The sequence below is a fragment of the Luteibacter sp. HA06 genome, from assembly GCF_054061215.1.
Window position 1 is genome coordinate 2,321,839 of sequence record NZ_JBSSDZ010000001.1, and the last position, 53,665, is coordinate 2,375,503.

The following is a 53,665-nucleotide window of genomic DNA, read 5'->3' on the forward strand; positions in this document are numbered from 1 at the left end:
CAACCCAATGTGGCCCACCGCGCGTTGGCCGCCCTGGAGCACGCCGGGCGGATCGAGCTGCTGCTCACCCAGAACGTCGACGGGCTGCACGAAGCGGCCGGCAGCCTCAACGTCGTCGATCTGCACGGCCGGCTCGACCGCGTGCGCTGCATGCAGTGTGGCGACATCACGCGGCGCGACACCATGCAGAACCGGCTCGAGGCCGCCAATCCCGACTGGCTCGACCTGCACGCCTCGATCGCCCCCGACGGTGACGCCGACCTCGACGGCGTGGACTTTTCCCGCTTCGACATTCCCGCCTGCACGGTGTGCGGCGGCATCCTCAAGCCCGACGTCGTCTACTTCGGCGAGAACGTGCCGCGTGCCCGCGTGGACACGGCCTGGGCACACCTGGGGCGGGCCGACGCGATGCTCGTGGTGGGTTCATCGCTGATGGTCTATTCGGGCTACCGCTTCGTTCTCGAAGCATCGCGAAGGGGACTGCCGATCGCCTCGGTCAACCTCGGCGTGACGCGAGCCGACGCCCTGCTGACACTGAAGATCGAGCAGTCCTGCGGGGACGCCCTGGCACCGTACGCCTAGCGCCGCGCGCGGAAGAACTCGCGGAGCATCGTGCTTGCGGTCTCCGCTTCGAGGCCACCCTGTACGTCGACGCGGTGGTTGTGCCGATCGGATACCAGGGTATCGAAGACACTGCCTGCGGCTCCGGTTTTGGGGTCCGTCGCGCCATACACCACCCGGCCCACACGCGCATGGACCATCGCCATCGCACACATGGCGCACGGCTCGAGCGTCACGTACAGCGTCGACCCCGGAAAACGATAATTGGACACCGCCTGCCCCGCCGCCCGCAGCGCCTGGATCTCGGCGTGTGCCGTGGGGTCGTTGAGCGTGATGTTGCGGTTCCAGCCTTCGCCGACCGCCACGCCATCCATGACCAGCACCGCGCCCACCGGCACCTCGCCTTCGGCATCGCGCGCATGCGCGGCCAGCGCGAGCGCGCGGGCCATCCATGCACGGTCGGCGTCGCTGAAGGGATCGGTGGGAATCGCGAGGATGTCGGGCGTGATGGACAAGCGGAGTTTTCCGTCTAAAGCGCGATTATCTCACGCGCCATGGCGCTGCACGATGCGCCAGAGCCGTTCGGCGAACGCTGCGGCGTGTTCGACCGGGACATTGGTGACCCCAAGGAGCAGCCCGCTGCGTGGGCTTACCTGCCCGCGGTACCAGGGCGATAACGGCACGGGCGAAAGTCCTTCGGTGAAGGCCGCCCGCGCCACCGCCACGTCGTCCACTGCGGCAGGCAGGGCCAGCAGGACAGTCAGCGCGCCCGCCTCATGGGGCACTCCGAGCGCGGACAGCGCGGCTTCCAGGGCGTCGCGCCGCTCGGCATAAGCGCGTTTCATCCGGCGCAGATGACGCAGGTAGTGGCCATCGCGCATGAATGCCTCGATGGCCACCTGCACGGATGGCGGCGGCGCCGGATCCAGCGTGCCGACCACTTCGCTCACCGGGCCGATGAGATCGTGCGGCACGACCATGTAGCCGACCCGCAAGCCCGGCGACATCGTCTTGCTGAACGTGCCGATGTGGATCACGCGGCGGCCATTCATCGACGCCAGTGCCGGTGCCGCGCGTCGCGCCAGCTGGAGCTCGCCCAGGTAGTCGTCCTCGACAATCCAGCGATCGCCTGCGCCGGCCCAGTCGAGCAAGGCATGGCGCCGGTCGAGCGAGAGCGTGACGCCCAGGGGCGCTTGCTGTCCGGCCGTGACGACGGCGAGACGCGCGTCCGCGCCGCAGGCCACGCCCGCTGCTACGTCCATTCCCTCCGCATCCACAGGCACGGGCACGGCGATCAGCCCCGCCCAGGCGAGCGCCGTACGTGCGAACGGGTAGCCGGGGTCTTCCATCCATGCCTGTGCGCCGTGCAGTTTGAGCGCGCGCATGGCGACGTTGAAGGCGCCGGCGTAACCGTTGGTGATGAATACCTGCGACGGGTGGCACGCGAAGCCGCGCGCAACCGCGAGGTAACCAGCGATCTCCGCGCGCAGTTTCGCTTCGCCACGAGGGTCGGGATAACCGACCGGCGCGTTCGCGGTCTCGCGCGCCGCCTGGGCCAGCATCCGCGACCAGAGCGCCGTCGGGAAGAGGTCGGCCGCTGGCACGCCGACCTGGAACGGCGCCGGGTGTATCGGTCCCGAGGGAAACGCGCCCAGGGCCTCACGGCCTCGCACGGATTCCGGTTCCGGTCGTGTGGCGGGTGGACGACGCGCTACCCGTGTACCGGCAGCGCCCGCGGCCACGATGAACTGCCCGTCGGCCAGCCGCTCGTACGCACTGCGTACCGTGCCCCGGGCGACGCCGAGCTGGATGGCGAGGTCGTTCCAGGAAGGCAGGCGGGCATCGGGGGCAAGCCGCCCCTCGCGGATCGCGGCGCGAATGCCGTCCGCAATCTGCTCGGACAGGGACAGCCGTCCCGCCCGGTCCAGGGAAATGCCGAAGGAACCGTCCATGGGCCGATGGTACATCCAGAGCGTGCGTTCTTGGCTCTTTCGGCTGGCCTGTTCCGGTCGCAAGCTAGTGCCATTCCCAAGACCCAGACCATCCTCTGCCGGAGTACACGCCATGAGCAACCGCATCGACTACATGAAGACCGCTCCCGACGCCATGAAGGGCTTTATCGCCGTGTATGGATACCTCGCGCAGAGCGGCCTGGACAAGCACCTCGTCGACCTCGTCTTCCTGCGCGTGTCGCAGATCAACGGGTGTGCCTACTGCATCGACATGCATACCCAGGACATGCACAAGCACGGCGTGCCCTTCGAGAAGCTCGTGCTGACCTCCGCCTGGCGCGAGTCGGGCGAGGTTTTCAACAAGCGTGAACAGGCCGCGCTGGCCTGGGCCGAGTCCGTCGCGCTGGTCGCCGACACGGGCGTGCCGGACGCCGACTACGACGCCGCCGTCGCCGAGTTCAACGACAAGGAGCTCGCGGACCTTTCCGTGGCGATCGCGCTGATGAGCGCCTTCAACCGAATGGGAGTGGCCTTTCGTAATAAGCCGGTCACGGCCACCAGGCTCGCCCGGGCGGCGTAAGCCTTTCCGGAAGCCACGAAGGGCCCGGAAGGGCCCTTTTCCGTTTCCGTGCCGATGGAATTTCGCTCAGTAGTCTTACGCAATACCTTGCGGTTAGACCGTGAGACAGGTGGTGCTTAACGCAAGTTAGTACGACGCTTTCCATGCCTGGCAGGCGGCTCTGTCCTCAGGGGAGCGATCATCATGAAGAACGATTCGGCCACGCCACCGTACCGCGTGCAGCCTGTCGATCCACAGGGATTCTCGACACACCGGATCAACCGGCTGCACCACGATTTCCACCGCCATTCCCTCTTCCAGCTTCCGGAACTGGCGCGTCTGGCAAAGGAGCTGATGCCGCTGGAGAAGTGTCGCTTCGTCAAGCCCGGCATGACCCAGGCCTCGGCGTTCCGCCACGATCCGCGACACCCCGACGGCCGCGACATCGACGACGTGTTCGATCGCATCGAGGAGACCGGGTCCTGGATAGCGCTCTATAACGTCGAGGCAATACCGCGTTACCGAGCCCTGCTCGAATCCATCATCGACGGCGTGCGCGCGACCATCGAGCGCGAACAGCCGGGCATTTTCAACGTCACCGGTTTCATCTTCATCTCGGCGCCGCCTTCGGTCACGCCCTTCCACATCGACCGTGAAAACAACTTCTGGCTCCAGTTGCACGGCAGGAAGGTGCTCAGCGTGTGGGATCCGTCAGACCGGGATGCCGTGACGGCAGGTCACGTCGAAGACTTCATCGTCAGCCATACGCTGCGCGATGTGCGGTTGAAGGAGACCTCGCGTGCCTCGAGCCACGAGTTCGACAGCGGGCCTGGCGACGGGGTGTATTTCCCGACGACGGCGCCGCACATGACGCGTACGAGTACGGACTGGGCAACGCCCGGGGACGGCGTCTCTGTGTCCATCGGCGTCACCTTCTACACGAAGCGCACCGTGCACCTGGCGCGCGTGCATCAGTTCAATCGCGTATGCAGGAAGTACCTGCATATGACGCCGACGTATCCGGGGGTCTCACCCTTGCGCGATGCCTTGAAGGCACCCCTCGGACTGGCGCTGGCGGTGACCCGGCAATGGGCACTGCGGATGATCACCTTCGCCCAGGGACTGAAAGCGCACAAACGCCCCGACGAAGGCTGGCTGGGCGAGAAAGCCCCGCCAGGCTCCTACTGACTCAGCGCCGGAAGCAGCCGATGGCGTGATCGTCGACGATGCCCACCGCCTGCATCCAGGCGTAGGTAATCGTCGGGCCGACGAACTTGAAGCCACGTTTTTTCAGGTCCTTCGAGATCGTGGCCGACAACGGCGTCTGCGCATGGAGCGTACGGCCGTCACCACGTAGCACCTTACCGTCGGTGAACGACCAGCAATAGGCGTCGAAAGTCTCGCCGCGCGCTTTCATGTCCTCGTAGACACGCGCGCCGTTGATCGTCGCCTCGATCTTCGCTCGCGAGCGGATGATGCCCGGGTCATCGAGAAGGCGAAGGATGTCCTTCTCGACGAAACGTGCCACCTTCGCCGGCTCGAAGCCCTTGAACGCCTTGCGGAAGGTTTCGCGCTTGCGCAGCACGGTGATCCACGAGAGCCCGGCCTGGAAACCCTCGAGCATCAGTTGCTCCCACAACATGCGTGAGTCGTGCAGGGGCACGCCCCATTCCGTGTCGTGGTACTCGGTGTACAGCGGGTCACTGCCCGCCCAGGTACAACGCTTGGGTTCCTTGCTCATTGCATCGACGCCTGTTCTCGCTACAGGGCCGCATCATGCGTTGTTCCGGCGCGGCGCGCCATCCGCGACAGGGCAGCCCGAAACATGGCGGGGTCGTCCGTTGCGCGTGACAGCATGAGCGCGCCCTGGATACCGAGCACGATGTCTTCCGCCTGCTCGCGCGCGCCGACGGCGCTTCGACCCAGTCGCACGAGAGCCGATGTCAGGGCTTCGATCCACCGCACGAAATAGCCGGCGATCGCCGTGGCAAAACGGTCGCGCGTCTCGTCGAGTGCGAACGCACCGACCAGGCACACGCGGCCACCCGACTGGAAATACGCATCGACGTCGCGCCACATGGACGAGATGGCCGCGGCCGGCTCACCGTCGCGCAACGGCGCGAAGATATTCCGTTCGAACCAGTCGTCGACGTCGGCCAGCACGACCGCCGCCATCTCCTCCTTACCGCCGGGAAAGAAATGGTAGAGGCTGCCCTTGCCCAGTCCCGTGCGCGCGGTGATCCGGCTCATGCTCGCGCCGTCGTATCCGAGTTCCCGGAAAGCCTCCGCGACCAGCGGAATGACATCGGCGCGTTCGAAGATGTCGCGGGCCATCAGAGCCCCAGGTCGGAGAGCCCCGGATGATCGTCCGGACGGCGACCGAGCGGCCAGTGGAACTTGCGCTCGCTCTCGGCGATGGGCAGGTCGTTGATGCAGGCGTAGCGGTGATGCATCTCGCCAGCGGCATCGAACTCCCAGTTCTCATTACCGTAAGAGCGGAACCAGTTGCCGCTGTCGTCGTGCCACTCATAGGCGAAGCGAACCGCAATGCGGTCGCCGGTGAAGGCCCACAGTTCCTTGATCAGGCGGTATTCCTGCTCTCTCTTCCACTTGCGGGTAAGAAAGGCGACGACTTCCTCGCGGCCGTTCGCGAACTCGGCGCGGTTCCGCCATTTGGTGTCGATGGTGTAAGCCAGCGACACTTTTTCCGGATTGCGGCTGTTCCAGCCGTCCTCGGCCAGACGGACTTTCTGCACGGCGGTGTCATGCGTGAACGGAGGAACGGGTGCGGCCATGGGAAGGCACTCCTGCGCTAGGGAGTCGCCAGTGTACCGATCGGTACACTGGCGCGCTTGGCGCATCTTGTCGCAGGCGGGAGGAATCCGCTCTTACGAAAGATGACCCTCGCTATCCCCGGTCCAGCCTGCCTCTGCGGCCATGCGTTCCGGCACGGTGAACAGGTGCCGGTGAAGCGAGGGCTGCGACCGCAGGTATTGCTTCGGCGGGTGGTGGATCTGGCCACCGAGCTGGGCGGCGGCGTGCCACGGCCAGCGGGGGTCGTACAGCACCGTGCGCGCAAGGGCGATCATGTCGGCATCGCCCGTGCCGACGATAGCCTCGGCCTGCTCGGCCTCGGTGATCAGGCCCACCGCGACCACGGGCATGGTCACCGCCTGCTTCACCGCGCGGGCGAACGGGACCTGATAGCTCGGACCGACCGGAATCTTCTGCGCGGCATCGAGGCCGCCCGTGGAGACGTGGATGGCATCGCAGCCATGGTCCTCGAGCGCCCTGGCGAACACGATGGTCTGCTCCAGGTCCCAGCCGCCTTCCACCCAGTCGGTCGCCGATACACGCATGGTGACCGCGCGATCCAGTGGGAACGCGGCGCGAACCGCATCGAACACCTCGAGCGGGAAGCGCATCCGGTTCTCCAGCGAGCCGCCGTACTCGTCGGTGCGCTGGTTGGAGATCGGCGACAGGAACTGGTGCAGCAGGTAACCATGCGCGCCATGGATCTGGACGACGTCGATGTCCAGCCGGGCCGCACGCACCGCGGCGGCCGCGAAGGCGTCACGTACGCGAGCGAGCCCATCGCGATCGAGCGCCGTCGGTGCGACATAGTCATCGAGGAAGGCAACCGCCGAAGGCGCCTCGGTCTGCCAGCCGTGTGCGTCGTCCGGTGCCAGCTGTGCGCCACCGACCCACGGCGTGTCCGTCGAGGCCTTACGGCCCGCATGGTTCAGCTGGATGGCGATCGGCACGTTCGACCATTTGCGCACGCCGTCCAGCGTCCGCTTCATGGCGGCTTCCGTTGCGTCGTCGTAGAGGCCAACGTCGGCCCAGGTAATGCGGGCCTCGGGCAGCACGGCCGTGGCTTCGATCGTCACCAGAGCCGCGCCGGAATTGGCCAGCGTGCCCAGGTGCATCAGGTGCCAGTCGTTCATCTGGCCGTCCACGGCCGAGTACTGGCACATGGGCGCGATCACGATCCTGTTGGTCAGGTCGAGGTTACGTACACGGATCGGTTTGAACAGCGCAGGCTGCGCCATGGGTGGTCTCCGGAAAGGTTTGGCGATTGATACGCGTCATGGGGTGTCGGTTGCTTGAAAGAAAGGATGCTCAGGCGCCGGCGGGCAGCGGTGCGGCCGGCGACACGAGACCCTGCTCGCGCATTTCGCGCCAGAAATCGACAGGAATGACGGCCTTGAGTGCGGCGTGGTCCTCGGCGATGCGCGAGGGCTTGCTCGCACCGGGGATCACCGCCCCTACGGCGGGATGGGCCAGCGCGAACTGCACGGCAGCCGCCTTCACCGGAACGTTGTGCCGGGCCGCGAGCGCCTTGATCCTGTCGACCCGCGCGATGATTTCCGGCGACGCCGCCTGGTATTCGAAGTTGGCACCGCCGGCAAGGATGCCCGAGCTGTACGGACCACCGACGACGATGTCGAAGCCCCTTTCGGCGGCTGCCGGCATCAGCCGCTGCAACGCATGCGCGTGGTCGAGCAAGGTGTAGCGGCCGGCGAGCAGCGTGGCATCCGGGCGGGCACCGGTGAGGCCCAGCAACACTTCCACCGGCTCGGTTTTGTTTACGCCCAGCCCCCACCCTTTGATGACACCTTCGTCGCGCATGCGGTCCAGCGCGCGGAAGGCACCCGTGCGTGCGGTCTCGAACTTGGCCAGCCACTCGTCACCGTAAAAGTCCTGCGCGATGTCGTGCACCCAGACAAAATCGATGTGCCCGACGTTCATGCGCTTGAGGCTGTCCTCGATGGACGTGTAGGTACCTTTCTCGGTGTAGTCGTCGACGACCTTGTTCGGGCGACCGAATTCGAACACGCCGCCCTTCTCGCCCAGATCCCGGGGACCGGATTCCAGCTCGTCGAGAACGATGCGACCGACCTTGGTGCTCACGGTGTATTCGTCGCGCGGGTGCTTCGCCAGCATCTGGCCCAGGCGGATCTCGGCCAGACCGGCGCCATAGAACGGTGCGGTGTCGAAGAAACGCGTGCCCTGCTCCCAGGCTGCCTCGAGCGTCGCGGCGGCTTCGTCTTCCGGGATGTCGCGGAACATATTGCCCAGCGGCGCGGTGCCGAAGCCCAGCGGGCCGGCGGTCAGGTGCTTGCGGATGCTCATGGGGTCTCTCCAGTTCGAAGGGGGCGCCTTGGATGACGATTCGTTCCGTGTCATCACGAATGCGGCGGATGACGAGTAATATGAAACCCTGCGGTGACGCCAGCAAGACGGCCAGCGCTATCGACACTAGTGCCCTCAGTTCACGAATAGGTGATGCATGGACAACCGGGCGGGCGAGATGGAAGCCTTCATGCGGGTCGTGCAGTCCGGCAGCTTCGCCGGCGCGGCCCGCAGTTTCGGGCTGTCGCCTTCGGCGATCAGCAAGCTGGTGGCCCGACTCGAAAGCCGGCTGGGCACGCGCCTGATCGTACGCACCACGCGCACCCTGCAGCTCACGCCGGAAGGCGAAACGTATTACGCGCGTGCCTTGCGCGTCCTGGCTGACATTGACGAGACCGAGCGTCTCGTTGCCCATGGGGGTGCTGCACCGCCATCCGGAAAGTTGCGGGTGAATGCGTCGGTCTCGTTCGGCGTGTGGAAGATCGTCCCGCTCATCCCGGAATTCCTCGCCGCCTACCCGCTGGTGGATCTGGACCTGTCCCTCAACGACAGCATCGTCGATCTGGTGGAAGACCGGGCCGACGTTGCGATCCGCGTCGGCGTCCTGCCCGACTCCGGCCTGAAGGCGCGCAAGATCAGTGAGGCGGGGCATGTCGTGTTTGCCTCACCGGCCTATCTGGAACGGCACGGTACGCCGGCCAGTCCTGATGAGCTAGCGGAGCACAACTGCCTGGTCTTCAACCTGAGCCGTTCGTTCAATGCGTGGCCTTTCCTGGACCCCGCCACCGGCAAGAGCCGATCCGTGCCCGTCAGCGGTAACTTCCAGGCCAACAATGGTGAGACGCTGCGGCGCATGGCCGTCGACGGCCTGGGGATCGCCCGGTTGTCGTCGTATCACGTGGACAGGGACATCGCTGCCGGGCGATTGGTACCCATCCTTGAAGAATTCAACGCCGGCGAGCGTCAGGTGACGCATGCCGTGTTCGTCGGCCACGATCATCTGGCAACGCGAATACGGGCGTTCGTGGATTTCCTCGCCGAACGCGTGCCGGCGTCGGAGGACTGGTACCGGCGAGACTGATGAGGCGTCGCGGCGCCCACAGTCGTATGGTCGGTGTATACATGCTGTCTTACGAGGAAACTCGCGTGTCCGAACAACCTGCTCCCTCCACGGCGAATAGCCATTCCGACTCGGTGATCATCGCCTGTCCCGTCGATGCCGCGCTCAACCGCGTGCCGAAGGACAGGCTGGGACAAGACCCCAAATGCGGCACGTGCCATAACAGGCTTTTTCCGGGCAAGGCCGTCGAGATGACCTCGGCAAACTTCGAACGACATACGCTGAAAAGCGAGCTGCCGGTGGTCATCGACTTCTGGGCAGCCTGGTGTGGTCCTTGCCGCACCATGAGCCCGAATTTCGAAGCCGCCGCGAAGATTCTCGAACCGCGCGTGCGCATGGCCAAGCTCGACACCGAAGCGGCGCCGGAGATTTCCGGGCGTTACGCCATCCGCAGCATCCCGACCATGATCATGATCCACAAAGGCCGCGAGATCGCCCGCACGTCGGGCGCCATGCCCACCCAGGCGATCGTGCAGTGGATCGGCAACACGTTGGCCCAGGCTCATCTATGAAACGCATTCTTCTGCAGACCACCATCGAACCGACCGCGGATGACTGGAGCATCGTGCGCTTTTCGCTGCTTCGCGAGTTGCTCGGGCGTTTGCGGGCCGCGGACGGCGAGCACCTTTACGAGGTCGTGGCCCGTGATCGGGGAGCGCCGGCCGGTTCGTCCGATCCCGTCCTTGCCGGGCTCGACACCAGCGATTTCGACCAGCTATGGCTATTCGCCGTCGACGTCGGTAACGGCCTCAACGATGAGGAGCGTGCGGCGATCGACCGGTTCCGCCAGCGTGGCGGCGGCCTGATGGTCGCGCGCGATCACATGGACCTCGGCTGCTCCGTCTGCAACCTTCAGGGCGTGGGCAAGGCGCACCACTTCCACACGCACAACCCGGATCCCGACACCGCGCGGCGCGTCATCGACGATCCGTATACGACCGCGATTCTCTGGCCGAACTTTCATTCCGGCGCCAATGGCAACTTCCAGGAAATCGTGGCGGTTGGCGACGTGCACCCGATCCTGGCCGACCCCGATGCACCCGGAAGCGCCTTACGGTTCCTGCCGTCGCATCCGCACGAAGGCGATGTCACGGCACCGCCTGAGGACGCCAGCGCTCGCGTGATCGCGACGGGTAAGAGTGAGGTCACCGGTGCGCCGTTCGCGATTGCCGTGGCGTTTGAGCCGCAGGCCAACGGCATGGGTCCCGCCCTGGCGCAATCGACGTTTCATCACTTCGCCGACTACAACTGGGATCCGGACCATGGGAAGCCGAGTTTCGTCAGCGAGGCACCGGGCGGGTCGCTGCGGGTGACGCCGGAGGCCAAGCGATCGACGGAGCTTTATGTGGCGAATCTGGCGCGGTGGTTGGGGACGCGACACGGCAGCGCTTGATACTTACCGTCCATTTATAAGCCCTGGTACATATCTTCCCTTTATAGGCTCTGGTACATATTTCCGGACTAGCGGCCGAGCGCTTTCTCAAGGTCGTCGTGTTCGAAGGCACTTTCCATCCTCCGGATCTCCGGTTCGCGGCTACCTACGTCTCGAGCAACGTCTCGCCACGTCTTCGTGACATCTGCCACTCCACGAATGATTTTGCGCGCGGCGGGGAGTTGAAGGCCAAAGAACGCAGCGGCACTTTCTAGGAGATCGATCGAGCAGGTCTCTTCGTCTCGCAAAAGTCGTTCGGTCACCTGCAACAACCGACCCAATTCGACCACTGGCGGCACAGTCCTGTCAGGCGCCTGGAAAACCTTTTCGCCCACCCGACGGAATCGCATGGCCCCGAGACGGGTCTCGTCGGAAACGCCCAGCAGGTAGTCCAGTTCGCCAAGTGTGCGGACACGACGACATTCGCGATCTGCATTGCGCCTCTCGGCCCTTTGCATGATGCGGCGCCCCCAAGTGTCGGGAGCCGAATCCCCAAGGGAGCCGAAAAGAGACATTCCTGGCGGCGGCGAGAACAGACCCTTCGTTGGCCTAAGAGCGGGCTCGATCGAAAAGCACGCCACGCTTCCAAGCCACTCATTGGTGTACTCGAACGTTGCTGTTTCGCCCCGGCCAGACGAGTGATGACGGAGAAGTCCGACCTGCCGGGTAGTTCCCTCAAGCTCAATATGAACTTCGACGTCAGACATCGCTACTTCCTCGGCGAGCGAGCCGAACTCGCTTCGGTAGCTGTTCGGCACCCAGGATTTGCCCCTGAGTGTCAGCACTGACATCGGCAATGCCCGCGAGCCCCTCCAGCAGACCGAGCGCATGCAGAACAGCGGCGTAGATACCCATTCCTACGGAAGGGTCGCCCTCCTCGATGCGCTGGAGCGTCGCTCGAGTCGTAAACGCGCGATCTGCGACCACCGCCATAGTCAGCTGGCGGCGACGACGCGCGTCATGAATGTCTGCGCCGAGCTTTCGAAGCGCTCGGCGCACAGCAGCTGAAGCCGCATGCGGGGTGGGCATATGTACGCTTCGTGATGCCTTAAGAGACCTTAAGGTACCACGAAGCGTACATTTAAACCAACATACCTAAAGAGGGCCTCACTCCCACTCAATCGTAGCCGGCGGCTTCCCCGAAATGTCATAAACCACACGAGAAATACCACGCAACTCATTGATAATGCGCGTTGAACACGTATCCAAAAAGTCATACGGCAGGTGCGCCCAGTGCGCCGTCATGAAGTCGATCGTCTCGACTGCACGCAGGGCAATCACCCACTCGTAGGCCCGGCCATCGCCTACCACGCCTACCGACTTCACCGGCAGGAACACGGCGAATGCCTGGCTTACGCGGTCGTACAGACCGTGCTTGCGCAGCTCTTCGATGAAGATCGCATCCGCACGCTGAAGCAGGTCGACGTACTCTTCCTTCACTTCGCCCAGCACGCGCACACCAAGGCCCGGGCCGGGGAACGGGTGGCGGTAGACCATATCGCGCGGCAGGCCGAGTTCGACGCCGATACGGCGGACCTCATCCTTGAACAGCTCACGCAGCGGCTCGACCAGCTTGAGCTTCATGTGCTCCGGCAGGCCGCCGACATTGTGGTGGCTCTTGATGACGTGGGCCTTGCCCGTCTTGCTGCCGGCGGACTCGATGACGTCCGGGTAGATCGTGCCCTGGGCCAGCCACTTCACGCCTTCAAGCTTGGCGGATTCTTCGTCGAAGATCTCGATGAACAGGCGGCCGATGACCTTGCGCTTGGCTTCCGGGTCTTCCACGCCGGCGAGTTCGTCGAAATAGCGCTGCCGCGCGTCGACGCGGATGACGTGCACGCCCATGTGCTCGGCCATGGTGGCCATGACCTGGTCGCCTTCCTGGAAACGCAGCAGGCCGGTGTCGACGAAGACGCAGGTGAGCTGGTCGCCAATGGCCTTCTCGAGCAGCGCGGCCACGACGGAAGAATCCACGCCGCCGCTGAGGCCCAGCAGCACGCGGTCGCTACCGACCTGCTCGCGCACGCGAGCCACGGCGTCCTCGATGATGTGCGCGGCGTCCCACAGCGTGGCCGAGCCGGCGATGTCGACGACGAAACGGCGGAGCAGCTCCAGGCCGCGCTTGGTGTGGGTCACTTCCGGGTGGAACTGCACGCCGTAGAAGCGGCGCTCGTCGTCGGCCATGGCGGCCAGCGGCAGGCTCGAGGTGGAAGCCGTAGCGGTGAAGCCTTCCGGCATCGCGGTGACGCGGTCGCCGTGGGACATCCACACGCCGAGCGACTCGCCGTCCTCGACGACGGTGTCGAAGAGCGCACAGCTGGCGAAGGTGATCGTGGCCGGACCGAACTCACGGTGATGGCCAGCCTCGACCTTGCCACCGAGCTGCTCGGCCATGGTCTGCATGCCGTAGCAGATGCCGAGCACAGGCACGCCGAGCTCGAAGACCAGCTGCGGTGCCCGCGGGGATTCGTCCTCGGTGACCGATTCCGGGCCACCGGAGAGGATCACGCCGCGCGGGTTGAAGCCGCGAATCTCGTCAGGCGCATGGTCCCATGCCCAGACTTCGCAATAGACGCCGATCTCGCGGATGCGGCGGGCGATCAGCTGCGTGTACTGCGAACCGAAGTCGAGGATGAGGATCTTGTCGCTGTGGATGTCGGTCATCGGACGGCCTGCAGTATGAAAAGTCATAAAAGCAGAACGCCCACTTGTGGCGGGCGTCCTGGTTCACCTGGAACGACGGCCCGGAGGCGTCAGTCCCGGCGGTAGTTCGGTGCTTCCTTCGTGATCTGGATATCGTGCGGGTGTGCTTCGAGCACGCCGGCGCCGGTTACCTTCACGAACTGGGCCTTGTCGTGGATCTCGCCGATGTTGGCCGCGCCCATGTAACCCATGGAGGCGCGCAGGCCGCCCATCATCTGGTGGATGATGTTGCGCAGCGGGCCACGGTACGGCACGCGACCTTCGATGCCTTCCGGCACGAGCTTGTCGGCGTCGGCTTCGTCCTGGAAGTAGCGATCCTTCGAGCCGAGCTGCATGGCACCGATGGAGCCCATGCCGCGGTAGCTCTTGTACGAACGGCCCTGGAACAGCTCGACCTCGCCCGGGGCTTCTTCGGTACCGGCGAACATGGAGCCGAGCATGACCGAGGACGCGCCGGCGGCGAGCGCCTTGGGGATGTCGCCCGAGTAACGGATGCCGCCATCGGCGATCAACGGGATCTCGCCCTTCAGCGCGGTGGCGACCATGTCGATCGAGGTGATCTGCGGTACGCCGATGCCGGTCACGATGCGCGTGGTGCAGATCGAGCCCGGGCCTACGCCTACCTTGACGGCATCGACACCGGCGTCGAGCAGCGCGCGTGCGGCTTCGCCCGTGACGATGTTGCCGGCGATGACCTGGACCTGCGGGTAGCGCTTCTTCACCCAGCCGGCGCGGTCGATGACCGCCTGCGAATGACCGTGGGCGGTATCGACCACGATCACGTCGACGCCGGCATCGACCAGCAGTTCGATGCGGCGCTCGGTGTCGCCACCGACGCCCACGGCCGCACCGACCACCAGGCGCTCGTGGGAGTCCTTGGCGGCGTTGGGGTTGTCGCGGGCTTTCTGGATGTCCTTGACCGTGATCAGGCCGCGGAGCTGGAAGCCGTCGTTGACGACGAGCACCTTCTCGATACGGTTGCGGTGCAGCAGTTCAAGCACTTCGTCGTGCGAAGCGCCTTCCTTCACCGTGATCAGGCGATCTTCCCGGGTCATGATGTTGCGGACCGGGTCGTCATGCTTGCGCTCGAAGCGCAGGTCGCGGCTGGTGACGATGCCGACGAGCTTCTCGCCGTCGACCACCGGCACGCCGGAGATGTTGTGTGCGCGGGTCAGCGCCATGACATCGCCGATCGAGGTATCCGGGCGCACCGTGATCGGGCTGCGGATGACCCCGGCTTCGAACTTCTTTACCAGGCGCACTTCGGCGGCCTGCAGTTCGGAGGTCATGTTCTTGTGGATGATGCCGATGCCGCCGTTCTGGGCCATGGTGATGGCGAGGCGGGCTTCGGTGACGGTGTCCATGGCAGCGGACACGATGGGGATGTTCAGGCGGAGACCGCGCGTGAAGCGCGTCGAGGTGTCCACGTCGCGAGGCATGACCGTGGAGTGGCCGGGTACCAGAAACACATCGTCGTAAGTGAGTGCCTCAGCAAGGATGCGCATAAGCATTAGTCCCGCGAGTAAATCGCGGCATTATACCGTGCGTTGCAACAAAACGACAGGGTGATGACACCCAACATCCAATCAGGCGTCGATCGCCTCGGCAGCTTCCAGCGTGTTCTCCATCAACGTCGCGACCGTCATCGGGCCGACGCCGCCCGGCACCGGGGTAATCCACGAGGCCCGCTCTGCCGCCGGGGCAAACTCCACGTCGCCCACCAGACGCCCGTCCTCCAGCCGGTTGATACCGACGTCGATCACCACCGCGCCCGGCTTGACCCACTCGCCCTTGACCAATCCGGGCTTACCGGCGGCGACGACCAGGATGTCCGCCTGCCCCACGAATCCTTCGAGATTCTGCGTGAACTTGTGGCAGCAAGTCACTGTGCAACCGGCAATTAGTAATTCAAGCGCAAGCGGTCGCCCGACGTGATTGGACACGCCGACGATCACCGCATGCCGACCCCGCACGGGGCTATCGGTATGCCCCAGAAGGGTCATGACTCCCTTGGGCGTGCACGGACGCAGTCCAAACCGACGCAGCGCGAGGCGACCCACGTTCACGGCCTGGAAGCCGTCGACGTCCTTGCCTGGATCGATGCGATCGACGAGAGCGTCTTCGTCGATGTGGTGCGGCAAGGGCGACTGGACCAGGATGCCGTGGACGGCGGGGTCGGCGTTGAGGTTGTCGATCAGGGCGATCAGCTCTTCCTGCGTCGTGGTTGCCGGCAGGTCGTAGCCGAACGACTCGAAACCCACCTGCTGGCACGCCTTGCGCTTGTTCTTCACGTAAACCGCGGACGCCGGATCCTCACCCACCAGCACCACCGCGAGGCCCGGCTTGCGCCGGCCTTCGGCGACGCGCTTGGCGACACGCCGCCCGATGTGCTCGAGCAGTTCGTGGGCGATGCGCTTGCCGTCGAGGATGCGTGCGGTCATGAAGAATTCGCCCTGCGAAAACGAGACATTATCGCTGCAAAGCGTGGCGCGTAGAAGTGCGACGGGCCGACGAGCGCGCGCATACTGCCCACATGACCCTCGATACCCTTCCCTATCCGCACGACCTCACCGACGGCGTGATCAGCCTTCGCGCCCACCGCATGACGGACGCGCCATGGCTCGCGGAAGCCGTACGCGAATCGGTGGCCACCGTCGGACGCTGGCAGGACTGGTGCACTGCCCATTATGACGAAGCAGCCGCCGAAACCTGGATCGGCCTGTGCCGGCAGACATGGCTGCTCGGCGATGGTTTCGAGATGGTCATCGTCGACGCCCGCACCGACGCCATCCTGGGCGGGATGGGAGTTAATCATCTGAACCGTGAACACCGGTTTGCCAACCTCGGGTATTGGGTGAGGGAGTCTGCACAAGGTACTGGTATTGCTGGCCATTCTGGACGCCTCGCGGCGCGATTTGCCTTCGAAACGGCGGGCGTGTCGCGATTGGAGATCGTCGCGGCGCACGGCAACGTCGCCAGCCGTAAAACGGCTGAACGCATCGGAGGTAAGTTCGAAGGTATATTGCGTAACAGGCTGTTATTGATGGGCAACCCTGTTGACGCTGCGATGTATTCGGTGATTCCTGGGGACGTTGGCGGGACCCCATCGCCGGCATAGCCGGCTCCCACAAAGAGCCCGGCATAGCCGGCTCCCACAACGTGCCCCGAATAGCCGGCTCCCACAATGAGCCCCGCACGAGCAAGCTGAGCTTTCTGTGGGAGCCGATTCATCGGCGAAAGCCCGCCGCCACGACGCACGAAGCTCAGACAGCGCCTACCCAGCCGCAGCGCACATCCTCTCAAGATCGACATACCCAGCGAATCGGGCATCCTGCCCGCATCCGGGACACTGCGGATCACGCCTCAGCGTCAACTCCCGGAACCGCATACCCAGCGCGTCATACGTCAACAGCCGCCCAACCAGCGGCTGCCCGATACCAAGAATCAGCTTCATCGCCTCGGTTGCCTGTACCAGCCCAAGCACTCCGGGCAACACACCAAGCACACCTGCCTCACTGCAGTTCGGCGCATCGGCGGCTGCCGGCGGCTCCGGGAACAGGCAGCGATAACACGGGGAATCCTCGCGCCGCGGATCGAACACGCTCGCCTGCCCGGTGAATCGTTCGATGGCCGCGTAAACCATGGGAATGCCGAGCTGCCGGGTGGCGGCAGCAAGCAGGTAGCGCGTGGCGAAGTTGTCTGCCCCGTCGATCACCACGTCATGCCCGGTCACCATGGCCTCCACATTGTCGGCGCGGAGCCGCTCGAGGATGCCGCGCACGTGGATCCGCGGATTCAACGCCGAGACGGTCATCCGGGCCGATTCGGCTTTACTCATACCGACACGGGCGTCGGCGTGCACGACCTGGCGGTGGAGATTGGAGCGCTCGACGCGATCGTCGTCGATGACCGTGATGTGGCCGACACCCGCCGCAGCAAGGTAGAGCAACGCGGGAGCGCCGAGGCCGCCAGCACCGATAACCAGCACGCGTGCATTGGTCAGTTTCGCCTGCCCCGCCTCACCCACCTGGGGCAACAACACCTGACGGGCGTAGCGATCGGCCGCGTCGGCATCCAGCGAACCGGCAGCAACAGGCAGGCCTGCGCCCTTCCAGGCGGCCATGCCGCCGACCACGGAGGCAACGTTCCGATAGCCCATGCGCTGCAATGCTTCGGCGGCCAGCAAGGATCGCTGGCCACTGCCACATAGCAGGAGGATGTCGCGATCGCGATCAGGCTCGGCCTGCTCGATGCGCAGCTCGAGAAAACCCCGGGACAGGCCCAGTGCGGCAGCAGGGGTGCCGCTAGCCCGTTCGTTGTCCTCACGAACGTCGACCAGCAAGGCGCCGGCGGCCTGCCGGACAAACGCATCGGTAGCAACGACCTCAGGAACGCGGCGACGCAAGTCCGCCAGCCAACGTTCCCGATCCAGACCTTCAGACATGCGAGGCTCCCCGACGAGGGCGACGCTTACTTTTCGCGTCGCTTCGCGTTACGAATCATGCGCTGACGTTTCTGCTGCTGGCTATCCGTCAGGACGTTCTTCTTGCCCGCGTACGGGTTTTCGCCGTCGCGGAAATCGATGCGGATCGGCGTGCCTTCCAGCTTGTAGCGCTTGCGGAAGAAGCCTTCCAGGTAGCGACGATACGCCGGTGCAATGTGCTTGGTGCGGCTGCCGTGGATGATGATCGTCGGCGGGTTGTTGCCGCCCGGGTGCGCGTAACGCAGCTTCGGCGCGTGACCGCGAACCAGCGGCGGCTGATAGGCCTCGTAGGCCTTCTCGAGCGTACGCGTCAGATCGCTGGAGGTGATCACCTTGGTCGCCGCAGCGTGCGCGCGGACGACAGCCTTCATCAGTTCGCTGAGGCCGGAGCCATGCAGCGCGGAAATGAAGACAGTCTTCGCCCACTCGACGAAGGCCAGGCGGCGCCCAAGCGCAGCCATGCACTGGTCACGAGCGTACTTGTCCATGCCGTCCCACTTGTTGACGGCAATGACCAGCGCACGCCCTTCTTCCATAGCGCCACCGATGAGGGTCAGATCCTGGTCGGCGAGATTCTCGCGCGCGTCGATCATGACCACCGTAACCTGGGACGCAGCAATGGACTGCAGGGTCTTGATAACGCTGAATTTCTCTACCGCTTCCTCAACGCGCGCGCGGCGACGGACGCCGGCGGTGTCAATCAGCGTGAAGCGCTTGCCGTCTCGATCGAGCGGCACACGGATGGGGTCGCGCGTGGTGCCGGCCACATCGGAAACGATGAGGCGCTCTTCGCCGAGCAGGCGGTTGATCAGCGTTGACTTGCCCGCATTCGGGCGACCCACGATGGCGACACGGATACCCTGGTCGGCAAGACCCGGGTCGTCGTCGCGCTCATCGGGCAGGTGCACGAGCGACCGCTCGACCAGCACGTCCACGCCACGGTTGTGCGCCGCGGACATCGGCAGGGTTTCAGCGATGCCGAACGAAGCGAACTCGCCAAGCGCTGTGGATTCGTCTACACCGTCGGTCTTGTTGACCACGACGATGACCGGCTTGCCGCTTCGGCGAAGCTCGTTGAGGATCGTGGCGTCCTGCGGCAGCACGCCGTCACGGGCGTCGACCACGAACACCAGGAGATGGGCTTCCTCGATGGCCAGGCGGACCTGGGTCGCCGTGAGGCCTTCGATACCTTCGTCGCTGCCCGACAGGCCACCCGTGTCCACGACCACGAAGGGTCGCGGACCAAGACGACAGACACCGTAGTGTCTGTCACGAGTGACGCCGGGCATATCGGCGACGAGGGCGTCCCTGCTACGCGTCAGCGCGTTGTAGAGGGTCGACTTACCGACATTTGGGCGGCCGACCAGAGCGACGACGGGCAACATGGGAGGGGCAGTATTCCTGTGGATCAGTTCGTCGGGATGCGGTAGGCGCCGATATGGCCCTCGACATCTTCGACATAAACGGTGTCACCCACCACGACGGGCTGGGCACGAATGGCTTTGCTGGACAGGCGCTCGCGGGCAACGATCTTGCCGTTGCTGCCGTCGATCCAGTGGATGTGACCGTCGAGGTCGCCGACCACGGCGTACTTGCCCTGTGCCGCCGGACCCGTAAGCCAACGATATTTGAGGTCACTCAGCTTCCAGATGCTGGCGCCAGTGGACTTGTCGAAGGCGAACACCTGGGAGTCGTCGTCCACGCCGTAGATGCTGTTTTCGTGCACATCCAGGGAGGTGAAGGTCGAGAAACCGTGGTTCCACAGCGGGCGGCCGCTCGGGCCGTCGATCGCGGTCAGCTGACCGTGATACGCCGCACCGTAGAGGGTCGCGCCGTCCAGGACGAGCGCGCCATCGGCATCGCTGAGGCGATCGATCTCGGTACGGCCTTCGCCGGTGGCAAGGGTTTGCTCCCAGAGCTTCTCGCCGTTATCCAGACGGATAGCCGTAAGCTTGCCGGCATCGGTGCCCATGAACACGACGCCATTGGCGACGAGCAGGCGGCCGTTACCACGCAGGCTCAGCAGCGGAACGATGGCCTGGTCGTAGGCCCAGCGACGCTCACCGGTGGTGGTGTCGAAACCGTAGACACGACCGTCGTTGCAGCGGACCACGACGAGGTCACCGACGATGACCGGCGCAGTGATGACTTCCGAGGAAACCTCGGCAGCCCAGCGACGCTCGCCGTCTTTCGCATTGATACCGTACAGATGGCCGTCGAGCGTACCGATGGCGACCAGGTCGCCCGAGGCACCGGGACCACCCGAGAAACGGGCATCTTCGCGCTTGGCATCGCCCCAACCGAACCAGCCGTGCTGGCGGGTGCTCTTGGACCAGAGTTTCTTGCCGGTCGAGGCTTCGAAAGCCGCGATCTTTCCGTCGGTGCTGGCAGCGTAGAGCACGCCGTCGGCAACCACCGGACGCATACGTACGCCGGAGTCAGCCGCACCGTCGCCGATGCTCTCCTTCCACAGGCGCTGGACCTTGACGGTCGGCTCGAACTTCTTGTCGAGCGGGGTCGGCGGTTCGACGTTTTCCTTCTTGAACGAATGGCAGCCGGCCAGTACGACCAGCGACGAAGTCAACGCGATTGCCCAAAAACGTTTCATGCACCCTGCTTCCCGGCCACTGCCAGATCATCGAGCTTCGTTTGAACCACACCGCGCTGCGGTGCGCTGTCGCCCATCGCGACGATCGCCGCCTGATAGGCTTTGCGTGCGTCGTCGTGGCGTCCAAGCTTGACCAGCGCATCGCCACGGAGTTCCTGTGCGATCGCAGCGAACGACTTGCCTTTCATGGCGTCGACCGTCGCGATGGCTTCTTCTGCCTTGCCCTGGGCGAGCTTTAGCTGCGCGATGCGCAGATCGACCAGGGATTGAAGCGTTTCATCCTTGGCATGGGCCTTGGCCCATTCCAGGTCACCACCGACCTTGTCCAGCTGGCCTGCAACCAGGTTGCGCTGGGCACGTTCACCGGCGGCGAAAACCGCCCATGCGGTATCCGGGTAATCCTTGAGCAGGTTGCCGGTACGCACGTCGATTTCGGTTGTCTTGTTCTGGGCGACAGCAAGCTGAAGCGCGGCGTATTCACCGGCGGCGGCCTGCTCGTGACCGGCGCGGTGCGATTTCCACTGCTGCCAGCCGAAGATCAGGACCAGGCCAAGCACGATGCCCACGAGGATGGACACGCCATTCTTGCGAAGCCATTGCTGGACTCGTTCGCCCTGCTCGTAATCGTCGTATACGTCGAAAGACATGCAATCACCCACTGCGCTCCGCGCAGCCAAACTTTGGAGGGAACGAGCCCACACCGGCCATCGGCGATGGTGCGGCATGGATCAATAGGTAAGGATAACCGAAAGCGCGGGCCGGCGGGCCCGCGCGAACACGTTACGGTCACGGAAACCGGTCAGTACGAGACCGGTGCCGCCTTGCCGTCGTGGATATCGACGCGGAAGCGAGCCACGTTGGCACGGCGGTAGGTGTCGATCTCCACCGGCTGGCCGTCGATGGTCGCCTGGGCGCCGGCGGCGTTGCCGATGCGGACGTCGAGGGTCTTGTCGCTGCGATAGGACTTCTGTGTGCCGGCCGGGAGAATGCCGTATTCCAGCCGCGAACCGTCCGAGGCGGTGACCTCCACCCAGCTCGCCGAAGGCAGGCTGAGCGTAAGCCCATGCGCACCCGTGCCGTTGGCCGCTTCCGGAGCCGGAGCCGTCACTTCAGCAGTCGACGTCACCAGCGGCGACTTCGACGCGCTGCGATCCAGCGGCGGGAACATGGCCATCGAGGCGAGCAGCGGCTGCTGGTCCTCGGGGCGCGTTTCAGGCGCCGGCGTGGCGGGTTTGCTCTCGGTCGCGGCAGCGACCAGCGCGCCGCTGGACGAAGCCGGCGCAGGCGCATCCTGCTGGGCCACCGGGGCGGCATCCAGAGGGGCGAGCCGAGCCATGTCACGATCGAGCGTGCCGCGCACGCCCAGCCAGACCATCGGCACGACGATAACGGCCGTGAGCACGACATAGGTCGCCGCCGTCACGTAACGTTCCAGCAGGTAGCGCGAATGCGATACGCCGCCGGTCACAACGAGATCCGGCTGACGCGGTGTCATGCGGGCGAGTTCGACCTGGATGGCCTCTTCGTCCACGCCCACGTAGCGGCCATACTTGGTCAGGTAGCCCGCCAGGTAGACCTGGTAGTCGATACCGCCATATTCGCCGGCCTCGAGCTGCCGGATCAGTCGCGTGGGCAGGCGCAGAGCCTGACCACAAGCCTCGACGGTGTAGCCGCGCGCCTCGCGGGCGGCGCGCAGGCGCGCCCCGAACCCCGGGTTTTCGACATGATCGATGAGAACGCGGCCAGCCGCGTCGGCGTTTGCCTCGGTCTGCGGGTCCATGGCTTCCTCCCTGGGTACAAAAGGCTCGATGCCTGCGAACAAGTCCTGCTCGCGACCGTCCTGACCGGATGAATTCGAAGATACAGGAGTCATTGACGTGCAGTGGCTTCGAGTGCGCGCGCGGGTTCCGAATCCGGGAACTTTTCACGCAAGCGCTTGGCGTAATCCTGGGCGGCCTCCCCGTCGCCCAGACGGAGCTCGATATCGTGACCGAGCTTCAAAGCAGTCGGACTCGGCTGACCCTGCGCCTCTAAGCGCTGCAGGAAGGCACGAGCCCTGAAAGCATCATTCTTAAGGTACAACACGTTCGCCATCTGATACAGCGCATCGGCATTGTTGGGATTACGGTCGAGCGCCTTACGGAAATAGACCTCGGCGCCATCGTAATCCTTCGAACCCAGCAGGCAGGTGCCGGCATTGGTCATGGCGAGGTCCGGCGTCTCGTAGAACGGGTCAGCGAGTGCCCGATCGAAGTACGCCTTCGACTCACCGGCCCGACCCTGCTTGCACAGGAAAACCGCCAGGTTGTTGTTGACCGAACCCTTCTTCGGGTCCAGCTCCGCCGCCCTCCGGTAGTTCAGCTCGGCATTGACCGGATCGTTGATCTTTTCGTAAAGGACGCCCAGCACGGTGCGCGCCGGGGCGTAGTTGGGGTCGAACTGGATAGCCTGTTGCAGTTTCTCCATAGCGCCCTTGAGGTCGCCCTGCTGCATGTAACGCTGCCCCAGTTCGGTGTGAACCTCGGCCCCCTTGGCCTTCTCGTCGGCAGCTGTCGTCGGCCTCAGCCCCGATTCCCCGCCCACGCAACCTGCGCACGCTAACGCGAGCGCAGCCACCATCCCCCAACGCTCAAGCCGCATTCACCACTCCCTCTTCGAGTTTCTTGCGGAATTCCGCCTGGCGGCGCGTGCGATCCACCACCTGCCCCTTCAGCTGGCCACACGCGGCATCGATGTCGTCACCGCGCGTACGACGCAGCATGGTGAGAACGCCGGCATTGAGCAACTGGGTCTGGAAGTTGCGGATCTCTTCCGGACCCGAACGCTCGAAACGCGTCCCCGGGAACGGATTGAACGGAATCAGGTTGACCTTGTTCGCGCCCGGAAGGCGACGCATGAACTTGATCAACTGGCGCGCGTGCTCCGGCTTGTCGTTCACACCCTTCATGAGCGTGTACTCGAAGGTGATGGACGTGCGCGGCGCACGGTTGATGTAGCGCTCGCACGCGGCGGCCAGTTCGGCCAGCGGGTAGCGCTTGTTGAGCGGCACCAGCTCGGTGCGCAGCTCGTCGTTGGCGGCATGCAGCGATACGGCAAGCGACACGTCGCTCTCGACCGAGAGCTTGTCGATCATCGGCACGAGGCCGGCCGTGGACAGCGTGACGCGCTTGCCGGCCAGGCCGAAGCCCAGGTCGTCGCGCATCAGGCTCATGGCCTTGACCACGTTGTCGAAGTTCAGCAGCGGCTCGCCCATGCCCATCATCACCACGTTGGTGATACGGCGCTGCTGGTGCGGCACGTTGCCGAGATGTTTGGCCGCGACCCATACCTGGCCGATGATCTCGGCGGTGGACAGGTTGCGGGAAAAACCCTGGGTTGCCGTCGAGCAGAACTGGCAATTCAGGGCGCAGCCGACCTGGGACGACACGCACAGCGTGCCGCGGGTCGGCTCCGGGATATAGACGGTTTCGATGGCGTTACCGCCATCCATGCCGAGCAGCCACTTCTGCGTACCGTCGATCGCGGTCTTTTCGAACGCGGTCTTCGGCGGGCCTACGTAGCAGCTGGCACTGAGTTTTTCGCGCAACGCCTTGCCGACATCGGTCATGTTCTCGAAATCGCTTTCGAGACGGTGGTAGATCCACTTCATGACCTGCTCGGCACGATAAGGCTTCTCGCCGAGCTCCGCGAAGAAATCGCGCAGCCCCTTGCGATCGAAATCGAGCAGGTTGACCTTGTCAGCAGGGGTGTTCACGGCATGTCTCAGTGCGAAACGACGTCCGAGTCGTTGAAGAAGTACTTGATCTCGTTGGCGGCGTTCTCGAGCGAATCCGAGCCGTGGACGGCGTTGGCATCGATCGAGTCGGCGAAGTCGGCGCGGATCGTGCCCGCAGCGGCTTCCTTCGGATTGGTGGCACCCATGAGGTCACGGTTCTTGAGGACCGCGCCTTCGCCTTCGAGCGCCTGGATCATCACCGGACCGGAGATCATGAAGGCGACGAGGTCGTTGAAGAAACCGCGTTCCTTATGAACGGCATAGAAGCCTTCGGCCTCTTCCTTGGTCAGCTGCTTCATCTTGGCGGCGACGATCTTGAGGCCGGCCTTCTCGAAGCGGGAGAGGATTTCGCCGATGACGTTCTTCTTGACCGCGTCGGGCTTGATGATCGAAAGGGTGCGCTCCAGCGCCATACGGATGCTCCGGGAAAGTGGAAAAAGAAAAAAAATATGCCAGCGCCTCTGGGGACGCCTGGTGAAAGTTTGAGGCCAAAGCCGTCACGAATGACGGACTTAGCTCACGAAATCTTGACAGATTCTAGCTCAATCGCAAGCCATTTGCAGGGATGTGCGGTCGCAGATTGACCGGCGGAAGGGCCCGGGCGTATTCTCAAACGATCGTTTGATTCAAACCACCCGCCTCCGGAGTCCGCCGACATGACGAGCGCACCCTACGCATCCCGCGAACGCAGCACCAAGGAGAGGATCCTGGGCGCTGCCGAGGCCCTTTTTGCCACCCACGGCTTCGCCGGGGCCTCGCTGAGGCAGGTTACGGCGGCGGCGCGGGTCAATCTGGCGGCGGTGAACTACCACTTCGGCTCGAAGGACAAGCTCATCGAGGAGGTGTTCCGCCGCCGCCTGGATGAGTTGAATACCCGGCGCCTGGCCGCCCTGGGCAAGGTCGCCGGCCAGGAGGAAACCTCCCTGGAGGACATCCTCGACGCGTATATCCGGCCCGCCCTGGACCTGTCGCGCAATGACGGCGGCGGCGCGGCCTTCGTCCGCGTCCTGGCCCGGGCCTACGCCGAGCACAACGAAACCCTTCGCAAGTTCCTGTCGGAGAACTACGGCCACGTGCTGCGCCAGTTCGCTGGCGAGTTCGCCCGGCTACTGCCCGGCTTGGCCAAGGAAGAGATTTACTGGCGCCTGGACATCGTGACTGGGGCTCTGACCTACGCCATGGCCGATTTCGGCGTTATCCAGCGCAAGAGCGACGTCGACGAGCGCGACCATCGTGAAACCGCCGCCGATCACCTGATTCGCTTCGCCGCAGCGGGCCTTCGCAACCCGTCCGCGTCGAACGACCTTTCGCACCATCGGAGAAAACCATGACCGCAACACCGTTACGCATTCGCAAGGCCGCGGTACTCGGCGCCGGCGTCATGGGCGCGCAGATTGCCGCGCACCTGACGAACGCAAACGTGGAAACCGTGCTGTTCGACCTTCCATCCAAGGAAGGCCCGAAGAGCGGCATCGCCCTGAAGGCGATCGCCAACCTGGCCAAGCTCTCGCCCGCGCCGCTGGCTGAGAAAGGCCTCGCCGCCGCCATCATCCCGGCCAACTATGAAGACGACCTCGCGCTGCTGGCCGACGTCGACCTGGTGATCGAAGCGATCGCCGAGCGCATGGACTGGAAGCTCGACCTCTACCAGAAGATCGCCCCGCACGTCTCTGCGACCGCGGTTCTGGCCAGCAATACCTCCGGCCTGTCGATCAACGACCTCGCTGAAGCCCTGCCAGAAGAGATGCGCCACCGCTTCACCGGCGTGCACTTCTTCAACCCGCCGCGCTACATGCACCTGGTCGAGCTGATTCCGACCCGCCTGACCGAAAAGAGCGTGCTGGAAGGCCTTGAAGCCTTCCTGACCACCACGTTGGGCAAGGGCGTGGTCTACGCCAAGGACACCCCGAACTTCATCGGTAACCGCATCGGCGTGTTCTCGATCTTGTCCACGATGCACCACACCGAGCAGTTCGGCCTGGGCTTCGACACCGCAGATGCGCTGACCGGCCCGGCCATCGGCCGCCCGAAGAGCGCCACCTATCGCACCGCCGACGTCGTTGGCCTGGACACCATGGCCCACGTCATCAAGACCATGGGCGACACCCTGCCGGACGACCCCTGGCACAAGTATTTCCAGCCGCCGGTGTGGCTCAAGGGCCTGATCGACAAGGGCGCACTGGGTCAGAAAACCGGCGCCGGCTTCTATCGCAAGGCGGGCAAGGACATCGTGGTGCTCGACCTGCAGAAGCAGGATTACCGCGTCTCCGAGCAGAAGGCCTCGGATGAGGTTTCCGCAATCCTCGCCATCAGGGATCCCGCGGAGAAGTTCGCCAAACTGCGTGCCTCGTCGGATCCGCAGGCGCAGTTCCTCTGGGCCGTGTTCCGCGACCTCTTCCATTACACCGCCTATCACCTTGCCGATATCGCCGAGACGGCCCGTGACGTCGACTTCGCCATCCGCTGGGGCTACGGCTGGAAGCTTGGTCCCTTCGAGATCTGGCAGTCGGCCGGCTGGCAGCAGATCGCCGGTTTCATCGCGGAGGACATCGCGGCCGGCAAGACCATGAGCAGCGCGCCCCTGCCCGCCTGGGTCACCGACGGCCGCGCCGGCGTGCACGGCAAGACCGGCTCCTACTCGGCCAGCGCCAACGCCGAGAAGCCGCGTTCCGCCCACCCGGTGTACAAGCGTCAGGCCTTCCCGGACCCGATCCTTGGCGAGACCTTCGACAAGGGCACGACGGTCTGGGAGAACGACGGCGTTCGCCTGTGGACCAGCGGCGACGACATCGGCGTGATCTCGTTTAAGACCAAGATGAACACGGTCAACGACCACGTGCTCGACGGTATCCAGCACGCGATCGGCCTGGCCGAGCAGCAGTTCCGCGGCGTGGTGCTCTGGCAGTCGTCCGAGCCGTTCTCGGCCGGTGCTGACCTGAAGGGTGCGCTCGGCCTGCTGCAGGCCGGCAAGCTGGCCCAGTTCGAAGCCATGGTGGCGAACTTCCAGGCCACCAGCATGCGCATCAAGTACTCGCTGGTACCGGTGGTATCCGCCGTGCGTGGCCTCGCGCTGGGCGGCGGCTGTGAGTTCCAGATGCATTCGGCACGCACCGTCGCGGCGCTGGAGAGCTACATCGGCCTCGTTGAAGCCGGTGTTGGCCTGCTGCCCGCCGGTGGCGGCCTGAAGGAATTCGCCGTGCGCGCGTGGCAGGCGAACCCGGAAGACCCGTTCGAGTATCTGAAGAAGATCTTCGAAACCGTCGCCATGGCGAAGGTCTCGACCAGCGCGATCGAAGCGAAGTCGCTCGGCCTGCTGCGCAAGGACGACGTCATCGTCTTCAATACCTACGAAGTGCTTCATGTCGCCAAGGCCCAGGCGATCGCCCTGGCCGAGTCCGGCTACCGTCCGCCGATGCCGGCGCGTGCGATTCCGGCCGCGGGCGATGTCTCGACGGCGACGTTCAAGTCGTCGCTGGCGAACATGGCCGAGGGTTATTTCGCCTCGCCGCACGACGTCGATATCGCCAGCCGCATTGCCGACACACTCTCGGGCGGCCGGATCGAACGCGGTTCACCGGTGGACGAAACCTGGCTGCTCGCCCTCGAGCGTCGCCACTTCGTCGAACTGGCGCAGACCGAGAAGACCCAGGCCCGTATCGCGCACACGATGACGACGGGAAAGCCGCTGCGTAACTGACGCGCCACGCGCTCTTACGCATCCGACTTTCCCACTTAAAGGAACCACCCCATGAGCAAGCAAGTGCAAGACGCCTACATCGTCGCCGCCACCCGCACCCCGGTGGGCAAGGCGCCGCGCGGCGTGTTCCGCAACACCCGCCCCGACGATCTGCTCGCGCACGTCATTCGCGCCGTGATCGAACAGGCCCCGGGCATCGACCCGGCGCTGATCGGCGATGCCGTCATCGGTTGCGCCATGCCGGAAGCCGAGCAAGGCATGAATGTCGCGCGCATCGGCGTGCTGCTGGCCGGTCTGCCGGAACAGGTGCCGGGCGTCACGATCAACCGTTTCTGCTCGTCCGGCGTGCAGGCCATCGCCATGGCCGCCGACCGCATCCGCCTGGGTGAGGCCGACCTCATGCTCGCCGGCGGAACCGAGTCGATGAGCATGGTGCCGATGATGGGCCACAAGATCGCCATGAACCCGGCGATCTTTGAGAACGACGAAAACCGCGCCATCGCCTTCGGCATGGGCATCACCGCCGAGAAGGTCGCCGAGCGCTGGAAGGTCAGCCGCGAGGATCAGGACCGTTTCGCCCTGCAGTCGCACGAGCGCGCCTTCGCCGCCATCGCCGCAGGTGAGTTCAGGGACGAGATCACGCCGTTCCAGCTCGACGACCGTTACCCGGACCTGCTCAACCACAGTGTCCGCGAAGACCGCCGCATCATCGACACGGATGAAGGTCCGCGCAAGGACACTACGTTCGAGGTGCTGAGCAAGTTGCGCCCGGTGTTCCGTAACGGCCAGTTCGGCGGCTCGGTCACGGCGGGCAACTCCTCGCAGATGTCCGACGGCGCCGGCGCCCTGCTGATCGCCAGCGAGAAGGCCATCAAGGACCACGGCCTCACGCCACTGGCCCGTTTCGTCGGCTTCTCCGTGGCCGGCGTCGCACCGGAGATCATGGGCATCGGCCCGAAGGAAGCGATTCCCAAGGCACTCAGGCAGACCGGCATCACCCAGGACCAGCTGGACTGGATCGAGCTCAACGAAGCCTTCGCCGCCCAGGCGCTGGCGGTCATCCGTGACCTCGGCCTCGACCCCTCCAAGGTGAACCCGCTCGGCGGCGCCATCGCCCTCGGCCACCCGCTCGGTGCCACCGGCGCCATCCGCGCCGCCACGCTGATCCACGGCCTGCGCCGTCGCAAGCAGAAGTACGGCATGGTCACCATGTGCATCGGCACCGGCATGGGCGCTGCAGGCATCTTCGAAGCGCTGTAAAAAGAAACATGTGGGAGCCGCTTCAGCGGCGAATGAAACATGTGGGAGCCGCTTCAGCGGCGAAAAGCCAACGGAGCGGCTTAGCCGGAACGCCAATCGCCGATGAATCGGCTCCCACAGTTGGACTATGCTGTTCCCATGCACGGCATCCACACCATCGACACCGGCTTCGGCCGCCCGACGTTCGACGCCGCGTATCTCGTGGTCGAGCGCGGTCGCGGCGCCTTCATCGACAGCGGCACGACGCATTCGCTGCCGCACTTCCTCGACGCGATCAAGATTGCCGACCTCGAGCCGAAAGACATCGACTGGGTCATCCTCACGCACGTGCACCTCGACCACGCTGGTGGCGCGGGTCAACTGCTGAAGCATCTGCCTTACGCGAAACTCGCGGTACATCCGCGCGGTGCGCGACACATGATCGATCCCTCCGCGTTGATCGCTGGCGCATCAGGCGTCTACGGTGAAGACGAAGTTCGACGCAGTTACGGCGAGATCCTGGCGGTCCCGGCCGAGCGCGTCGTCGAAGCCACAGACGGCTTCGTGGTCGACCTGGCGGGTCGCGCCCTGCTCTGCCTGGACACGCCGGGCCACGCGCGCCATCACATTGCTATTCATGACGATCGTTCCAGCGCGTTCTTCACCGGCGATATCTTCGGTCTGTCCTACCGGGAACTCGACTCCCCCGGTGGCGCCTTCATCATTCCCACGACGTCACCCGTGCAGTTCGAACCGGACGCAGCACACCATTCGATCGATCGCATGCTCGGCTACGAACCCGAAGCCATGTATCTCACGCACTATGGCCGCGTCACCGAGGTCGCGCGTCTCGCGAACGACCTTCACGAAACCATCGATGCCATGGTCGCGATAGCAACACGGCACGTTGCCGCTCCCGATCGCGCACAGCGCATCGAATCCGACTTCGCCGATCTGTACGTGGATCGCGCAAGGCGCCAGGGCGTGACCATGAGCCGCGAAGGTATCCTCGACCTGCTCAAGATCGACATCCGGCTGAACGCACAGGGCATCGCCGTCTGGCTGGACCGGCGCGCTGTCTGAGCCTCGTGCCGCCCGGACTCAGCCTTCGAGCCGGGACTTGAACCAATCCGACAGTTCCGCCTTCCAATAGGTACCCTGCGCCGCGAGATAACCGAACGGCCGGTGCACGGGATCGAGTCCGAAACCCGCATAGGCATCCAGGGTCGACTCGCCACTAGCGATTGCATCCGCGAGGGCCTCGCCGGCCGCGCATGTCGGCGCCAGACCATGACCGCCGAAAGCCTGCGCATACCACAGGCCGTTGCCGTGCGTGCCGACCTGGGGCATCTCGTGGCGCGCATAGCTCATCAGCCCCGACCAGGCCTGCTCTATCCGTACACCCTCCAGCGAGGGGAAGACCCGCTCGAGGTCACGTTTCAGCAAGCGCTTTACGGCGGCGGGCGAGCGATCGCGAATCGATATCCGGCCACCCCATAGCAGCCGTGTGTCCTGCAGGGGCCGGTAGTAATCGAACGCAAAGCGCGTGTCGTAAATGGCTGCACGCGTACGCAGGCACGCGGCGAGACGGTCGCCGAGCGGCTCGGTGACCATCACATAGGTGGCAATCGGCAGCACGGCGCGATCGATGCGGCGGTCGAGACCGGCGAGATAGCCGCCGCAGGCCAGGACCACCTGTGAGGTCTCGATCTCCGCGTCTCCCACCCTCAGGATCCAGCGCGGGCCGTGCCGTTCCAACATGCGCACGCGCGACCCCTCGTGGATAGAAACACCAGCGGCCTCCGCTGCACGTGCAAGGCCACGCGCATACGCCAGGGGATCGATATGCAGCGCGTTCCGCTCGTACAGGCCGTCGTGATAGCGCTCGCTGTGCACGAATTCATGCATGGCGTCGGCAGGGATCCATTGCCAATCAGCGCCGTACTGCTCCGCGAGCAGTTGCTGGCGTGCACGAAGCAGGCGGGCATCACGGAACCAGTTGGCCCAGACGACACCGGCATCGACAGCGTCGCAATCGATCGACAGGGCAGTTATGCGTTCGCGTATCAGGTTCACCGCATCGACGGTGCGGCTATAGAGCGCCCTCGCCCGCTCGGGACCGGCGCGTTCCAGCAGCGCCCGCTCGCCGAGCGAGTAGCCAGCGAACACGAAGCCACCGTTGCGGCCGGATGCGCCGAATCCGATCGACTTCGACTCGAGCAGCACGATGTCGCGGACGCCGCGCGCGGCAAGGCCGAGAGCGGTGTTAAGGCCGGCAAACCCGCCTCCCACGATCACGACCGAGGCTTCGCGCCGGCCTTCCGGCGGCGGGCGAAGCGTTGGCACGGGAACGCGATCGTGGTACCACGACAGCATGGGCGTCGATCCATCGGCAGGGAGCGTGAGTGTAAGATGTTCCGACGTTCCGACGGTGCCCGCCCATGAGCCTGCTGCCCCCTATCGACCTGAAGCGCTGGATCGACGAGAACCGCGCACTGCTGAAACCTCCGGTCGGGAACAAATGCATCGTCGATGGCGACTTCATCATCATGATCGTCGGCGGCCCCAATGCGCGCACCGATTACCACTATGACGAGGGCCCCGAGTTCTTCTACCAGCTCGAAGGCGAGATGGTGCTGAAAGTGCAGGACGACGGCGTCGCACGGGACATCCCTATCCGTGCAGGCGAGATCTTCTACCTGCCCGCTCGCACGCCGCATTCGCCCCAGCGCATGCCTGACTCGATCGGCCTGGTGGTGGAGCGCCGGCGCGTCGCAGGCGAACGCGATGGGCTGTTGTGGTTCTGCGAGAACTGCAACCACAAGCTCTATGAAGAATATTTCGTTCTGAACAGTATCGAGTCGGACTTTCCTCCCGTCTTCGAGACGTTCTACCGCTCCGTCGACGCTCGCACGTGCAAGCAGTGCGGCACGGTGCATCCGGCGCCGGCGAAGTACGCCGACTGACCGCGGCGCATCGTGCGGCAGCCGCATCGTGGTGAGCTGCCCCGTGGAGAGCCGCTCTGTGTGGGAGCCGCTTCAGCGGCGATAGACCTGCGGCTACGATTCCCACAGGGCCCCAGGCTGCCTGGCCAGCCATTTGCTGGCCATGCGGCGCAGCGACGTGTCTGCCTCAGGATCGGCGGCCAGTTCGGCGACGGAGCGCCACGCCAGCTCCAGTGATTCTTCGTTCACCGTGAACGCCTCGCTTCCGCGGGCAACAACGACGTAACGGACGTCGTAGTGCCAGTGCTCTGGCTCGTCGCGTCGTGCGGGAATCGCGTGGAGGTCCACGTCGAAGATCGCCGGTAGCACCGCCAGATCGACGAGCCCGGATTCCTCCTGCGCTTCACGCAGGGCGACGCCTGGCAGATCCACGTCGCCGTCAGCGTGACCACCCAGTTGCAGCCAGCGCTGCAACTTACGGTGGTGCATCAGCAGGACGCGTTCGCCGTCGGCGCTGACCACCCACGCGGATCCCGTGAAATGCCCGTCCTGCGTTTCACGATGGAATGGGCGGGGCTGGTGCCGCAGCCATTCGTCGAACCGCGCGATGTCAGTCTCCTCTGGAAACTGCGCCGCGTAACGCGCGAAGGCGCCCGACAGGACGGGATAGGGATGATCCGTGGAGTGGTTTGCGAGTGACATGCAGGAATTCTCGCACGTCTTTTTCAGACGATTCCGATGTCAGACGCAACCCTTGGTTGCCTAGGATGGACTCCGGCCCGCATGACGCGCGCCGCCACCCCGCAGAACACGCTGCAAACGCAAGGAAAAGCGCATGTCACTTCCCCGCAGGCTCGCCGCGACCATCGTCGCCGCAGCTATCCCCGCCACCGTTCTCGCCGATACCTCCCATGGCGAAGCTAACTTCACCGGCCCGCTGGTCACGCCCGCCGTCAACACGCTGCCCGTCGGCAGGGTCAACATCGAACCGTACCTCATCCATACCAATGTGCGTGGCTGGTATGCGAACAATGGCGACCGTCACGCCGAAAAGCCGACACTGCGACAGTGGCAGATCGCCGTACCCATCATCTACGGCCTCACCGACAACATCTCCGTGCAGGCCACGCTCAACGCGGCGCGCACGTCGGTGGATGGCAGGCATAGCGACGGCCTGCGCATGGGCGACACGACCCTTCGGGTGCAGTCGCGCCTCAAGGCCCCTGAGGCTGACGGCACGGGCCTCGTGCTCGCCGCATCGCTGGCGCAAAGGCTGCCGACGGGCAAACACCACCACCTGGATACCAATCCGCTCAATGGCATCGGCGATGGATCGGTGCGCACGACTCTCGCCTTCGGTGCGCAGGAGCTCCACTGGCTGGACAACGGTCAGGCGCTCCGCTGGCGTGGCCAGTTGGCGTGGAGCCCCACGCCGGGCCGGGTGCGCATCCGTGGCGCCAGTGTCTACGGCACGTACAACGGGTTCCGGGGCTACGCTGAGCCACGTCAGGCGTGGAACGCCTCTTTGGCAGCGGAATACCTGCTCAATAGCCGCTGGGTCCTCGTCGGCGAGGCCATCTGGAACCGCTCTAGCGGTACTCGCGTTCACGACACTTCCTACCGCGACGGCTCCTACACCTTCTACCCCAGCAGCGCCTTCAGTCTCGCACCGGCCGTGGAATACCACTTCAGCCCCACGATCGGACTGATCGCCGGCGTCCAGTTCACCGTCGGCGGCCGTAGTGCGTCCGACTTTGTTGCACCGCAGGTAGCGCTCAACATGCTCTTCTGAGCATCGCGGCGCACCTGAACACAACCGCCGCAAGTCATGGTCGACATCCGCAACTCCTGTATGCAATGCGTTGGCGTGCCTCGCATTGCAACTTGTACGGTCTTGCCCCGCTGGGCTATGGTGCCGTGCCAGCGCTTCAGGGCAGCTGCGTGTCCACCGTTACTCACGCGGCGGTCCCAATAATAAAAGGTTACATTCCGGCAGTAGGGGAGACACATGTTGAAACACCTGTTCGCGACGCATCCGATCGAGGCCGCGCCGCACGTAGACGCTGGTGAGCACATTGATACCGGCGCACACGCCAACAATGGCGAGCTGAAGCGGGTACTCACCGCGAAACACCTGGTTCTTCTTGGTGTCGGCGCCGTCATCGGCGCAGGTATCTTCGTCATCACCGGCCAGGCTGCCGCCCTGCACGCCGGTCCCGCGCTGGTCATCAGCTTCCTCATCGCCGGTTTCGCCTGCGCCCTTGCTGGCCTGTGCTACGCCGAATTCGCGGCGATGCTGCCGGTGTCCGGCAGCGCCTACTCCTATTCCTATGCCACGCTCGGCGAGTACATCGCCTGGTTCGTCGGCTGGAACCTCGTTCTCGAATACCTTTTCGCCGCCGCCACGGTCGCCGCGGGCTGGTCGGGCTACTTCAACGAGATGCTGGGGATGATCGGCCATCTGGTCGGCACCAACCTCGAACTTCCCATGCAGCTGGCATCGGCACCGTTCCAGTTCGTCGAGGGCCATATCCAGGCCACCGGCACGCTGATCAACCTGCCGGCCGTGGTGATCATCGCCGCGCTATCGGGCCTGTGCTACGTCGGCATCACGCAGTCGGCCTTCGTCAACTCGATCATCGTGACGATCAAGGTCACGGTCATCCTGCTGTTCCTCGCTTTCGCGATCCAGGTGATCAACCCGGCCAACTGGCATCCGTTCATCCCGGCGTCCGAAGGCCCGGGTGCGTTCGGCTGGGGCGGCATCTTCCGCGCCGCGACCATCGTGTTCTTCTCGTACGTCGGCTTCGATGCGGTGTCGACCGCTGCCGGTGAAGCGAAGAACCCGCAGCGCGACATGCCCATCGGCATCCTCGGCTCGCTGGCGGTCTGCACGGTGCTGTACATCGCCGTGGCCCTGGTGCTCACGGGTATCGCTCCGTTCCGCATGCTCAACACGCCGGAGCCGGTCGCCACCGCGCTGGGCCTTTACCCGCAGCTGTCGTGGCTGAAGGCGCTGGTCATCCTCGGTGCGATCACCGGCCTGTCCTCGGTCATCCTCGTGATGCTGATGGGCCTGCCGCGCATCTTCTTCTCGATGGCGAAAGATGGCCTGCTGCCGGACACCATGGCCAAGGTGCATCCGAAGTTCCGCACGCCTTACATCGGCACGATCATCGTCGGTGTCGCCGCGGCTGCCATGGCCGGCCTGTTTCCGGTCAGTGTGCTCGGTGAGCTGGTCTCGATGGGCACCCTGCTCGCCTTCGCCACCGTCTGCATCGGCGTGCTGATCCTGCGCTACACCCGTCCGGACCTGAAGCGCAGCTTCCGCGTACCGTTCGTGTGGCCGATCACCATCATCGGCGCGGTCTCCTGCGTCTACCTGTTCTGGCAGGCGTTCGAGGAACACTGGCGCCTGATGCTCGGCTGGATCGTCATCGGCCAGCTGATCTACTTCTTGTACGGTTACGGGCATAGCAAGCTGCGCAAGTCGCTCGGCTGATAGAAACGAACCGGGAAAGGCCGGCGGTCACCCGCCGGCCTTTCCTTTTGCGACTATTCTCTCCACGTCACTTCTTCCCGGGCCGTCCATGCTCAAGCAGTTACTCGCCAAGAAAGCTCCCCAGGCCGAACCCGACGACGCGCACGGCCCCGCCCTGCGCCGTACCCTTGGCCCCTGGGGCCTGACGGCGCTTGGCATCGGCGCGGTGATCGGTGGCGGCATCTTCGTCATCACCGGGGTGGCGGCTGCCGACCATGCCGGCCCCGCCATCATCCTGTCGTTCATTCTCGCCGCGATCTGCAGCCTGTTCACCGCGCTGTGCTACGCCGAATTCGCCTCGATGATTCCCATCTCGGGCAGCGCTTATTCCTACGCCTACGCCACGCTCGGCGAAGGCGCCGCCTGGTTCATCGGCTGGAACCTGGTCCTCGAGTACGGCGTCTCCGCTTCCGCGGTCGCCGTCAGCTGGACCGGCTACTTCGTCAGCCTGCTGGACCACGTCGGCATCCACATACCGCCCGCGCTGACGAACGCGCCGCTCGACTATGTCGACGGGCATCTCGTCGCCACGGGTGCTTTGTTCAATTTGCCTGCGGTAGGCATCACTCTTGCGCTGACCTGGCTCTGCTACGTCGGCATCCGCGAGTCCACCGGCATCAACATGGCCATGGTGGCGCTGAAGGTCGCACTGATCCTCATCGTGATCATCGTCGGCGCGCAGCATGTCGACACGGCCAACTGGCATCCGTTCATTCCGGACAACCAGGGCGGCTTCAAGTACGGCTGGTCCGGCGTGCTGCGCGGCGCCGCGCTGGTGTTCTTCGCCTATATCGGTTTCGAAGCGACCTCGACCGCCGCGCAGGAATCGAAAAATCCGCAGCGCGACATGCCGATCGGCACGCTCGCTTCTCTGGCTATCTGCACCGTGCTCTATATCGCCATGGCCGCCGTGCTGACGGGACTGGTTCCCTTTGCACAACTGGGCACCGATGAGCCTGTCGTCACCGCCATCCGCAGCCATCCCGAACTCGGCTGGCTTCGTGGCGTCGTCGAAGTCGGTGCGTTGATCGGCCTGTCGTCCGTTGTCCTCGTCATGATCATCGCGCAGCCGCGCATCTTCATGATCATGGGCCGCGATGGTCTGCTGCCGAAAGTGTTCACGACAATCCATCCGAAGTACCGCACGCCGCATCTCAACACCGTGATCACCGGCGTTGGCATCGCCATTCTTGCCGCCGTGTTCCCCCTCAACATCCTCGGCGATCTCGTTTCGATGGGCACGCTGGTCGCGTTCTGTGCCGTGTGCGGCGGCGTGCTGATCCTGCGTTTCACCGCACCGGAACTCCCGCGCACGTTCCGCGTGCCGTGGGTGTGGTTCACGTGCATCGCCGGCATCGTCAGTTGCATCGGTTTGCTGTGTTTCATGAACTGGTACAACTGGGCGTTGATGGGTGTCTGGACCGTTGTCGGCATGGTTCTTTACGCAGCGTACGGATACCGCCACAGCCGCCTCCGGCATCAGGCTTAAGCCACCTCAAATGACTCGTTAAAACCTCGCTAAATACGTGAGGTTTTTTCGTTAAACGATTGTTTTTGCGAAATAATGCGCAAAAAGATGGATGTCATTTAACTGCCATTGGCCGGTCGCGCCCGGAGGGGAGTATGATCCCGGTTCCGTGGGTAAATCACTTGGCAGTGGGCCCCGGATTGCCGCTCAGCGCGCCAGGCGAGTCAGCTCCTCGGCCTGGCGCGCCTGAGCTGCATTTTGCGTCTCGCGCGATGAAAACCAGCCTTCGGGCTGGTTTTTTTTGGTCCATCGTGATTCGCCGGGGCACGGGCGCGCCATACACTTGGGCGTCTCGCGAGGAGACCTTGGTGCCCACCCTCGAGGCGAGTTCCCGCCAAGTGGAGCGGCCGTAGGCCAGATGGATGCATGGGCCGCGGTAGCGGCCTTCCGGTACGAAACGCGAAGGGGTGTCTGAGCAGCGAGGGTGGGCACCGAAGGCTCTGCACCGCCCGTCCAGGCACCGAAGGCTCTGCGCCTCACCCTCCGCCCCTCAGATCATCACAGCGTGCGAGATACACCAGCCCTTGCTAGCGACGGCCTTGCCCGGGAACAGCTGGCAGGGGCCCCAGGCGGCGCCGGCCTTGCCCTGGTAGAAGTTGCAGTTCATGCAGGCATCGCCCGGGGTCTTCTTGCCCTGGGCCTTGCTGCCGTCCTCGGTGTACTTCAGGGCCGAGGCCGTGGGATCGGACGGCGAAAGGTGCGGCAGGTCCTGGGCCTGGGCCAGGCGCGGCAAGGTGCCGAGGACGCCGGCAACCGCCACGCCGCTAACGGCAACCTTGAGGAAACGGCGGCGTGCCTCATTATTCGTATCGTGTTCCGACATGGGTAAAACCTCCGTCGATGATGAGCCGGCGCGTTTCGGCGCCGGTGCTGGCCGAAATCGTACCTGTTCACGCAAAAAGGAGTGGTTCCCATTATCGCAGGGGCCGGTTTCCGCCCCGTGGTATATTCCCGCCTTGTTTGGACGTCCAAATCCCTATGTCGAAGACCCAGCCCCACGTCGACCCTGCCCTGCTGGCCGAGCGCGCCGATGCCATCGCCGATGCCGCCCGTGAGCTGGCGGCCTTTGGCTGGACGCCCGCTACGAGCAGCAACTTCTCGATGCGCCTCGATGAGGAGCTGGCTGCCATCACGATTTCCGGCCGCGACAAGGGGCGCCTGGGTCGCGACGACATCATGGTCATCGACATGGATGGCAAGGCCGTCGGTTCGGATAACCGGCCGTCCGCCGAGACCGGCCTGCACACCCAGATTTATCGCCGCTTCCCGCAGGCCCAGGCCGTGCTCCACACGCACTCGCGCACGCAGAGCGTTGCCTCGCGGCTATTTGCCGCAGAGGGTCGCGTGCGTCTGGAAGGCTGGGAGTTGCAAAAGGCCATCTCCGGCTACACCACGCATGAAAGCGTGCTCGATATTCCCGTTTTCCCCAACACCCAGCAGATGCCCGAACTGGAAGCGCAGGTCGACGCCTGGATCGACAGCGGCAAGCCACTGTATGCCTACCTGATCAATGGCCATGGCATCTATACGTGGGGCCGCGACATGGCGGAAACCCGCCGCCATCTCGAGGCCCTGGAGTTCCTGCTGGGCTGCGAACTTGACCTGAGGAGGCTTTCCCCATGAGCCGTCTGCGTATCTACGACGACAACCAGCACGACACCCCCGTGGCAGTCCATACGGACCACGCTGCTATCGCCGCCGCGCTCAACGCGGTGGGCGTGCGCTTCGAACAGTGGGAGGCGAACCAGCCGATCGCGCCGGGCGCCACCCAGGACGAAGTCATCGCGGCTTATCGCCCGGACATCGACCGCCTGATGGCCGAGAACGGTTACCAGTCCGTCGACGTCATCAGCCTCAAACCAGACAACCCCGATCGCGCCACCTTCCGCCAGAAGTTCCTCAACGAGCACACGCACAGTGAGGACGAAGTCCGCTTCTTCGTCGCGGGCGCCGGCCAGTTCACCCTGCACATCCAGGGCCGCGTGTACGAAGTGCTTTGCGAGAAGGGCGACCTGATCGGCGTGCCCGATGGCACCCCGCACTGGTTCGACATGAGCGAATCGCCCTACTTCGTGGCCATTCGCCTTTTCACCAACACCGAGGGCTGGGTCGCGAGCTTCACCGGCGAGGACATCGCCGAGCGCTTCCCGCGCATGAACCCGCACCCGTCGGCGACGGAAACCGCCGCGTCCTGACCGGCCTCGCGGCTCAGGTCGGTACCCGTCAGGCCCGTACCAGGTCGCCGACCACCTCGCGGATCACGTTCGCGAGATGCCCGGCGGCTTCGGGCGCGGCGGCACCCTGGTCCATCAGGTAGATCCCGGTTGGCGGCAAGCTCGGCAAGCCCCAAGCCTCACTGGCGGGTTTCAGCCCCGGCGGCACGTGCAAGGCCGTCCGTGGCACGACCCCGAGACCGGCCTCCGCCGCAGCCCATAACGCCGAGACACTGCCGCTCGACAGGACGATGCGCCATGCGCGGCCGACCCGGTCGAGCGACGCGATGGCGCTCTGGCGAAAACCGCATGGCGGGTCGAGGACGAGTAGCGGCACAGGCTCTCCTGCCGCGAGGTTCAGCGAGGAATGGGCGAACCAGCCCACGGGCATCGTCGCCAGGGGAGGCTCCTGGCGGCCTGACAGCCCACGGAAGGCCAGTGCGAGGTCGAGTTCTCCCGCCTGCACGGCATTCGCCAGGGGCTCGCTGCGATCCACCCTGAGGTCGAGGCGCAGCGAAGGGTGCGCACGGCCGAAGCGCGCCAGAGCCCGCGTAAGCCCGCCTTCCGCAAAGTCCTGGGTCATGCCGAAGCGCACGGCTCCGTGCAGCCCACTGGCGACGAACGCCTGGACCGCCTCGTCGTTGAGTGCGAGCAATCGCCTGGCGTAGCTGACGAGCAGTTCGCCCTCTTCCGTCAGAGTCTGCGTGCGGCCGCTCTTTTGAAACAGCGACTTACCGAGCCTTTCTTCCAAGCCACCCAGCTGCAGGCTCACGGCACCCGGGGTCCGGTGCAGATGCCGGGCCGCCTTGCCGAAGCCTCCCAGGTCGACGGCAGTGACCAGGGTGCGCAGTGCGGTCAGGTCGAAGAGCATACGTTAGCCTCGCTAATGCATTCGTTCGGAATGTTTCGATTTTAGCGCATTGTCTGACGGACTACGCTGGCGGTCTCTCCTGGCGAGGCCCGGCATGATGATCGCGATGCAGTACCGATTCGACTTCCCCGAGGGGGCGGACATGGCGCCAATCCATCGCCGCGTCATCGAGAAAGGTCCCGGCTTCGACGGCATGCCCGGGCTCGAGCAGAAGGCCTTCCTCGTCTCCGACGCTGCTATCGGCCAGCCGAACCGTTACGCACCCTTCTACGTCTGGCGTACGGCGACTGGCATGCGCGAATTCCTGCTCTCCGATGCCTTCGCGGCGCTATGCGACACGTTCGGCCGGCCCGAAGTCGTGACCTGGACGGTGCTGCGCTATCGACGCTTCGACACGCACCGGGCGCCCGCCTACGCGAGCCAGGAGACAACACCCCTTGCACCAAGCGAGACGGCGAACTCGATCAGGCAGCTCGCCCTCGCGGGTGCACAGCCTTTGCCCGGCCTGCACTCCGCGGTTGTCGCCCTGGATCCACAAGGCTGGACGCTGACCCGCCTCCTGCTCTGGCACGCGCTACCCGCTCCGGTCCCGGGCATCGACGCCTGGCATGTTCCCTACCTGGCCACCCGTTCATGAAGTCGCTCGTCGCCGCTGTCCTCACCCTCGCTCTCGCCACCTCGATGATTCCCATGCCGTCTTTCGCAACAACCTCGCCGACCGATCCCTCCCGCCATGCATCGTCTCCCGAAGACCGCGAGGCCATCAGCGCGCTGCTCGAGCGGTACACGCAGTGCGTCAGCAACGGCGACGAGGCGGGATTCCGCGCCCTGTTGCTCGACGACGACATTCCGTTTTCCGCGGTCGCGCCGTCACGTGACGGGAAACCCATGACGTCGACAACCTTACGCCGCTACGCCGATTTCCGTGACGCGGTGTTCCGCAGCGGCAGGCATTTCCAGCAGCGTTTCGACAACGTGCGCATCGAACAGGACGGCGCGCTGGCGCAGGCCTCGCTCGACTTCGTGACCCGCCAGGGGGAAGGCGGCAGCGCTGGCTGGAAGGTGCTCCAACTGGTAAAGACCGCCGAGGGCTGGAAGATCGCCAGCGAGTTCTTCACCGTCCGGAGCCTGCACTGACGCCCGGGCATTCCGCCTACACGTGCCGTCGTTTATCCTGCGGCGTCTCCCCGCTCCGCAGGCTCCCCTCATGTCCGATATCCGCGCCGTCCTCACCGACATCGAGGGCACGACCAGCTCGATCGACTTCGTCAAGGACGTGCTTTTCCCGTACGCCCGCAAACATCTGCCGGCCTACGTCGAGACGCATACCGACGAAGCCGAGGTGCAGCACTGGCTTTCCGAGGCGGCGAAAGAAGCCGGCATCGTCGAAGCGTCGCGTGGCGAAATCATCGACCTGCTGATCCGCTGGATCGACGAGGACCGCAAGTCCACGGCATTGAAGGCCTTGCAGGGCCTGATCTGGCGCGAGGGCTACGAATCCGGCGTGTTCACCTCGCACATGTACACGGAAGTCGCCGACCGGCTCCGCGCGTGGCACGCGCAGGGCCTCAAGCTCTACGTCTACTCCTCAGGCTCGGTCGCGGCACAAAAGCTGCTGTTTGGATTCACCGAGATGGGCGACCTGACTCCCCTCTTCTCCGATTATTTCGACACGCAGACCGGGCACAAGCGCGAAACCGAGTCGTACCGGAAGATCGCCGAAGCGATCGAGCTTCCGCCGGGCCAGGTGCTGTTCCTGTCCGACATCCGCGAGGAGCTCGATGCAGCCCGCGAAGCTGGCATGCGGACCATCCAGCTGGTGCGTCCGCCCCAGCCGCTGACCGAAGCCGGTCACCCTGCCGTGGCGGATTTCGATGCCATCACACCTTGATCCACGTCGGCGGACGCCGATCTACGTTCTGGGGGCTTTCATCGCCGGGGCCGTGCTCACGGTCGGCGTGCTGCGCGTCGGTCCCACGCCGCCGACGGCACCACGGGCGCCTGTCGCCGTGGGCGCTCCCGCACCGGCGCATGCCGGGACGGCAACCGTGGCAGATCCTGCCGCCGCCACGAGCACGGCGGACGACGACGCGTCGGTGGACGTCGACTCCGGCGACTGGCCGAACGATGCGCCCACGCCGGAACAGGTATTTACCGCGCAGCCGGAAGCCCTGCGCAAGGCCGTCGCCTCGCTTGCACCACGCATTCCCGGCAAGGCAAACGTCTACGCTATCGCCTTCGGTGGCGACGGTTCGCAAGACGTTTTCCGCAATGAAGTCGAATACGTCGACGCGTTGATGTCCAGGCGCTTCGCCAGCCCGGGGCATACGCTGGTGCTGGAGAACAACCCGGCCAGCCTGACAACGCGACCGCTGGCGAGCTGGACCAATCTCGAAGGCGCTGTCGACGGACTGGCAAAGGTCATGGACCCGCGCGAGGACATCCTCGTCGTTTACCTTGCCACGCACGGTGGCAGCGACCACAGCCTGCTGGTCGACATGGACCCGATTCCCCTCGACCAGCTCGATGCGGATGGCCTGGCGGAGATCCTCAAACGCCATGCGTTCCGATGGAAGGTCGTCGTGGTCAACGCCTGTTACTCCGGCGGCTTCGTTCCGAAGCTAAGCGGGCCGGGCACACTGGTCATGACATCGGCGCGCACGGATCGCACCTCGTTCGGCTGCGGCGTCGACTCGGACATCACCTACTTCGGCCGCGCGTGGCTGGTCGACGGGCTGAGCAACACACCGGACTTCGTCGAGGCCTTTGGCCAGGCGAAGACGGAAATCGCCGCGTGGGAAAAGAAGGACTCATTGCAGGCGTCGGAGCCGCAGATTGCCGTGGGCGAAGGCATCGAGGGGAAGCTGGCGGCGTGGCGTCAGGGGTTGAAGGCTGGGGCGGCTGTGCCTTTTGAGCCTGCGAGGTAAAGCATCGCCGATGAATCGGCTCCCACAAGGGGCCAGGTTTCGGCCAGCACCCGTTCGCCGATGAATCGGTTCCTACAACGGCACGCCTTCGATCAGGCTGAGGTGTCTAGCGAGAAGCGGTCGGCGTCCATCCAGGCCGGGAAGCGGTCGCGGTGTGCCTTCAGCGGTGCGGGGTCGAGCACCACGGTGATCACCTGCTCCTGCGGACCCAGTTCCACCAACGGCTCGCCGACGGGATCGATGACGCAGCTGTCGCCCGCATAAGGCAGGTCGTTACCGTCCACACCGACGCGGTTCACGCCGATGACATACGCGAGATTTTCGATAGCCCGCGCGCGCAGCAGCGTGCGCCAGGGCTGGCGGCGTGGCGCAGGCCAGTTGGCGACGAACAGCGCGAGGTCATAGTCCATGCCGCCGGCAGCCTCTTCACGACGACCGTTGCGCAGCCACACCGGAAAACGCAGGTCGTAGCAGACCTGCGGCAGGATGCGCCAACCCTTCAGTTCCACGATGAGCCGCTCGTTGCCACCGCCATACCGCGTGTGCTCGCCTGCCATGCGGAACAGGTGCCGCTTGTCGTAGTACGCCATCGAGCCGTCCGGCGAGGCCCAGATCAACCGGTTGAACACCGTGTCACCTTCGCGAATCACCAGGCTACCGGCGAGCGTGGCGTTCACCTCGGTGGCCAGCGCGCGCATCCACGCCACGCTGGTGCCGTCCATGGTTTCGGCGTTGCCGAGGGTGTCGTTCGTGAAGCCCGAGAGGAAGGTCTCGGGCAGCACGATGAGGTCACTGGGCGCAGCGCCGCGCACCAGCTTGCCGTAGTACTCGCGATTGCCGGCGGCGTCATGCCAGCGGGTCGCGCCCTGGATGAGGGAGACGGTCAGAGTTTGCACAGGAGCTCCGCGGCGGCTTCCATCGTGGCGTCGTTCTTGGCGAAGCACAGGCGGACCAGTCGCGTATCCGGGGCGCTTTCGTAGAACGGGCTCAGCGGGATAGCGGCAACACCACCTTCACGGACGAGCCATTCACTGAAGTTGATATCGTCGATGTCGCGGATGGCGCTGTAGTCGACCAGCTGGAAATAACCACCCGGCACATCCAGCAGTTTCAGTCGCGACGGCGCGATCAACTCGCGAAAACGATCGCGCTTGGCCTGGTAGAACGCAGGCAGATCGAGGTAATGCCCGGGCGTGGATTCGAGGAACTCCGCGAACGCCCACTGCGCCGGATTGAACGTGCAGAAGGTGAGGTACTGGTGCACCTTGCGGAACTCGGCGGTGAGCGCCTTCGGCGCAATCGCGTAGCCGACTTTCCAGCCCGTGCAGTGGTACGTCTTGCCGAACGAGGACACCACGATGCTTCGCGCAGCCAGTTCCTCGTGGCGCAGCACGCTCTGGTGTTCGCCGCCGTCGAAAACGATGTGCTCGTAAACTTCGTCGGACAGCACCACGATGCTGGTGTTGCGCACGATGGCGGCGAGTTCGTCCAGATCCGCACGCGAAAGCACGGCACCCGAAGGATTGTGCGGCGAGTTGATCAGGATCATGCGGGTTTTCGGTGTCACCGCGTCGCGTACGCGCTGCCAGTCGATGGCGAACGTGGGCAGCGTCAGCGGGATATGCACCGCCGTCGCGCCCTGCAGCTCGATAGCCGGCTCGTAGCTGTCGTAGCAAGGGTCGAAGACGATGACTTCCTCCCCTGCCCTCACCACGGCGGCGATGGCGGAAAACAAGGCTTCGGTCGCACCGGAGGTCACCGTGACCTCGGTATCGGGGCTCACACGATGCCCGTAGAGGCGCTCGGTTTTCACGGCGATCTGCTCGCGCAGCTTAGGGATGCCGACACCGGGGGCGTACTGGTTCTTGCCCTCGGCCATGGCCCGCGTGATCGCTTCGCGCAGCGGCTCGGGCGGCTCGAAATCAGGAAAGCCCTGGCCCAGGTTGACCGCCTTGTGTTCCAGCGCAAGCTGGCTCATCACGCTGAAGATGGTCGTGCCGACCTTGGGAAGCTTGGTTTCGAGCTGCATCGAACATCCTTACTCGTTTGGACGGCCAAACGCGGCCGAAGGCCTCGATCCTAACATGCGGGCCATGGTGATCGCTCCTGCCTGGCTGGGATCGGCCGCCACCTTGTCGCAATCCTTGTGGAACTCGGCCTGCGCCTTGGGCAGGCGGTCGGCGAGGAAGTCCACGAAGCTGCGAATGGCGGGCAGCAGCCCACGGCGGCTGGGATAGACGAAATGAAGCGTGCCCTGGGCGGTGGTGTACTCAGGCAGCACCCACTCCAGCTCGCCGCTCGAAATCAACGGACCGCAGTAATCCTCGGGCAACAGGGCGATGCCACAGCACTGCACCGTCGCCGCGATCAGCATTGAAAAATCGCCACTGACCAGGCGTGGCTTGACCTCCACGGCCGCTTTCTTGCCGCTGGAGTCGACCAACTCCCAAACCTGGGCGCCTTCGTGCTCGTACATGGACAAGGCGGGTAGCGCGGCGAGCTCGTCGAGGGTCTTCGGGCGTCCGTTGCTGTCGAGGAATTTCGGGCTGGCAACCAGCAGGCTTCGCACGAACCCTATGCTACGCAGGACCAGGGTGGCGTCCGTATCGAGCTTTTCACGCACGCGAATCGCCACGTCGAAGGCCTCGCCGATGACGTCGACACGGCGGTTGGTCGCGGTGACACGCACCTGCACCTTCGGATGTTCGAGCAGGAAGGCGGGCAGCATGGGGCCGAGCACGTTCTGGGCGAGCGACACCGGGCAACTCACCCGGACGACGCCGCGCGGCTCCGTGCGCAATTCGTCCACGGCGTCCTGCGCCGCTCGCGCTTCTTCCAGCACGGCACGGCAATGCGCGTAGAAGCGTTCGCCAATCTCGGTCACGACGAAACGGCGGGTGGTGCGCTGGAGCAGGCGGACTCCGAGCCGGTCCTCGAGCTGGGCGATGCGTTTGCTCAGGCGGGACTTGGGAATGCCCAACGCACGGCCCGCGGCGGAGAACCCGCCGTGCTCGACCACGGAGGCGAAGAAGTACAGATCGTTGAGGTCCTGCAGGGCGCCTTCCATCGAAATCCGTCGTTTCTAATTCGGAACAATGAGTCTACTCCAGGCGGGCTAATCAGGCGATTGTCGCCGGCGTATCGTCTCCGTGTCCCGCATCTCGCGGTCCCGACTGAGGATAACCCCATGAAACTCCTGCATCTCGATGCCAGCGCGCTCGGCGCCTATTCCGTTTCCCGCGGCCTGACGGCGGCGATCACGGCGGAGTTCGTCCAGAGCCACCCGGGTGTCGAAGTCACGTACCGCGATCTGCACGCCGCGCCGCTTGGCCACTGGGGCCTCCCGGCCGGTGAGAACGATCCGGCCGCCGCCGAAAGCGCCGCCGTGCTTGAAGAGTTCCTCGCCGCCGACGTCATCGTCATCGGCGCGCCGATGTACAACTTCGGCATCACCAGCTCACTGAAGGCATGGATCGACCGCATCGCCGTAGCCGGGAAGACCTTCCAGTACACCTCTACGGGCCCGGAAGGCCTCGCGGGCGGCAAGCGCGTGATCATCGCTTCGTCGCGCGGTGGCGTTTACAGCCACGGCGCGCCGGCGGCTGCCATGGACTTCCAGGAGCCGTACCTGCGCGCGGTGCTCGGCTTCCTCGGTGTCACCGACATCGAATTCGTTCGCGCCGAAGGCGTCGCCATGAGCGACGACCATAAGGCCCAGGCGGTCGGTGGCGCGATCGCTTCGATCGGCGGCCTGCTGCGTAAGGCGGCGTAAGCCAAGGGGCCGACCCAGCCTGTGAGAGCCGGCTTCCTGTGGGAGCCGGCTTCCTGCGAGAGCCGGCTTCCTGTGCGAGCCGGCTAGGCCGGCGATTGGGTTCATGCAACCTGGCTATCGCCGCTGAAGCGGCTCCCACATGGCGAGATTGTGTCTCAGGAGCCCTGTTTACCGGGCTTCTGTTCCGGGTCGTTCTGAGATTCCTTGGGGTGCCCCTCACCGGGCACCTTTGGCTTGCCCTGCGACGGTTTCAGGTTGTCTTCGCGATAGCCAGAATTCGGCTGCTTCTTGTCGTCTGTCATGTGCTGCTACTCCTGGCGTGTTGTCAGCGTCGCTGCTGGCAGGCGGCGTGGCCGCATTCGCAGGTGCCGCCGACGTTCTGGCTTTCGGCCGCCATGCGACAACTTTCGCTGCAGAAGTCGCGCGACACCGGGATCTGGCAATTGCACCCGTCGTGGTCACAGGGTTTGGTCGCCTCGTTCATGCCAACGCCTCCTCAGTGTTCGATTCAACTCGACCGAGGGTGCGCGGATCGGCGTCTATTTTTCGTTACTGCGCGGCGAATGATCCTGCGCGTCGAGTGCAGCCCATCCGTGCGCTTCGACCAGCAAGCCGCTCAGGCTTCGCACGTCCTGCAGGTTGTGGGCCGCGACGCGCACCAGGTCAGCCGATGAGCCACCGCGAAGGTAGGTAAGCCACGCACGCGGGGCTTCGGACCCCGGCAGATCGTCCTCGCGAACACTGCGCAGCAGTTTCCGTTCCGCCGTCTGCATCTTGCAGTTCTCCCAACTCTGCCGATAACGGCGACGCATGGGATGCAGGAGGTCGACGTGCGTGAGCCCTGCCAGCGGATTGGTCATGCGCGCGAGCCGATAACGCGTGGCGAGCAAGGGAGCGTCATAGGATTTTCCGTTGTAGCTCACGAGCACCGTGTCGGCGTCGATCCATTCGGAAAACGTCCGAAGCATGGCGCTTTCAGCGGCCATCGTAGTGATGTAGACCTGCCGCACGCGCAAACCGCCTTCGTGCCAGTCGGCAGCGCCGATCATGAAGGCGCGCGTTCCGGTGCCGCCGGCCAGACCCGTCGTTTCGGTATCGAAGTGAAGCAGATGCTCGCGCCGCGCGCTGGTGAGGCGAGCGAAGGTCAGGTCGAGTTCGGGCGGCGCATCCGGCCAGGCGAAACGTTGCTCGAGGTAACGAAGACCTGGGGTGAGTTCGTCACCCGGGACGTCACGGCTGAAGGTGCGTGGCGGCAGGCGTGGCTGCCCAAGGTGTGGCTGCCCGAGCCGTTCGCGCACGCCGGCCATGCGACGCAGCGCGGCAAGGTCGATGCGCGTGTTCTGTGGGAGCCGCTTCAGCGGCAATTCCTGCGCAGCGAGGCGAGCACCCATCGCCGCTGAAGCGGCTCCCACAGGGTTACTGTGAGCACCCATCGCCGCTGAAGCGGCTCCCACAGGGTTACTGCGAGCGCCCATCGCCGCTGAAGCGGCTCCTACAGAGTTACTGCGAGCACCCATCGCCGATGAATCGGCTCCTACAGGGGCAGAGGCCGCTGCGGCCGGCTTTCCACCGGCCTGCTTGCGGAGCGCGGCGAGCCGCGACGCCAGATCGGTCATGCGGTGGCTCCGAGCAGTCGCAGGACGCGGGCGGCGAGTGCGCGCGGCGTGGTCTCGCGGTTTTCATCAGCCGCCAGCACGGGCCCCACGCAGGCGGGGCAGCCAGCCTTGCATTCGCAGCCTTCGACCGTGGCAAGCGCATGAGTGAGAAGCTCTGCCGCGCGGTGGAACAGCGGCTCACTCAGGCCGACACCGCCCGGAAAGTTGTCGTAGAGATAAACCGTCGGCAGGAAGCGATCCAGTGCATCCGGCAGTGCAAGGCCGCCATCCGGCGCACGAATCTGCCCGCGTCCTGAAGCATCCACCTGCGCCGACCATCCACCGTCACCGGAACCCACGGCCTTCTGCAGGTCGCGTGGCTCGGCCATCACCGCGACGACCGCTGCGGTATGCAGCGCATACGCGGCACCGAGAAAACCATCGAGCGCGTGCTGCCGCGAGCGGAAAGCCTCATCCAGGACGGTCTGCGGCAATTGCCACCACACCGCCGTGGAATGCAGTTCCTGATCGGGCAGGTTCACCGGCCCGTAGCCGATGTTCTCGTGTGTGTAGTAACGGATCTTCTTGTAGCCGGACACGCGGCGCACGACGTGCACCTCGCCATGGCGTGCACTGCCCTCGCCCGACGTGCTGCCATCGAAGCATTCGAGTTCCTTGAGCTTGGTGTAATCGATGGCGTCCGTGTAGTAGTCCACGCGGGTGCGCGTGCAATACGCCTTGCGGCCTTCCCAATCGAGTTTCTCCACCTGGTAAGGCACCGACTGAATCATGTGGATCGCGCCTTCATAAAGCGTCAGCGCCGCCGCCGAATAGTCCACTTCGGCGATGATCGTCTGCCGCCCTTCCGTGCGATCGACCACGACGAAATTGCCGTCGGCGACGGAGCGCAGGCTCACCGCATTGGCCGGATAACTGTCGGCGATCCACTCCCAGCGCTCGCCCTCCTGGTGCAACACCTCGGCTTCGGCGAGCACCTGGAGATAGGGGCCGGCGTCATCCGGGCCGAAGGCGTCGCCGGCGATGAAGGGCAGCTCGAACGCCGCGCAACGGATGTGGTCGAGCAGGATCAGGGGCTGGTCCGGCTGGATGCGCGCCTGCTCGGGGGTTGCCTCGGTGAGAAACGCCGGATGCCGCATGAGGTATTGATCGAGCGGCGCACTGGTCGCCACCAGCACGCCTAGCGAAGGCTGCTGACGACGCCCGGCGCGGCCGAACCGCTGCCAGGTCGCCGCGATCGAACCCGGGTACCCGTTGAGCACCACGGCGTCGAGGCTACCGATATCGACACCAAGCTCAAGCGCCGACGTGGACACGATGCCATCGACGTCGCCGGCACGCATCGCACGTTCCACCTCGCGACGTTCCGTTGGCAGATAGCCGCCGCGGTAGGCACGAATGCGTGCCGGCAGCCGCGTATCGTGATCGAAGACATCCTTGAGGTACTTGGTTAGCACCTCGACCATCAACCGCGACTGCGCGAACACCAGGGTCTTCATTTTCGCCTTGATCGCCACGCGAGCGATCAGGTTGGTCTGCGAGCGCGCGGAGGCGCGCAGGCCGAGGTCGGGATTGATCACCGGCGGGTTCCACAACAGGATGTGCTTGTCGCCACTGGGCGCGCCGCTGCGGGTAATGGTGACGACCTCGTCCTCGATCAGTGCCTGCGCATGCTCGGTGGCGTTGCCGATGGTGGCCGAGCAGAGGATGAACTGCGGCGTCACGCCATAGAAGGCACAGATACGCTTCAGGCGTCGAAGCACATTCGCGAGGTGCGACCCGAAGACACCACGATAGGTATGGATCTCGTCGATCACCACGTAACGCAGATTTTCGAAGAACTGCGCCCACTTGGTGTGATGCGGAAGGATGGCCTGGTGAAGCATGTCGGGATTGCTGACGACGACATCGCCGTGCAGGCGGATCGCCTGGCGCGCGTCACCGGGTGTATCGCCATCGAACGTGAAAGCCTTTACGCCGAGATCGCCGGCCCGGTTGAGTTCGAGCAGCTCGGCGACCTGGTCCTGGGCGAGGGCCTTGGTCGGGAACAGGTAAAGGGCTTTGGCGCCAGCTTCGAGCACCGACGAAATCACCGGGAGCGTGTAGCAGAGCGTCTTGCCCGACGCCGTTGGCGTGGAAACCAACACATTCCGACCCGCGCGGGCGGCCTCCCAGGCTTCCTGTTGATGGCTATAGAGGCGCTCGATACCGTGCGCGGTCAGGGCCTTGGACAAGCCGGCCGGGAGATCCCCGGGAAGTGGCACGAACTGCCCTTCCCGCCCAAACACCGTAAACGCGGTGGCGACACGGTCGCTGTACTTGTCGCTGAGCCGCCGCGCCAGCGTGCTTCCGTCATGGCTGACCGCCAGGGCGGAATCCGCCTCATCGGTGAGGCGGGCTTTGAGGTAGGCGGCCATGGGCGCATCCAGGAAACAGGGGTGCCTGTTATCCCGCCCGGCGATCTCAAATCCTGCGACGAGTGCCGGAAATGTTCAGGGGGTCACGCCGTCGGCGAGGCGCCAGGCGCCGTCTTCGTCTTCAACCTTGATCGCCGCCTCATGTCCGGGCAGGTTCTGGATCGACGCGATCAGGACCAGCGCGTGACGCATCGCATCGTCACGGGTAGGAAACTGCCCCACCAGATCGGCATTGCGACGGAGGGTCCACTGACCATGCGCCGAGGCGTTGAAGGGTACGTAGAGGATCGTGCGCTGCAAGGATGACACTCCGCCGGGTGAAGGCCGGAGGCCCTCATGCAGGCGAAGCTAGGTGGCTTATCGTCGCGGAGGCGTTACGACGAGGTCGCTGCCCCGGTCACGTCAACCGGTATACGTGCTGCGGGCCGTGTCGAGCCAGTCGGCGTGACTGATGCCTCGTTCCATGGCGGCATCCACGGCCAGGCGTTCGTCGTCGAACTCTTCGAGCAAGGTGATCATGACGAAGTCGCGCGGGCCCGCGTGCAAGGCGGGCTCGACGATATAGGCCGCTTTCCAGACGCCAGAGGGCGTCCGCAGCGTGCGTACTTCCACCGAATACTGGCCAACGGTTCGACGATGCACGATTGCAACTCCAACCTGGGGCGGTGTGCCTGGATCGATTCTTACGCCCTCACGATGAAGATGACAAGCCGTGTCAGGCTTTGGGCGGTGCCTGCGCGGCCAGGCCTTCGCCGCTGGCAGGTATCGTGAAGGTTTTCGTCTCGCCCTGACCGACGGAAGCGTCGGCGTCGAGCCGGTCGCCACTGCATGCGCCATGCGACAGGACACTCAGCTTGCGCGTACCGGCGGGGACGTGAAGCACCAGCTGTTGCCCAATTTCCATATCCGCGACGACCTTGTCGTCGAGATAGACGGCGCTGGAGCAGCCCGCACCCCACAGACCCTGCTCACGCACGATGTTGAGCGTGGCGTCGCCGTCGGCGGTGTCCTGGTTGGAGAACGTGGTGCTCGACAGCACGTCGTGGATGCCGACGTGGCGCTGGTTCTGGGTGGCGCAACCAGCGAGCAGTACGACACCGGCAAGAGCGAGATAACGCATGAGGATGAGCTCCGGGAGGAATGTGAAGAGGATTGGTTTCCTTACGTGCACAATCGGTGAAAACGCGCCGCTCGTCGAGTGCCGACGCCACGTAGACACACCCACCCCAACAATCCCGCGCCACACTACCCAAGGAAGTGCGCCCATGGCCAGCCGAGACTGGATCGACATCGACTCGTTCGAAGCGATCGACGACACCGAGCAATTCGACCGGCCGGACATTCCGCGCGTCGAGGCTGTCCTCAGTGGCGCGCCCGAACGGGACTGGCAGCAGTTCTTCATCGTCCGGGCGCGTGCGCTCGAACAGACCCATCCCGGGCTGAAGATGGAGATCCTCGCCGACCGGCTGGGCTTTCACACCCGCGCCAGCAACGTGGAAGAGACCTGCCGGTTGGTCCACGAGGCCATCCAGGGCACCAACCAGGACTTCGCCGCCCAGCGTGCCGCCGAGGAGCAGCGTATTGCCGACCGCAACCAGGAGGTCCATGAGCTGATGTCCCGGGTGAAAACCATCAATGCGGCCTGGCCGCCGCAGGAATCCACGACCTGACATCCCCAAGAAAGCCCGGGAGGGATAGAATCCGCCCATGAACTCCAAGCCGTCATCGACACCCTCCGCACTGGTCTTCGACCGGGCGAGCATGGTGGCGGAGACGGTGGCCATGGTTCTGGACGACGCCGGCTACAACACCCGGGCGACGATGACCTACCGCGACGCCCGGCGGGCCTTCCAGGAACTGGGCGACCTCGTCCTGATGGTCGTGCACGCGGATACGCCCGGCGAGAAGCGCGGCAGGGAACTGCTCAACGCCGCCCTTCGGGAACGGCCGGACACCGCCATCGTCATCGTCTCCAGCCGGCTACCCGAGGACCTCGAGCCGGCACCTCGTTCGGCCGTGTTCCTGGTCAAGCCGTTCGACCGTGAGCAGTTGCTGGATGCCGTCGAGCGTGCGCGGCTTGCGCGCCCCGTCGCCTGACGCTCGCTTCCGCTTTCCGACACCATGTGCGGACGCTACGCCACCTACGGCCCGGTAAGCATGTCGCGGGATGCCCGCGACGTACTCGAACGCCTCGAGCTGGATCTGACCAGCGAGATCAACCAGCGCGACGATCACTTCAATATCGCACCGACGCAGCGTGCGCTCGTGGTCACGGCGGAAAATACCGCAGTGCACGTGGGTCTTTATCGATGGGGTCTCATTCCTTCCTGGGCGAAAGACATGAGCTTCGGCGCGAAGCTGATCAATGCGCGCCGTGAAGGCATCGCCACGAAACCTGCGTTCCGCGCAGCCCTGCGCCGGCGCCGCTGCCTCGTTCCTGCATCGGGTTACTACGAATGGCAGGGTGAAAAAGGCAGCAAGCAGCCATTTTTCATTCGCCCGCCGGACGGCAGCCTCATGTTGTTCGCAGGGTTATGGGAAACGTGGCGCGACGCGGATAACAACCCGCTGCA

58 protein-coding genes and 1 pseudogene (2 of these 59 running past the window's edge) are annotated in these 53,665 nt (G+C 64.7%); 25 read left to right on the top strand and 34 right to left on the bottom strand.

The window, feature by feature from the left end:
* A protein-coding gene (locus ACVWWJ_RS10635) for an NAD-dependent protein deacetylase (protein ID WP_456969695.1) crosses the window boundary here: on the top strand, positions 1-582 show its 3' portion. It extends 237 nt beyond the left edge of the window; the window shows 582 of its 819 coding nt (coding positions 238-819); its start codon lies off the left edge, out of view; the stop codon is at positions 580-582.
* Here the strand turns inward: ACVWWJ_RS10635 and tadA are convergent.
* Together tadA and pdxR are read right to left on the bottom strand one after the other, a co-directional pair.
* The gene (tadA, locus tag ACVWWJ_RS10640) at positions 579-1,010 is read right to left on the bottom strand and encodes a tRNA adenosine(34) deaminase TadA (protein ID WP_456969696.1); all 432 of its coding nucleotides are present in this window, start codon (positions 1,008-1,010) and stop codon (positions 579-581) included. The genes ACVWWJ_RS10635 and tadA overlap by 4 nt on opposite strands.
* A 96-nt stretch (positions 1,011-1,106) precedes the next feature.
* Positions 1,107-2,513 (bottom strand): MocR-like pyridoxine biosynthesis transcription factor PdxR, encoded by a 1,407-nt coding sequence (gene pdxR / locus ACVWWJ_RS10645; RefSeq protein WP_456967781.1) that lies wholly within the window; start codon positions 2,511-2,513, stop codon positions 1,107-1,109.
* Between the two features lie 112 nt (positions 2,514-2,625).
* Between pdxR and ACVWWJ_RS10650 the strand changes: the two genes are divergently transcribed.
* On the top strand, positions 2,626-3,093 hold the full coding sequence (locus tag ACVWWJ_RS10650) for a carboxymuconolactone decarboxylase family protein (protein ID WP_456967782.1): 468 nt from the start codon (positions 2,626-2,628) through the stop codon (positions 3,091-3,093).
* 183 nt (positions 3,094-3,276) lie between these two features.
* On the top strand, positions 3,277-4,260 hold the full coding sequence (locus ACVWWJ_RS10655) for a hypothetical protein (protein ID WP_456967783.1): 984 nt from the start codon (positions 3,277-3,279) through the stop codon (positions 4,258-4,260).
* A 1-nt stretch (position 4,261) separates the two neighbouring features.
* On the opposite strand, the gene ACVWWJ_RS10660 is transcribed toward ACVWWJ_RS10655, so the two are convergent.
* The 5 genes and pseudogenes from ACVWWJ_RS10660 to ACVWWJ_RS10680 form a co-directional block, all read right to left on the bottom strand.
* Complete coding sequence (locus ACVWWJ_RS10660) at positions 4,262-4,813, bottom strand: DNA-3-methyladenine glycosylase I (RefSeq protein WP_456967784.1); 552 nt, start codon at positions 4,811-4,813, stop codon at positions 4,262-4,264.
* A gap of 20 nt (positions 4,814-4,833) precedes the next feature.
* A complete protein-coding gene (locus ACVWWJ_RS10665) occupies positions 4,834-5,406 on the bottom strand; it encodes a TetR/AcrR family transcriptional regulator (RefSeq protein WP_456967785.1) in 573 nt (190 codons plus the stop codon).
* On the bottom strand, positions 5,406-5,867 hold the full coding sequence (locus ACVWWJ_RS10670) for a nuclear transport factor 2 family protein (RefSeq protein WP_159893765.1): 462 nt from the start codon (positions 5,865-5,867) through the stop codon (positions 5,406-5,408). The genes ACVWWJ_RS10665 and ACVWWJ_RS10670 overlap by 1 nt, the downstream gene beginning before the upstream one ends.
* 159 nt (positions 5,868-6,026) lie before the next feature.
* Positions 6,027-7,124 (bottom strand): annotated as a pseudogene (locus ACVWWJ_RS10675) (NADH:flavin oxidoreductase/NADH oxidase); the annotation flags it as partial.
* A gap of 70 nt (positions 7,125-7,194) precedes the next feature.
* The gene (locus ACVWWJ_RS10680; protein WP_456967786.1) at positions 7,195-8,208 is read right to left on the bottom strand and encodes an aldo/keto reductase; all 1,014 of its coding nucleotides are present in this window, start codon (positions 8,206-8,208) and stop codon (positions 7,195-7,197) included.
* A 157-nt stretch (positions 8,209-8,365) separates the two neighbouring features.
* Between ACVWWJ_RS10680 and ACVWWJ_RS10685 the strand changes: the two genes are divergently transcribed.
* From ACVWWJ_RS10685 to ACVWWJ_RS10695, 3 genes are all read left to right on the top strand, one after another.
* Positions 8,366-9,289, top strand: coding sequence for a LysR family transcriptional regulator (locus tag ACVWWJ_RS10685; RefSeq protein WP_456967787.1), 924 nt, complete (start codon positions 8,366-8,368; stop codon positions 9,287-9,289).
* A 65-nt stretch (positions 9,290-9,354) separates the two neighbouring features.
* The gene (gene trxC, locus ACVWWJ_RS10690) at positions 9,355-9,840 is read left to right on the top strand and encodes a thioredoxin TrxC (protein ID WP_456967788.1); all 486 of its coding nucleotides are present in this window, start codon (positions 9,355-9,357) and stop codon (positions 9,838-9,840) included.
* Entirely contained in the window at positions 9,837-10,721 is an 885-nt protein-coding gene (locus ACVWWJ_RS10695) for a hypothetical protein (protein WP_456967789.1), read from the top strand. The genes trxC and ACVWWJ_RS10695 overlap by 4 nt, the downstream gene beginning before the upstream one ends.
* A 68-nt stretch (positions 10,722-10,789) precedes the next feature.
* On the opposite strand, the gene ACVWWJ_RS10700 is transcribed toward ACVWWJ_RS10695, so the two are convergent.
* From ACVWWJ_RS10700 to folD, 5 genes are all read right to left on the bottom strand, one after another.
* The gene (locus ACVWWJ_RS10700; protein WP_456969768.1) at positions 10,790-11,551 is read right to left on the bottom strand and encodes a hypothetical protein; all 762 of its coding nucleotides are present in this window, start codon (positions 11,549-11,551) and stop codon (positions 10,790-10,792) included.
* Entirely contained in the window at positions 11,460-11,789 is a 330-nt protein-coding gene (locus ACVWWJ_RS10705) for a helix-turn-helix domain-containing protein (RefSeq protein ID WP_159893753.1), read from the bottom strand. Before ACVWWJ_RS10705 ends, ACVWWJ_RS10700 begins: the two co-directional genes overlap by 92 nt.
* 78 nt (positions 11,790-11,867) lie before the next feature.
* On the bottom strand, positions 11,868-13,424 hold the full coding sequence (gene guaA, locus ACVWWJ_RS10710; protein ID WP_159893751.1) for a glutamine-hydrolyzing GMP synthase: 1,557 nt from the start codon (positions 13,422-13,424) through the stop codon (positions 11,868-11,870).
* Between the two features lie 89 nt (positions 13,425-13,513).
* Positions 13,514-14,968 carry an IMP dehydrogenase gene (gene guaB / locus ACVWWJ_RS10715; protein ID WP_456967790.1) on the bottom strand — a complete coding sequence of 485 codons (1,455 nt, stop codon included), beginning with the start codon at positions 14,966-14,968 and terminating at the stop codon, positions 13,514-13,516.
* Positions 14,969-15,049: 81 nt separating this feature from the next.
* A complete protein-coding gene (gene folD / locus ACVWWJ_RS10720) occupies positions 15,050-15,904 on the bottom strand; it encodes a bifunctional methylenetetrahydrofolate dehydrogenase/methenyltetrahydrofolate cyclohydrolase FolD (RefSeq protein ID WP_159893747.1) in 855 nt (284 codons plus the stop codon).
* Between the two features lie 92 nt (positions 15,905-15,996).
* Between folD and ACVWWJ_RS10725 the strand changes: the two genes are divergently transcribed.
* Positions 15,997-16,581 (top strand): GNAT family N-acetyltransferase, encoded by a 585-nt coding sequence (locus tag ACVWWJ_RS10725; protein WP_456967791.1) that lies wholly within the window; start codon positions 15,997-15,999, stop codon positions 16,579-16,581.
* 156 nt (positions 16,582-16,737) lie between these two features.
* Here the strand turns inward: ACVWWJ_RS10725 and moeB are convergent, their stop codons facing one another.
* The 8 genes from moeB to ndk all read right to left on the bottom strand — a co-directional run bounded on the left by moeB (position 16,738) and on the right by ndk (position 24,742).
* Positions 16,738-17,907, bottom strand: coding sequence for a molybdopterin-synthase adenylyltransferase MoeB (gene moeB, locus ACVWWJ_RS10730; RefSeq protein ID WP_456967792.1), 1,170 nt, complete (start codon positions 17,905-17,907; stop codon positions 16,738-16,740).
* 26 nt (positions 17,908-17,933) lie between these two features.
* Positions 17,934-19,331, bottom strand: a complete 1,398-nt coding sequence (gene der, locus ACVWWJ_RS10735; RefSeq protein WP_159893741.1) for a ribosome biogenesis GTPase Der — start codon at positions 19,329-19,331, stop codon at positions 17,934-17,936.
* Positions 19,332-19,354: 23 nt separating this feature from the next.
* Positions 19,355-20,554 carry an outer membrane protein assembly factor BamB gene (bamB, locus tag ACVWWJ_RS10740; RefSeq protein WP_159893739.1) on the bottom strand — a complete coding sequence of 400 codons (1,200 nt, stop codon included), beginning with the start codon at positions 20,552-20,554 and terminating at the stop codon, positions 19,355-19,357.
* Complete coding sequence (locus tag ACVWWJ_RS10745; protein WP_456967793.1) at positions 20,551-21,201, bottom strand: YfgM family protein; 651 nt, start codon at positions 21,199-21,201, stop codon at positions 20,551-20,553. Before ACVWWJ_RS10745 ends, bamB begins: the two co-directional genes overlap by 4 nt.
* Positions 21,202-21,353: 152 nt before the next feature.
* On the bottom strand, positions 21,354-22,334 hold the full coding sequence (locus tag ACVWWJ_RS10750) for a RodZ domain-containing protein (RefSeq protein WP_456967794.1): 981 nt from the start codon (positions 22,332-22,334) through the stop codon (positions 21,354-21,356).
* Between the two features lie 89 nt (positions 22,335-22,423).
* Positions 22,424-23,194: a type IV pilus biogenesis/stability protein PilW gene (gene pilW, locus ACVWWJ_RS10755; protein ID WP_159893735.1), complete on the bottom strand. Its 771-nt coding sequence runs from the start codon at positions 23,192-23,194 to the stop codon at positions 22,424-22,426.
* On the bottom strand, positions 23,184-24,308 hold the full coding sequence (gene rlmN, locus ACVWWJ_RS10760) for a 23S rRNA (adenine(2503)-C(2))-methyltransferase RlmN (protein ID WP_200851771.1): 1,125 nt from the start codon (positions 24,306-24,308) through the stop codon (positions 23,184-23,186). The genes pilW and rlmN overlap by 11 nt, the downstream gene beginning before the upstream one ends.
* Positions 24,309-24,316: 8 nt before the next feature.
* Complete coding sequence (ndk, locus tag ACVWWJ_RS10765) at positions 24,317-24,742, bottom strand: nucleoside-diphosphate kinase (RefSeq protein WP_159893733.1); 426 nt, start codon at positions 24,740-24,742, stop codon at positions 24,317-24,319.
* Between the two features lie 243 nt (positions 24,743-24,985).
* Between ndk and ACVWWJ_RS10770 the strand changes: the two genes are divergently transcribed.
* The 4 genes from ACVWWJ_RS10770 to ACVWWJ_RS10785 all read left to right on the top strand — a co-directional run bounded on the left by ACVWWJ_RS10770 (position 24,986) and on the right by ACVWWJ_RS10785 (position 30,348).
* Positions 24,986-25,660 carry a TetR family transcriptional regulator gene (locus tag ACVWWJ_RS10770; protein WP_159893731.1) on the top strand — a complete coding sequence of 225 codons (675 nt, stop codon included), beginning with the start codon at positions 24,986-24,988 and terminating at the stop codon, positions 25,658-25,660.
* On the top strand, positions 25,657-28,026 hold the full coding sequence (locus ACVWWJ_RS10775) for a 3-hydroxyacyl-CoA dehydrogenase/enoyl-CoA hydratase family protein (protein WP_456967795.1): 2,370 nt from the start codon (positions 25,657-25,659) through the stop codon (positions 28,024-28,026). The genes ACVWWJ_RS10770 and ACVWWJ_RS10775 overlap by 4 nt, the downstream gene beginning before the upstream one ends.
* Before the next feature lie 51 nt (positions 28,027-28,077).
* Positions 28,078-29,286, top strand: a complete 1,209-nt coding sequence (locus ACVWWJ_RS10780; protein WP_159893727.1) for an acetyl-CoA C-acyltransferase — start codon at positions 28,078-28,080, stop codon at positions 29,284-29,286.
* 102 nt (positions 29,287-29,388) lie between these two features.
* Entirely contained in the window at positions 29,389-30,348 is a 960-nt protein-coding gene (locus ACVWWJ_RS10785; RefSeq protein ID WP_200851770.1) for an MBL fold metallo-hydrolase, read from the top strand.
* Between the two features lie 18 nt (positions 30,349-30,366).
* Here ACVWWJ_RS10785 and ACVWWJ_RS10790 read toward each other — a convergent pair whose 3' ends face one another.
* The gene (locus ACVWWJ_RS10790) at positions 30,367-31,641 is read right to left on the bottom strand and encodes an NAD(P)/FAD-dependent oxidoreductase (protein ID WP_456967796.1); all 1,275 of its coding nucleotides are present in this window, start codon (positions 31,639-31,641) and stop codon (positions 30,367-30,369) included.
* Between the two features lie 65 nt (positions 31,642-31,706).
* On the opposite strand from ACVWWJ_RS10790, the gene ACVWWJ_RS10795 reads away from it, so the two are divergent.
* Entirely contained in the window at positions 31,707-32,231 is a 525-nt protein-coding gene (locus ACVWWJ_RS10795; protein ID WP_456967797.1) for a 3-hydroxyanthranilate 3,4-dioxygenase, read from the top strand.
* 93 nt (positions 32,232-32,324) lie between these two features.
* On the opposite strand, the gene ACVWWJ_RS10800 is transcribed toward ACVWWJ_RS10795, so the two are convergent.
* The gene (locus ACVWWJ_RS10800; protein ID WP_456967798.1) at positions 32,325-32,912 is read right to left on the bottom strand and encodes an NUDIX hydrolase; all 588 of its coding nucleotides are present in this window, start codon (positions 32,910-32,912) and stop codon (positions 32,325-32,327) included.
* Positions 32,913-33,045: 133 nt separating this feature from the next.
* Here ACVWWJ_RS10800 and ACVWWJ_RS10805 point away from each other — a divergent pair, with 133 nt between their 5' ends.
* The 3 genes from ACVWWJ_RS10805 to ACVWWJ_RS10815 all read left to right on the top strand — a co-directional run bounded on the left by ACVWWJ_RS10805 (position 33,046) and on the right by ACVWWJ_RS10815 (position 37,240).
* Positions 33,046-34,002 carry a hypothetical protein gene (locus ACVWWJ_RS10805; RefSeq protein ID WP_456967799.1) on the top strand — a complete coding sequence of 319 codons (957 nt, stop codon included), beginning with the start codon at positions 33,046-33,048 and terminating at the stop codon, positions 34,000-34,002.
* A 216-nt stretch (positions 34,003-34,218) separates the two neighbouring features.
* On the top strand, positions 34,219-35,712 hold the full coding sequence (locus ACVWWJ_RS10810) for an amino acid permease (RefSeq protein WP_159893719.1): 1,494 nt from the start codon (positions 34,219-34,221) through the stop codon (positions 35,710-35,712).
* Between the two features lie 88 nt (positions 35,713-35,800).
* The gene (locus ACVWWJ_RS10815; protein WP_456967800.1) at positions 35,801-37,240 is read left to right on the top strand and encodes an amino acid permease; all 1,440 of its coding nucleotides are present in this window, start codon (positions 35,801-35,803) and stop codon (positions 37,238-37,240) included.
* A 529-nt stretch (positions 37,241-37,769) separates the two neighbouring features.
* On the opposite strand, the gene ACVWWJ_RS10820 is transcribed toward ACVWWJ_RS10815, so the two are convergent.
* Positions 37,770-38,102 (bottom strand): high-potential iron-sulfur protein, encoded by a 333-nt coding sequence (locus ACVWWJ_RS10820; RefSeq protein WP_159894544.1) that lies wholly within the window; start codon positions 38,100-38,102, stop codon positions 37,770-37,772.
* Between the two features lie 155 nt (positions 38,103-38,257).
* On the opposite strand from ACVWWJ_RS10820, the gene ACVWWJ_RS10825 reads away from it, so the two are divergent.
* A complete protein-coding gene (locus ACVWWJ_RS10825) occupies positions 38,258-38,902 on the top strand; it encodes a methylthioribulose 1-phosphate dehydratase (RefSeq protein WP_159894542.1) in 645 nt (214 codons plus the stop codon).
* Positions 38,899-39,474: a 1,2-dihydroxy-3-keto-5-methylthiopentene dioxygenase gene (locus tag ACVWWJ_RS10830; RefSeq protein ID WP_159894540.1), complete on the top strand. Its 576-nt coding sequence runs from the start codon at positions 38,899-38,901 to the stop codon at positions 39,472-39,474. The genes ACVWWJ_RS10825 and ACVWWJ_RS10830 overlap by 4 nt, the downstream gene beginning before the upstream one ends.
* Before the next feature lie 28 nt (positions 39,475-39,502).
* On the opposite strand, the gene ACVWWJ_RS10835 is transcribed toward ACVWWJ_RS10830, so the two are convergent.
* A complete protein-coding gene (locus ACVWWJ_RS10835) occupies positions 39,503-40,363 on the bottom strand; it encodes a LysR substrate-binding domain-containing protein (RefSeq protein WP_456967801.1) in 861 nt (286 codons plus the stop codon).
* Positions 40,364-40,457: 94 nt separating this feature from the next.
* On the opposite strand from ACVWWJ_RS10835, the gene ACVWWJ_RS10840 reads away from it, so the two are divergent.
* From ACVWWJ_RS10840 to ACVWWJ_RS10855, 4 genes are all read left to right on the top strand, one after another.
* Entirely contained in the window at positions 40,458-41,000 is a 543-nt protein-coding gene (locus ACVWWJ_RS10840; RefSeq protein ID WP_456967802.1) for a DUF4865 family protein, read from the top strand.
* Complete coding sequence (locus ACVWWJ_RS10845) at positions 40,997-41,500, top strand: nuclear transport factor 2 family protein (RefSeq protein WP_456967803.1); 504 nt, start codon at positions 40,997-40,999, stop codon at positions 41,498-41,500. The genes ACVWWJ_RS10840 and ACVWWJ_RS10845 overlap by 4 nt, the downstream gene beginning before the upstream one ends.
* Before the next feature lie 70 nt (positions 41,501-41,570).
* Positions 41,571-42,254 carry an acireductone synthase gene (gene mtnC, locus ACVWWJ_RS10850; protein WP_456967804.1) on the top strand — a complete coding sequence of 228 codons (684 nt, stop codon included), beginning with the start codon at positions 41,571-41,573 and terminating at the stop codon, positions 42,252-42,254.
* A complete protein-coding gene (locus ACVWWJ_RS10855; RefSeq protein WP_456967805.1) occupies positions 42,238-43,290 on the top strand; it encodes a C13 family peptidase in 1,053 nt (350 codons plus the stop codon). Before mtnC ends, ACVWWJ_RS10855 begins: the two co-directional genes overlap by 17 nt.
* 92 nt (positions 43,291-43,382) lie before the next feature.
* Here ACVWWJ_RS10855 and ACVWWJ_RS10860 read toward each other — a convergent pair whose 3' ends face one another.
* Genes ACVWWJ_RS10860 through ACVWWJ_RS10870 form a run of 3 tightly spaced genes read right to left on the bottom strand, consistent with a single transcriptional unit; the run spans position 43,383 to position 46,357 of the window.
* A complete protein-coding gene (locus tag ACVWWJ_RS10860; protein WP_456967806.1) occupies positions 43,383-44,186 on the bottom strand; it encodes an amidohydrolase in 804 nt (267 codons plus the stop codon).
* A complete protein-coding gene (locus tag ACVWWJ_RS10865) occupies positions 44,174-45,319 on the bottom strand; it encodes a pyridoxal phosphate-dependent aminotransferase (RefSeq protein WP_159894525.1) in 1,146 nt (381 codons plus the stop codon). Before ACVWWJ_RS10865 ends, ACVWWJ_RS10860 begins: the two co-directional genes overlap by 13 nt.
* A gap of 9 nt (positions 45,320-45,328) precedes the next feature.
* Complete coding sequence (locus ACVWWJ_RS10870; RefSeq protein ID WP_159894523.1) at positions 45,329-46,357, bottom strand: LysR substrate-binding domain-containing protein; 1,029 nt, start codon at positions 46,355-46,357, stop codon at positions 45,329-45,331.
* 120 nt (positions 46,358-46,477) lie between these two features.
* Between ACVWWJ_RS10870 and ACVWWJ_RS10875 the strand changes: the two genes are divergently transcribed.
* Positions 46,478-47,062: an FMN-dependent NADH-azoreductase gene (locus tag ACVWWJ_RS10875; RefSeq protein ID WP_456967807.1), complete on the top strand. Its 585-nt coding sequence runs from the start codon at positions 46,478-46,480 to the stop codon at positions 47,060-47,062.
* Between the two features lie 155 nt (positions 47,063-47,217).
* Here ACVWWJ_RS10875 and ACVWWJ_RS10880 read toward each other — a convergent pair whose 3' ends face one another.
* The 7 genes from ACVWWJ_RS10880 to ACVWWJ_RS10910 all read right to left on the bottom strand — a co-directional run bounded on the left by ACVWWJ_RS10880 (position 47,218) and on the right by ACVWWJ_RS10910 (position 52,212).
* Entirely contained in the window at positions 47,218-47,364 is a 147-nt protein-coding gene (locus ACVWWJ_RS10880) for a hypothetical protein (protein ID WP_456967808.1), read from the bottom strand.
* 23 nt (positions 47,365-47,387) lie between these two features.
* Entirely contained in the window at positions 47,388-47,546 is a 159-nt protein-coding gene (locus ACVWWJ_RS10885) for a hypothetical protein (RefSeq protein ID WP_159894517.1), read from the bottom strand.
* 55 nt (positions 47,547-47,601) lie between these two features.
* Entirely contained in the window at positions 47,602-48,453 is an 852-nt protein-coding gene (locus ACVWWJ_RS10890) for a ribonuclease H-like domain-containing protein (RefSeq protein ID WP_456967809.1), read from the bottom strand.
* 221 nt (positions 48,454-48,674) lie between these two features.
* Positions 48,675-51,092 carry a DEAD/DEAH box helicase gene (locus ACVWWJ_RS10895; protein WP_159894513.1) on the bottom strand — a complete coding sequence of 806 codons (2,418 nt, stop codon included), beginning with the start codon at positions 51,090-51,092 and terminating at the stop codon, positions 48,675-48,677.
* Positions 51,093-51,167: 75 nt separating this feature from the next.
* Entirely contained in the window at positions 51,168-51,392 is a 225-nt protein-coding gene (locus ACVWWJ_RS10900; RefSeq protein ID WP_456967810.1) for a hypothetical protein, read from the bottom strand.
* Between the two features lie 102 nt (positions 51,393-51,494).
* Positions 51,495-51,734: a hypothetical protein gene (locus ACVWWJ_RS10905; protein ID WP_159894509.1), complete on the bottom strand. Its 240-nt coding sequence runs from the start codon at positions 51,732-51,734 to the stop codon at positions 51,495-51,497.
* 73 nt (positions 51,735-51,807) lie between these two features.
* The gene (locus ACVWWJ_RS10910) at positions 51,808-52,212 is read right to left on the bottom strand and encodes a hypothetical protein (protein WP_456967812.1); all 405 of its coding nucleotides are present in this window, start codon (positions 52,210-52,212) and stop codon (positions 51,808-51,810) included.
* 145 nt (positions 52,213-52,357) lie between these two features.
* Between ACVWWJ_RS10910 and ACVWWJ_RS10915 the strand changes: the two genes are divergently transcribed.
* The 3 genes in view from ACVWWJ_RS10915 to ACVWWJ_RS10925 are tightly spaced (at most 37 nt apart) and all read left to right on the top strand, a layout consistent with a single transcriptional unit that may run on beyond the window.
* Positions 52,358-52,762, top strand: a complete 405-nt coding sequence (locus ACVWWJ_RS10915; protein ID WP_159894505.1) for a hypothetical protein — start codon at positions 52,358-52,360, stop codon at positions 52,760-52,762.
* Between the two features lie 37 nt (positions 52,763-52,799).
* Positions 52,800-53,189: a response regulator gene (locus ACVWWJ_RS10920; RefSeq protein WP_159894503.1), complete on the top strand. Its 390-nt coding sequence runs from the start codon at positions 52,800-52,802 to the stop codon at positions 53,187-53,189.
* 24 nt (positions 53,190-53,213) lie between these two features.
* Positions 53,214-53,665, top strand: partial view of an SOS response-associated peptidase gene (locus ACVWWJ_RS10925; protein WP_456967813.1) — the 5' portion only. Its footprint extends 235 nt past the window's final position; 452 of the gene's 687 nt are visible here — the first part of the coding sequence; it begins with the start codon at positions 53,214-53,216; its stop codon lies off the right edge, out of view.

What these genes read in the sequence shown, in the direction of transcription:
- tadA (WP_456969696.1), bottom strand. Translation starts at nt 1,010, where the DNA reads ATGGCCCGCGCGCTCGCGCTGGCCGCGCATGCGCGCGATGCCGAAGGC.
- pdxR (WP_456967781.1), bottom strand. Translation starts at nt 2,513, where the DNA reads ATGGACGGTTCCTTCGGCATTTCCCTGGACCGGGCGGGACGGCTGTCC.
- ACVWWJ_RS10650 (WP_456967782.1), top strand. Translation starts at nt 2,626, where the DNA reads ATGAGCAACCGCATCGACTACATGAAGACCGCTCCCGACGCCATGAAG.
- ACVWWJ_RS10655 (WP_456967783.1), top strand. Translation starts at nt 3,277, where the DNA reads ATGAAGAACGATTCGGCCACGCCACCGTACCGCGTGCAGCCTGTCGAT.
- ACVWWJ_RS10660 (WP_456967784.1), bottom strand. Translation starts at nt 4,813, where the DNA reads ATGAGCAAGGAACCCAAGCGTTGTACCTGGGCGGGCAGTGACCCGCTG.
- ACVWWJ_RS10665 (WP_456967785.1), bottom strand. Translation starts at nt 5,406, where the DNA reads ATGGCCCGCGACATCTTCGAACGCGCCGATGTCATTCCGCTGGTCGCG.
- ACVWWJ_RS10670 (WP_159893765.1), bottom strand. Translation starts at nt 5,867, where the DNA reads ATGGCCGCACCCGTTCCTCCGTTCACGCATGACACCGCCGTGCAGAAA.
- ACVWWJ_RS10680 (WP_456967786.1), bottom strand. Translation starts at nt 8,208, where the DNA reads ATGAGCATCCGCAAGCACCTGACCGCCGGCCCGCTGGGCTTCGGCACC.
- ACVWWJ_RS10685 (WP_456967787.1), top strand. Translation starts at nt 8,366, where the DNA reads ATGGACAACCGGGCGGGCGAGATGGAAGCCTTCATGCGGGTCGTGCAG.
- ACVWWJ_RS10695 (WP_456967789.1), top strand. Translation starts at nt 9,837, where the DNA reads ATGAAACGCATTCTTCTGCAGACCACCATCGAACCGACCGCGGATGAC.
- ACVWWJ_RS10700 (WP_456969768.1), bottom strand. Translation starts at nt 11,551, where the DNA reads ATGTCAGTGCTGACACTCAGGGGCAAATCCTGGGTGCCGAACAGCTAC.
- ACVWWJ_RS10705 (WP_159893753.1), bottom strand. Translation starts at nt 11,789, where the DNA reads ATGCCCACCCCGCATGCGGCTTCAGCTGCTGTGCGCCGAGCGCTTCGA.
- guaA (WP_159893751.1), bottom strand. Translation starts at nt 13,424, where the DNA reads ATGACCGACATCCACAGCGACAAGATCCTCATCCTCGACTTCGGTTCG.
- guaB (WP_456967790.1), bottom strand. Translation starts at nt 14,968, where the DNA reads ATGCGCATCCTTGCTGAGGCACTCACTTACGACGATGTGTTTCTGGTA.
- folD (WP_159893747.1), bottom strand. Translation starts at nt 15,904, where the DNA reads ATGACCGCACGCATCCTCGACGGCAAGCGCATCGCCCACGAACTGCTC.
- ACVWWJ_RS10725 (WP_456967791.1), top strand. Translation starts at nt 15,997, where the DNA reads ATGACCCTCGATACCCTTCCCTATCCGCACGACCTCACCGACGGCGTG.
- moeB (WP_456967792.1), bottom strand. Translation starts at nt 17,907, where the DNA reads ATGTCTGAAGGTCTGGATCGGGAACGTTGGCTGGCGGACTTGCGTCGC.
- der (WP_159893741.1), bottom strand. Translation starts at nt 19,331, where the DNA reads ATGTTGCCCGTCGTCGCTCTGGTCGGCCGCCCAAATGTCGGTAAGTCG.
- bamB (WP_159893739.1), bottom strand. Translation starts at nt 20,554, where the DNA reads ATGAAACGTTTTTGGGCAATCGCGTTGACTTCGTCGCTGGTCGTACTG.
- ACVWWJ_RS10745 (WP_456967793.1), bottom strand. Translation starts at nt 21,201, where the DNA reads ATGTCTTTCGACGTATACGACGATTACGAGCAGGGCGAACGAGTCCAG.
- ACVWWJ_RS10750 (WP_456967794.1), bottom strand. Translation starts at nt 22,334, where the DNA reads ATGGACCCGCAGACCGAGGCAAACGCCGACGCGGCTGGCCGCGTTCTC.
- pilW (WP_159893735.1), bottom strand. Translation starts at nt 23,194, where the DNA reads ATGCGGCTTGAGCGTTGGGGGATGGTGGCTGCGCTCGCGTTAGCGTGC.
- ndk (WP_159893733.1), bottom strand. Translation starts at nt 24,742, where the DNA reads ATGGCGCTGGAGCGCACCCTTTCGATCATCAAGCCCGACGCGGTCAAG.
- ACVWWJ_RS10770 (WP_159893731.1), top strand. Translation starts at nt 24,986, where the DNA reads ATGACGAGCGCACCCTACGCATCCCGCGAACGCAGCACCAAGGAGAGG.
- ACVWWJ_RS10775 (WP_456967795.1), top strand. Translation starts at nt 25,657, where the DNA reads ATGACCGCAACACCGTTACGCATTCGCAAGGCCGCGGTACTCGGCGCC.
- ACVWWJ_RS10780 (WP_159893727.1), top strand. Translation starts at nt 28,078, where the DNA reads ATGAGCAAGCAAGTGCAAGACGCCTACATCGTCGCCGCCACCCGCACC.
- ACVWWJ_RS10785 (WP_200851770.1), top strand. Translation starts at nt 29,389, where the DNA reads ATGAATCGGCTCCCACAGTTGGACTATGCTGTTCCCATGCACGGCATC.
- ACVWWJ_RS10790 (WP_456967796.1), bottom strand. Translation starts at nt 31,641, where the DNA reads ATGCTGTCGTGGTACCACGATCGCGTTCCCGTGCCAACGCTTCGCCCG.
- ACVWWJ_RS10795 (WP_456967797.1), top strand. Translation starts at nt 31,707, where the DNA reads ATGAGCCTGCTGCCCCCTATCGACCTGAAGCGCTGGATCGACGAGAAC.
- ACVWWJ_RS10800 (WP_456967798.1), bottom strand. Translation starts at nt 32,912, where the DNA reads ATGTCACTCGCAAACCACTCCACGGATCATCCCTATCCCGTCCTGTCG.
- ACVWWJ_RS10805 (WP_456967799.1), top strand. Translation starts at nt 33,046, where the DNA reads ATGTCACTTCCCCGCAGGCTCGCCGCGACCATCGTCGCCGCAGCTATC.
- ACVWWJ_RS10810 (WP_159893719.1), top strand. Translation starts at nt 34,219, where the DNA reads ATGTTGAAACACCTGTTCGCGACGCATCCGATCGAGGCCGCGCCGCAC.
- ACVWWJ_RS10815 (WP_456967800.1), top strand. Translation starts at nt 35,801, where the DNA reads ATGCTCAAGCAGTTACTCGCCAAGAAAGCTCCCCAGGCCGAACCCGAC.
- ACVWWJ_RS10820 (WP_159894544.1), bottom strand. Translation starts at nt 38,102, where the DNA reads ATGTCGGAACACGATACGAATAATGAGGCACGCCGCCGTTTCCTCAAG.
- ACVWWJ_RS10825 (WP_159894542.1), top strand. Translation starts at nt 38,258, where the DNA reads ATGTCGAAGACCCAGCCCCACGTCGACCCTGCCCTGCTGGCCGAGCGC.
- ACVWWJ_RS10830 (WP_159894540.1), top strand. Translation starts at nt 38,899, where the DNA reads ATGAGCCGTCTGCGTATCTACGACGACAACCAGCACGACACCCCCGTG.
- ACVWWJ_RS10835 (WP_456967801.1), bottom strand. Translation starts at nt 40,363, where the DNA reads ATGCTCTTCGACCTGACCGCACTGCGCACCCTGGTCACTGCCGTCGAC.
- ACVWWJ_RS10840 (WP_456967802.1), top strand. Translation starts at nt 40,458, where the DNA reads ATGATGATCGCGATGCAGTACCGATTCGACTTCCCCGAGGGGGCGGAC.
- ACVWWJ_RS10845 (WP_456967803.1), top strand. Translation starts at nt 40,997, where the DNA reads ATGAAGTCGCTCGTCGCCGCTGTCCTCACCCTCGCTCTCGCCACCTCG.
- mtnC (WP_456967804.1), top strand. Translation starts at nt 41,571, where the DNA reads ATGTCCGATATCCGCGCCGTCCTCACCGACATCGAGGGCACGACCAGC.
- ACVWWJ_RS10855 (WP_456967805.1), top strand. Translation starts at nt 42,238, where the DNA reads ATGCCATCACACCTTGATCCACGTCGGCGGACGCCGATCTACGTTCTG.
- ACVWWJ_RS10865 (WP_159894525.1), bottom strand. Translation starts at nt 45,319, where the DNA reads ATGCAGCTCGAAACCAAGCTTCCCAAGGTCGGCACGACCATCTTCAGC.
- ACVWWJ_RS10870 (WP_159894523.1), bottom strand. Translation starts at nt 46,357, where the DNA reads ATGGAAGGCGCCCTGCAGGACCTCAACGATCTGTACTTCTTCGCCTCC.
- ACVWWJ_RS10875 (WP_456967807.1), top strand. Translation starts at nt 46,478, where the DNA reads ATGAAACTCCTGCATCTCGATGCCAGCGCGCTCGGCGCCTATTCCGTT.
- ACVWWJ_RS10880 (WP_456967808.1), bottom strand. Translation starts at nt 47,364, where the DNA reads ATGACAGACGACAAGAAGCAGCCGAATTCTGGCTATCGCGAAGACAAC.
- ACVWWJ_RS10885 (WP_159894517.1), bottom strand. Translation starts at nt 47,546, where the DNA reads ATGAACGAGGCGACCAAACCCTGTGACCACGACGGGTGCAATTGCCAG.
- ACVWWJ_RS10890 (WP_456967809.1), bottom strand. Translation starts at nt 48,453, where the DNA reads ATGGGTGCTCGCCTCGCTGCGCAGGAATTGCCGCTGAAGCGGCTCCCA.
- ACVWWJ_RS10895 (WP_159894513.1), bottom strand. Translation starts at nt 51,092, where the DNA reads ATGGCCGCCTACCTCAAAGCCCGCCTCACCGATGAGGCGGATTCCGCC.
- ACVWWJ_RS10910 (WP_456967812.1), bottom strand. Translation starts at nt 52,212, where the DNA reads ATGCGTTATCTCGCTCTTGCCGGTGTCGTACTGCTCGCTGGTTGCGCC.
- ACVWWJ_RS10915 (WP_159894505.1), top strand. Translation starts at nt 52,358, where the DNA reads ATGGCCAGCCGAGACTGGATCGACATCGACTCGTTCGAAGCGATCGAC.
- ACVWWJ_RS10920 (WP_159894503.1), top strand. Translation starts at nt 52,800, where the DNA reads ATGAACTCCAAGCCGTCATCGACACCCTCCGCACTGGTCTTCGACCGG.